Consider the following 57,671-nt stretch of genomic DNA (forward strand, 5'->3'; position numbering starts at 1 on the left):
GCCCCCGCCGCCCCCCCGGCGGGACCCCGCGGGGGGGAGCCCCCCCCCCCCCCCCGCGCCCCCCCCCCCCCCCCCCCCCCGAGGACAGCACCGGCCTTCGACGGCACCCCCGCTCAGGCGAGACGGCGCAGGGCCATCACGGTCGTGTCGTCCTCGGCCGCCGAGGAGTCGGCGTAGTCGCTGCACAGCACCACGAGCTCCTCGGCCGTCGTGGCCAGGGTGTTCAGCGCCGCGGCGGTGGAGATCGCCTCGTCGAGATCGGCGAAGAAGTCCAGGAACCCGTCGGAGACCACCAGCAGCGTCTCCCCCGGCTGCAGGGTGTCCGTGTGGAGGTCCCAGGTCCAGTCCGGCATCACGCCCAGCGGGGGCCCGGAGGAGGCCAGCCGGCGCCAGGTCCCATCGGGGCGCAGGAGCAGGGCCAGGCCGTGGCCGGCGTCGATGTACTCGATGTCACCGCTGCGAGTGTCCAGCCGGGCGATGAACGTGGTGATGAACGCCCCGGCGTTCTCCAGCAGCGGGGTCAACGCCCCGGCCGCGCGGGTCATCGCCTCGGGCGCGGCGTTGTACTGGAAGGTGCCGCGCAGCACGGCTCGGGCCGAGGCGGCCAGCAGGGCGGCCGGGATCCCCTTGCCCATCACATCGGCCACCATGACCTGCACCTGCTCGCCCTGGACCATCCAGTCGTAGAAGTCCCCGCCCAGCGATCTCGCCGGCAGGCACCGCCCGGCGGCTTCGATCGTGGGGGTGGTGAGCCCGGTGCGGGGCATCAGCATCCGCTGCACCTGCTCGGCCCGCTCCATCTCCTGGGCTGCGGCCAACTCGCGTTCGACCCACCCGGCCATCTCGCCCAGCAGTCGCCGCTCCCGCTCGTCCAGTTCCCTCGGGTGGTCGTCGACCAGACACAGCGACCCCACGGTCTCCCCGCCGGGGGCGTGCAACGGATGCCCTGCGTAGAACCGCACCGGGTCCGGTGCGGTGATGAAGGAGCTGCCGGTGAACCGCTCGTCGGTCACCGCGTCCGGCACGACCAGCATCTCGTCGGCCTCCACGGTGCGGGCGCACAACGAGTCGGTGCGCGTGGCGTGGATCAGCCCGTCCAGACCGGCCTCGGCCTTCGTGAACTGCCGATCGGTGTCGATGAGGTTCACCGCGGCGGCCTTCACCCCGAACACCTCGCGGGCGATGCGCACCACTCGGTCGTAGCGCTCCTCCCGCGGCGTGTCGAGGATGTGCAGCGCGTGCAGGGCTCGGACCCGGGCTTCCTCCTCCGGCCTCTCAGTTTCCACTGTCATGGCCCCTACGCTACCGACCCGTTCCACCCGACGACCGTCCGGTGCACCCCGGGGGCTGGGCCCGAGTCGCGAGACGGGTGGCGTCCCGGTTCGGGGCCGTGCGCCTCCCCTCGGGAAGCACACCGGTGGTGGGAGTCAGGCAGGGGTGCGGCGCCGGGCCTGGTTCACACCTGGCCGAGGGCCTGAACGAGGTAGGCGACGTTCATCCGCAGGATCTCGAGGGCGAGGTCGTGGTCGAGGTGCTCCAGGGTGTCGCCGGCGGTGTGGATGCGGTCGTTGGCGCCGTCGGCTCCCTCGATCGTGAGCACGGCGGGAATGCCGCTGTCGAGAAAGGGCACGTGGTCGCTGTTGAAGGGCATCAGACTGGTCTGCACGGTCAGGCCCGTGTAGGCCTGCGCCGCGGCGGCCAGCTCCGCCAGCACGGCCTGGGACACGGCGGCCCCTTCGAGCAGCACCGTGGGCGAGGGCGTGTTCCGGCCGGCGATCATGTCCATGTTGACGACCGCACGGATGCGGTCTCGTTCCGCCTGGTCCAGCTCCGCGACGTAGTGGCGGCTGCCGAACAGCCCCTGCTCCTCGCCCCCGAACAGGATCAGACGCAGGTCGCGAGCGCCCGGGTGGCCCTGCAGGGCCCGGGCGACGGCGAGCACGCCGGCGGCACCGGACCCGTTGTCGTCCGCACCCGGTGCGGGGGCATCGGCGCCGTCCCGGACGTTGATGGAGTCGAGGTGCGCCGTGACGAGCACCGCGCGCCCGTCCCCGCCGCTGCCCGGCCGCTCGGCGATGAGGTTCTGCGTGCTCCCCCCGGGAAGGGCGACCGTCTGGACCCGCGTTTCGAAGCCCAGGGCGCTCAGCACACCGTCGGCCCAGTCGAGGGCGGTGCGGAAGTCCGTGCTCGTCGAGTGCCGTGTCCGGAACCCGGCGAGCGTGCGCAGGTCCGCCGCGAACGCGTCACGGGACACGGCGGCCACAAGCGGCTCGGCCACGGCCCGTGCCCCTTCCGGTGCCGGTGGCCGCTGCGCGAACACGACGGTGTTCGCCGGCAGAGGGCGGACGCCGAAGCACGGCACGTGCCGCTCGGACGGCTCGACGATCCTCCCCGCCTCGGCGGGGTCGAGGTCGACGACGAGGTAGCGGCCCTGGTCGACCAGGACCGGGACCTCGGGGTGCTCCTGCTGGAACTGCCGGCCGTTCTGGATCACCAGGTGCAGGCGGGCGGCGGGGACCTCGATCCGGTCCGCAGGAGTGCGGCCGGCGGCCGTCCGCTCCAGCTGGGCCGGGTGTCCGGCCACCAGGAGCGTGCCGCCGAGCTGCGTCCAGCTCGCGCCGGCGTCCGTGGCCGCCGCGGTCAGTGTCCGCAGTGCGTCCGGCGTCGCGGAGCGGAGCACGTCGTCGTTCCGCGGGGTGGTCCCCAGGTCGAAGCGGACGACCGTCATGGTGCGCCTCCTACGGCGTGGTGAAGCTCTCGACCACGCCCGCGAGCGAGGTGGAGGTGCTGGGCGGGGAGACGGCGCCGGCGCCCAGGCCGCGCTTGGCGAAACCGCGCCACACCGCGTCGAGGTCCCCGGGGTTCAGGACGGAGACGGCGGTGATGATGCCGTCGCGGGCCAGCGTGAAGGTCGGCATGCTGGGCGTGAGCTTGAGCCCGCCCACCACGTACTCGAGCACGCGGCGCTCGGCCTCGACGTGGCCGTGCGCGGCGACGAGGTTGACGAACACCTCCCACAGGGCGGCGCACCATACCTCGCCGGCGTTGTGCACCTCGCTGTTCGGCCCGCCCCCGTGCGGATGGCGCGGCGGCCCGGCCGGCAGCACCACCCCGTTGCTGATGTGCTGGAACGTCAGCGGGTTCTTGGCCGGGTCCGCGGAGTAGGGGAAGCGGCGGATGGAGAAGTAGTAGTTGTCCGTGAAGCGGGGGGTGAGGTCGGTCCATCCCCCGGCGGGGAAGGCTCCGGTGCCGAAGTCGTCGGAGGCCTGGGAGGTCATGGTGATGGCGAAGAAGTCCCCCCAGCCCTCGCCCATCGCCCTGCCCTGCTGGTTGGCCAGCCCGGCGGCGTTCCCGACGAGACGGTTGGTGATGTAGTGCCCCAGCTCGTGGTACGTGATCAGCGCGTCGAAGTTGCTGGTGCGCGACGGGAGCGGGGTGACGCCGCGGAACTCGTACATCTGCATCCGCGGGCTGGCGCCGTCGGCCGGGGTCTGCATGTTGGCGTTGTCGGTGCCGCTGAAGTCGTTGCCCTCCGCCAGGATCGGGTCCCCGCCGAGGCCGGACCCCGTGAGGTTGACCTGCTGGGCGTTGCCGGCCGCCTCGTCGAAGCCGGCCTCGTACCAGCGGTCGTGCAGCCAGTTCACGTGGAAGAACATCCCGACGAGACTGGCCTGCAGATTGGTGGGGTCGCCGGCGGGCCGGGTGGAGTCGTAGGCGTGGTCGAAGGTGTGCGGCCCGGTGGTCCGGCCCTCCACGTCGCCGGAGCTGTTCCCGTCGGGTGCCCGGAGGTCGGCGTAGGCGATGCAGTTGTTGCCCCGGGTGGTCGTGGCGTCCTCGGGCAGCCACGGGGCGCCCGGGAGCAGGCTCTCGAGCGTGACCAGCCGGTCGGGGATGGTCGCGGCCTGGAAGCCGTCCGGGCGCCCGGTCGGGTGCGGCGACCCGGGCGCCGGCCCGTCCTCGGGGCGGAACAGGGCGTCGCCGGTGTTGAACACCCGGTAGGTGAAGGCGGCGTCGGCCCGGAGGTTCTTCCGGAACAGCACCTCCGGCTCCCCGAGCGCGTCGATCACGTAGCTGAACGCGGGAAAGCCCTCGATCCAGAGCTCGAGGTAGTAGCCGGGGGTGAACTGCTGCTCCCCCAGGGGGAACAGCACGTCCTTCACGCGCACCGCCCGCTCGAACGCAGGCCGCCCCGCACCGGCCGGCGCGGTGGAGCGGTAGGACCGGTAGGTCCCGCCGGCGGCGTCGCCGGCCTCGGCGCTCGTCTCGGAGAAGGACGTGGAGGCGTGCTCGACACCGGTCAGGTCGAGCGCCGCCACGGCGATCGCCTCCTCCGCAGTGGTGCTGGTGGCGGCGGCCGAGCGGGCGCTGCCGGCTTCCGCGGCGCCGGGGAAGAACTGGCCGGCCACGGAAATCATGCGACCGTCCGGGCCGATCGCCGCGGTCGCCTCAGAGCTGAAGACCTCCGTGCCATCGGCCCGCTGCACGAGCTGCACCGTGCGCAGCCCCTGTCCGCTCACCGACACGACCTCGACGCCCTGCGCGTCCGCCTCGGACAACCGCCACAGATCGCCGTGCTCGGTGAGGAACCGCTGGACGGTCTCCTCCGGCGACGCGCCCGCCTCCCCCGACAGCCCGGCCGCCGGGGCCCGCCGCGTGATGCGGTTCGGCAGTGCCGTCGCCTGGTCGTAGTCCACCTCCAGGTCGCCGAGCTGGGCGTCCAGTCGGCGCAGGCCGGGCGACGCGAGCGGCGGGGCGGCGGACGGCGCGGTGCCGCGGGCGGTCCGGGCGCCCGTGTCGTACAGGGCGTGGAAGTCCTCCGGCAGGGCTCGGTCAGCAGGCATCAGGAACTCCTCGCGAACGATCGGTGCACCGCCTGATCATCGCCCACGGGCCCGGGAATGGTTTCTCCTCGACGGCGTGGCCGACCTGGGCTCCATTAAGGGACTGGCCCGGTTCGCCGGTCAAGCCGCGAACAGGCGTGTGACGTGCTCGTTCGCTGCCCTCGCACGTCCCGCACCGGCCACGCCCCCCGTGTTGCACGCCCTGCCGGTGCGAACGGTGCCGGACGTTCCCGTGCCGGACAGCCGGGTGCGGGCGGGCGCCGGACACAGAACGGGGAATCCAGCAACACCCTTGACGCACCTTTGCTCTTGCGGTCTACTAGTGAAGTAACTAACCAGATAACTCGGAGGCCGCATTGATGGAGGAAGGCAAGCCCCTGTTCGTGCAGATCGCCGAACAGGTCGAGGACTCGGTCGTGGACGGAAGCCTCGCCGAGGAGGCGCAAGCTCCGTCCACGACCGAGCTCGCCACCTTCTACCGCATCAATCCGGCCACCGCCGCGAAGGGCGTGAACATGCTGGTCGACAAGAAGGTGCTCTACAAGCGCCGGGGAATCGGGATCTTCGTCGCCCCCGGAGCTCGGGACCTCCTGCTCGAGGAACGCCGCAGCGCCTTCGCCCGCCGCTACGTGCAGCCGCTGCTGGCGGAGGCGCGCAAGATCGGACTCGGACCCGACGACGTCGCCGACCTCGTCCGGGCCGGTGCCGAACGGACGACCTCACCAGCCACGCCAGATCGAAGGACACCATGAATCCCGTGATCGAGGTCCGGAACCTCACGAAACGCTACAAGGACAAGGTGGCTCTCGACGACGTGAGCTTCGACGTCCAGAAGGACACCATCTACGGCCTGCTGGGCCGCAACGGCGCCGGCAAGACGACCGCGATGTCAATCCTCACGGCCCAGAACCTCCCCACGAGTGGTGAGGTGCGTGTGTTCGGCGAGAACCCCTACGAGAACGCGCGGGTCCTCAGTCGCATGTGCTTCGTGCGCGAGAGCCAGAAGTACCCGGACGACGCCACGCCGCGTCACGCCTTCGCCTCCGCGCGGCTGTTCTTCCCGCGGTGGGACCAGGAGCTCGCCGACGAGCTCGTCGACGAGTTCCAGCTGCCGCTGAAGCGTACGATCAAGAAGCTCTCCCGCGGGCAGCTCTCGGCCGTCGGCGTCATCCTCGGCCTCGCCTCCCGCGCGGAGATCACCTTCTTCGACGAGCCGTACCTCGGCCTCGACGCCGTCGCGCGGCAGATCTTCTACGACCGCCTGCTGGCGGACTACGCGGAGCACCCGCGCACGGTCCTCCTCTCGAGCCACCTCATCGACGAGGTCGCGAACCTCCTCGAGCGGGTGCTCGTGATCGACGAGGGCCGCATCATCATGGACGAGTCCACCGACGACGCCCGGGCACAGGCCACGAACGTCGTCGGCGACGCCGCCGCGGTCGAGGAGGCGGTGCGCGGCCGCGAGGTCATTCACCGCGAGAGCCTCGGCCGCGTCTCGTCCGTCACATTCCTCGGCTGCCTCGACGGCGCCGAGCGCGCCGCACTCGCCGCGGCAGGACTCGAGCTCGCGCCCGTCTCGCTGCAGCAGCTCATCGTGCGCCGCACGCAGCGGCGCACATCCGGCCGCGACGCGTTCGCCGCGGCCACCCAGGAAGGAGCCCTCCGATGACCACCCTCGATGCCGGCAGCGTCACGCGCCCCGCCGCGGTGCGCCATCGCACGCTCAACGTGGTGCGCCTGCAGTTCGTGAACACGCAGACGTTCGTCTGGGTGCCGGCGCTCGTGCTCGGGGGCGCCTGGGTGCTGACTCTGCTCATCTACTGGATCATCCAGAGCGCGGGCGGTGTCGACGTCAAGATCGGCGGGGGCTCGCAGGCACCGCTGTGGTACTTCCTCGTCGTCGGCGTCCAGGCCATGACGCTGACGTTCCCGTTCTCGCAGGCGATGAGCCTGACGCGCCGGGAGTTCTACGTCGGCTCGCTGGCGGCCGCGGCAGTGAGCGGCCTCGGGATGTCGCTGATCTTCGTGCTGCTCGGACTGATCGAGCAGGCGACCGACGGGTACGGCATGAACGGGTACTTCGCCTACCTCGAATGGGTGTGGGCGGCGGGGCCGCTCGCGGCGGGTCTGACGTACTTCGTGTCGACGATGCTGTTCTTCATCATCGGCTTCTGGTTCGCGACGGTCTTCAAGCGGTTCGGCACGACCAGGCTCGTGATCGTCATGCTCGCGATGGGCCTCGTGGTCGTCGGGCTCATCGCCCTGGTGAGCCTGCGCCAGGCCTGGCCGGAGGTGGGGACGTGGATCCTCGAGACCGGCTCCCTGGGCCTGACGATGTGGGCCGTCCTGGTGAGCACGCTGCTCGCGATCGGCTCCTATCTCACGCTGCGCAGGATGCCCGCCTGACGAGCGGATGACCGCGGACCACGAAAGGCAGGTCCACCGGGCCGGAATCCACCTCCCCCGAGGTTGTCGTGGCGGACCTGCCGGCGGCCCGGCGTCCTACGAAGCCGTGGGCACGCGCTCCGCGTATCGGCGCTCGAAGGAGAGAATCGCGTCCGTGGCCTCGAACAGCTCGTCCGCCATCTGCTGGAGCACCGCGTCCTCCTGGCGGTAGGGGTCGATCACGTCGTTGCGCTCGGGGTGGCGCACCGGCACCCGCTGCCGCAGCCGCGGCGCCTGCTGCACCAGCCAGGCCCAGCGCTCGGCGCGGTCCGCCGGCACCGCACGGTCGAGCTCCGGGTCGGTGGAGAGGTACAGCAGGATCCGGGCGAACTCCCGCAGGGTGAACACCTTCTTCAGCAGCCGCGGCGACTGCTGGAGCACCGGCTGGGTGTGCTCCCGGGCCATCACGAGCACCAGGTCGACGTCCCGCAGCACGTCCGGGGTGACCTGCCGGGCCCGGTGTGCCGCGGCGGCCTCCAGGCCACGGTCCTGGGCCAGCCTGCCGACCCGCTGCTCGAAGCCCTCGTCCACCAGCGCGTGCATCCCGGCGCTCGTCACCTCGAAGCCGCCGGGCGAGATCTCGTTGAGGCCGTGGTCGAGCTCGACCGCCGCCATGGGTGAGCGGCACACGTTGCCCGTGCAGACCGTCAGGATGCGCGTGGGGGCCATGGTTCTCCTCTGGGGGTCGAGTCCGGTTCATCGTATCCGGCACCGGGTCCGGGGCTGGGCCTTTCCCCGCCCACCGGGATCGCGCCGTCGACGGGAGTCGGGGGGCCCCGGGTCCGTCGTCGTCGTCCCTCGGAGCGAAACACTCGGACCCAATCACTACGCACAGAGAGGTACGGGTGCGTAACACGGCCCGTCGTTATTGATTATTTATGCAAACGCGCCTTTATACTCGACGTGGCTCCGAGGATCTTCCCCCCATCCCGATGGCCTTGCACGAGTCGTTCCCCCCAACGATCCATGCGAGATAGGCGTTCCAGCGTGAAAGCATCCCCCCGACTGACGCTGCCCGCCGCCATCACGGCGGCGGTGCTGGCCATCACCACACTGACTCCGGTCGCGGCCCTGGACGAGGCCGCCGCCCCCCGAACCACCACTCTCTCCGAGGAGCGCCAGGGCAGCCTGGTCTCCAAGGTCGTGGAGTCCGACGGCGAGATCGTCTCCACCCTGGTGGACGCGGCCACCGGCGAGGCCGTCCTCCCCGACCCGGCGCGCGCCGGCACGCAGCCGACCGCCGGCGACCCCCACGGCGGCGCCGTGATGGGCCAGTGGGCGAAGTCCGAGAACCACTTCGAGCAGCTGGCCGCGACCTCCGCCCGCACGGCGGAGGAGCTCTCCGGGGACACCGACGACGACGCGGGGACCGGCGCTGCTCCCGGCGCCACGGACGCCGACACCGCGGAGGAGGCCGTCGCGGGGGTCGCGTCGGCCGACCCCCTCGGTGCCGCCGCCTCCTGGGCCCCCAGCGGCATCAAGGGCACGGACGTCTCCAACTGGCAGCCGTCCCTGAACTGGTCGAGCCTGTACAAGCAGGGCTCCCGCTTCGCCTACGTGAAGACCTCCGAGGGCGACAGCATCCGCAACAACCTCTTCCAGCAGCAGTACGCCGGCGCCGGCGCTGTGGGCATGTACCGCGGCGGCTACCACTTCGCGATCCCCACCCGTGACTCCTCCGGCGCGAAGCAGGCGGACTACTTCGTCAACAACGGCGGCGGCTGGTCCGCGGACGGCAAGACCCTGCCCGGTCTGCTGGACGTCGAGAACAACCCGTACCCCTCCCTGTACGGCAACCAGTGCTACGGCTTCAGCCAGGCCGAGATGGTCGGCTGGATCCGCGACTTCTCCAACCGGTACAAGGCCCGCACCGGGCGCCTGCCGGCCATCTACACGAACTACTACTGGTGGCAGGACTGCACCGGCAACTCCGCCGCGTTCAACGACCACCCCATGCACATCGCCTCCTACGGCACCACGGCCCCCCGGGTGCCCAGCGCCTGGAGCACCTACGACTTCTGGCAGTACACCGACGCCGGCTTCAACGAGCAGATCGACGCCAACGTCTACCGCGGCAGCGCGGCGCAGCTCCAGGACCTGGTGCGCAACCGCTACCACAAGCCGATCGGCGGCCGGGCACCGGCCGGCACCCCGGCCGGCACGCCCACCCAGGTGGCCCCCGCCGGATACGTGGTCAAGGGCGGCATCGGCAACCAGTACCGGGCCCTCGGCGGGTCCTCGGTCTTCGGCACCCCGACCATGAACGAGCGCGGCGGACTGGTCAACGGCGGCGTCTACCAGCGGTTCTCCAAGAACCACACCTTCTACTGGAGCTCCCCCACCGGAGCCTGGCCCGTGAACTTCAACGGCGCCATCGGCCGGAAGTTCGCGGCGAACCGCTACGAGAACGGCTTCGGCTACCCCACCGGCCGCGAGGTCTCCGGGCTCGCCGGCGGCGGCGCGTACCAGGTCTTCCGCAGCGGCGGCACCGTGAACAAGGTGCTGTGGAGCTCGGCCACCGGCGCCCAGCCGGTCCGGGAGACCAGCGGGATCGGCGGGGCGTGGAAGCGCGCCGGCTACGAGCGCGGCTACGGCTACCCCTCCACCCCCGAGGTCGGCGGCCTGGTCAACGGCGGCTCCTACCAGCTGTTCCGCAAGGGCAACGACGTCCACAAGATCCTCTGGAGCTCCGCCTCCGGCGCCCACGCCGTGAAGGAGAACAGCGCGATCGGCCGGGAGTGGAAGGCCGCCGGCTCCGAGCGCGGCTACGGCTACCCGACCACCGGCGAGTACCGCTACGGCACCGAGGTCCGCCAGAAGTTCTCCAAGAACTTCACCGTGCACTACTCGACCACCACGAAGAGGACCTGGGCCACCCGATGAGCAACGCCAAGCACCGCGCCACCGCGCGCACCCGCACCCCCGGCCGCCTGGCGCTGACCGCGGCGGCCCTCGCCCTGGCGGTCCCCGCCACCGGGATCCTCGTGGCGGCCCCCGCCACCGCGGCGAGCTCGGACATCGTGAGCGTCTCCTCGGGCACCCGCTCGGCCGACACCCAGCGGCTGCTGGACCTGATCAACGCCCACCGCAAGGCCAAGGGCCTCGCCCCGGTGAAGTACTCGGCCACGCTCTCCCAGATCAGCCAGGAACAGTCCAGCCGGCTGGTCCGCGAGGAGGTCATCGACCACACGGACGACTTCTGGAAGGACAAGCGCGCCGGGAACTGGGACGCCGTCGGCGAGATCCACTCCGTGTCCTGGCAGGGCACCGTCACCGAGCTCATGACCTGGTGGAAGGGCTCCAAGGCGCACAACAAGGTGCTCACCGACCCGGACATGGACGTCGTCGGCATCGGCCTGACCTACGTGGACGGGCAGCTGACCGGGAACAAGCAGGGCTGGAAGCTCGTGGGCACCGTGGGCTCCTACGGCTACCCCGCCGGCCAGGCCCCCGCGGACGCCCGCACCACGGTGGGCACGGTCCCGGCGCCCAAGCCCCCCACCGCCCCGATCACCTCCGCCGGGTACCAGGTGCGCGGCGGGATCGGCAACCAGTACCGCGCCCTGGGCGGAGCCGCCGTGTTCGGCGCCCCCACCATGAACGAGCGCGGCGGCCTGGTGGGCGGCGGCGCCCTGCAGAGCTTTGCCAAGAGCACCACCTTCTACTGGAGCGCCCCCACCGGCGCCTGGCCCGTGCGCTTCAACAGCGCCATCGGCCAGAAGTACGCCGCCGCCGGGTACGAGCGCGGCTACGGCTACCCCAGCGGTCAGGAGCGCGGCGGACTTCCCGGCGGCGGCGCCTACCAGGTGTTCCGCAGCGGCGCCGACGTGCACAAGGTGCTCTGGAGCCCCCGGACCGGGGCGAAGACCGTGAAGGAGAACAGCGCGGTCGGCCAGCGGTGGAAGTCCGCCGGCTACGAGCGCGGCTACGGCTACCCGAGCACCGACGAGTACCGGTACGGCTCCGAGGTGCGCCAGCGGTTCTCGAACGGCTACACCGTGCACTGGTCCTCGATCACGAAGCGGATCTGGGTCACCCGCTGACCTTCTCGCCACCTCCAGAACGCCCGGCCGGACGTCCCTGCCGGGCGTTCTGCTGTCCACAGCCCTGTCCCCTGTCCCCCGACCGGCGGCCGCGGGGGGCGCACTCCCGAGTGTCCCCCGCACGAGGGTCGCGGGGACGAAACAACAGGTCAGAACGTGGTCTGCCTCACATCGAGGGCCGTTCAGGGCAGGCTTTCCGGGCCCCGAATCCGCGCTCGGCATCCTTCTGCGTCCGCACATGGGGGGACAGATCCGTCCGCGGATGTCCCCCTCTTCGAGGCCATTCCCGAACATTAAGTACCAGACGGTACTGGCGTACTCCGTGCTGTCTGAGGTTTGCTTTCCCACATGCATGTTGTTCGATGCAAGTGGTGTGCATCCGCACATGTTTGCGCTTGTGACACGGCGGTTCCGGCCTGGCACGCTGACCACGTCGGTCCGTCCGGGGGGACGAGCCGGCCGATCCGTCGAGGTGACGGATCGCCGTCCGGGGGAACGAGCATGCTGTGCGCCACAGGCAGGACCATCACGACTTTCCGCGCCGTCGACGAGCCGATCGCTCCGGCAGCACGGTGGCGCCGCCGGTGTTCTACGACCCCAGCGGCAGGCGCTGGTACCGCCTCCTGGCCACGCTGATGGTGCTGCTCGCGCTCCTCGCCGGCCTGCTGTCCTGGATCCTGCCCCAGGCGCTGGCTCAGCCCTGGGACCGGCCGCTGAACCAGGACACCGGCTATCCGCGCGAGCTGATCGCCACCGGCGACACCGAGAACATCCCGCTGCTCGGGAACGCGTCCAACCCCTTCTCGCGGATCGGCCTGGTCCAGGAGAGCGGGGGCGAGACCGTGCTGGCCGACCCGTTCAGCGACGAGATCCTCCGCACGCTCAGCGAGGAGGAGGCCGAGCTCGTCGGGGACCACCCCTACGCCATGGAACGCTTCGGCGAGATCCCGGACCGCCGGCTCGTCATCACCTTCGACGACGGACCCGACGCCGCGTTCACCCCCGAGATCCTCGACGTGCTCTCGGCCGAGGGAGTGCCCGCCACGTTCTTCGGCATCGGGACCAACGTGGTCAAGCATCCCGAGCTCTTCGAGCGCGTGATCCGGGAGGGGCACATGGTGGGCAACCACACCATGACCCACTTCACCTCGTGGGAGGACGACTTCCGCAACCGCGAGGAGCTCATCGGCACCGACCGCGCCATGCGCTCCGTCGGTGACTACGCGACTCCGCTGTTCCGCCTCCCCACCGGGGACCCCGACAACAAGCCCCTGCCCGTGCTGGAGGCCCAGCAGATGGGCTACCTGCACGTGGACTTCAATCTCGACACCGAGGACTGGCAGTACGGCCCCGGCGAGAAGATCGAGCTGCCGGCCCTCGACGGCGAGGGCCGCGTGGTGCTCATGCACGACGGCGGCGGGGACCGCACCGCCACCGTGGCCGCGCTGAGGGAGCTGATCACCGAGGCCAAGGCCGCCGGCTACACCTTCAGCACGCTCGCCCCGATCGTCCCGGAGACCCACCTCCCGGTGGCGGACACCCAGCCCGTGCTGGCCGACGACGCCACCGCCCTCGCCCTGACCACCCTCACGGTCACCCCGGACGTGGTGATGACCTGGCTGTTCTGGTTCGGCATCGGCTCCCTGACCGTCATGTCCGCCCTCTACGTGGTGCTGGCCCTGATCGGCCACCGCCGCCAGAACCGCCGGATCTGGCCGCAGATCCCTGAGGAGGACCTGCCCCTGGTCTCGGTGATCCTGCCCGTCTTCAACGAGGAACCCGTGGTGGAGCGCACCCTGGCCGCCCTGCGCGCGAGCGACTACCCGAACCTGGAGGTCATCGCCGTCGACGACGGCTCCACCGACGACACCCTGACCATCATGCGCCGGTTCGCCGAGTCCTGGCCGGCCCTGCGGGTGCTCGCCCAGCCCAACGGCGGCAAGTCCATCGCCTCCAACCACGGGATCATGGCCGCCCGCGGGCAGATCATCGTCACCCTCGACGGCGACACCCTCTTCGAACCCCAGACCATCCGCATGTTCGCCCGCCACTTCACCGACCCCACCGGCAAGCGCCCGGTGGGGGCCGTGGCCGGGCACGTGAAGGTCGGCAACCGCACCGGGATCCTCACCATGTGGCAGTCCCTGGAGTACATCTCCGGGATCTGCGTCACCCGCATGGGCGAGTCCGTGGCAGGGGCGATCTCCATCGTCCCCGGAGCGTGCGCCGCCTGGCGCAAGGACGCCCTGCAGGCCGCCGGGGGCTACTCCCACGACACCCTCGCCGAGGACGCCGACCTCACCATGACCCTGCAGAAGCTGGGCTGGGCCGTGGTCCAGGAGAACCGGGCCGTGGCCTGGACCGAGGCCCCCATGACCGTGCGCGGTCTGGCCAAGCAGCGGCTGCGCTGGACCTACGGCAACCTCCAGGCCCTGTGGAAGCACGCCGGGATGCTCTTCCGTCCCCGCCACGGCTTCCTCGGCATGGTCGCCCTGCCCTACACCCTGCTCGCCACCGTCGTCCCGCTGGTCTTCCTGCCCCTGACCGTGCTCATGGCCGGGATCAACATCGCCGCCGGCAACTGGCAGCCCATCGCCGCCTTCGCCGCCTTCGTGCTGACCATCCACGCCGTCATCTGCATCATCGCCATCCGGATGGTCGGCGAGTCCTGGACCCACCTGCTGATCGTGCCCGTCTACCGGCTCATCTACGAACCCCTGCGCGCCTGGCTCCTCTACGCCTCCGTCCTCCAGGCGCTCAAGGGCAGGATGATCGGCTGGTACAAGCCCGAGCGCACCAACAGCGTGCTGGACATCGAGGCGGCGGCGAACCGCGGCGCGGACGCGCAGCGGGTCTGAGCCCGCGCCCTCCTCCGCGCCCGACCCGCTGAGCGGCGGCCCGCCCCGTGCGGGCCGCCGCTGCCCGCTGTCCGGCTGACCGGTTATCCGTCGAAGCCCTCGCCGAGGACCCCGGTGAACTCCCCGGCGTCCTGGTCGAGCCCGCTGCAGAAGTCGTTGGCCTCGGCGGGGTCGCCGTCGTCGGGGCCGCAGGACCGGTCCCGGTTCAGGGACCAGTAGGAGAGCCGTCCCACGCCCTGCTCCCGGGCGAAGCGGTTGAGCTCGGCCGCCGCCTCCTGGTCGACGACCTCCCCGGGGACGTCGTTCACCCCGATCATCGGGGTCAGGCCGATGCGGTGCCACACCTCCTCCGCGGAGAGGTCCTGGCCCGCCGCGCCCCACAGCGCCGTGAGCTGGCCGTGGGCGGACCGGACCGCCTCCTCCGAGGCCGCCGCCATGGACTGCCCCGCGGGCTTGCTCTCGCTGTAGTTCATGGTCATGAGGTTGACCCCGGCGAGGTCCACCTCGGCCGCGAGCAGCTGGGCCACGACCTCCACCGGGTCCTGGTCCAGTCCGTGGGGGGCCACCGGCAGCGTCGCCCACACCTCCAGGGGCTCGTCGCGCTCCTCCTGCAGCCGCACCAGCACCTCGGCCCGCCGCTGGTTGGCCTCCTGGTCCTCGAGGTCGTCCAGCTCGATGTCGAAGTCCACGGTGCGCAGGTCGTAGCGGTCGAGCACCGTCCGGTACGCCGCGAGCAGCCGGTCCGGGTCGGTGCAGGCGGTGGCCAGCTCGTCGCCGGCCGCACCGCCGAAGGAGACCACCACGTCACCGCCGGCCTCCCGCAGCCCGGCGATCTGCTGCTCCATCCGCAGGGTCTCCCGGGCCTCGTCGAGCCCGTAGTAGCCGCCCCACGAGGGCGCGCAGGGGTCCTCGGGATCGGCCACCACGAAGCCCAGCACCGTGCGGGACTGCCCCGCGGCCTCCGTCCCGAACTCGAAGTACGGGTAGGACGTGGCGTTGACGTAGCCGCCGAACCACGGCTCGGGCTGGGCCCCGCACCCGGTGAGGGCGAGTCCTGCGGCGCCGATCAGCACCAGGGACCGCAGGCGCCGGGAGCTCCGCGCCGAGCAGCCCCCCACCGCGCGGTGAGGGGCTGCGTCGTCGTCGGCCGTTTCCGGGGCCAGGTCAGGACCTGCCGTCGAACAGGCTGGTCACGGAGCCGTCCTCGAAGACCTCCTGGATGGCGCGGGCGATGAGCGGCGCGATCGAGAGGACCGTGAGGTTCTCGAACTGGTGCTCCGCCGGCACCGGGAGGGTGTCCGTGACGACCACTTCGATGGCGCCGCAGGAGGACAGCCGCTCCACGGCGGGGTCGGAGAACACGGCGTGGGTCGCGGCGATGATGACGTCCTTGGCGCCCTTCTCGCGCAGCACCTGCACGGCGCCGGAGATCGTCCCGCCCGTGTCGATCATGTCGTCGATCAGCACGCAGGTGCGGCCCTCGATCTGTCCCACGACCTCCTTCGAGGTGGCCTGGTTCGGCCGGGTGATGTCGCGGGTCTTGTGCACGAAGGCGAGCGGGCAGCCGCCCAGCAGCTCGGTCCACTGCTCCGCCACGCGCACGCGCCCGGTGTCCGGGGACACCACCGTGACGTTCTCGACGTCGACGACGGAGCGCACGTGCTCCGCCAGCAGCGGGATGGCCATCAGGTGGTCCACCGGGCCGTCGAAGAAGCCCTGGATCTGCGCGGTGTGCAGGTCCACGGACATCAGCCGGTCCGCGCCGGCGGTCTTGTAGAGGTCCGCGATGAGGCGGGCCGAGATGGGCTCGCGGCCGCGGTGCTTCTTGTCCTGCCGGGCGTAGGGGTAGAACGGGGACACCACGGTGATCGACTTCGCGGACGCCCGCTTGAGGGAGTCGATCATGAGCAGCTGCTCCATGATCCACTGGTTGATCGGCGCCGGGTGGGACTGGATGAGGAAGGCGTCCGTGCCGCGCACCGACTCCCCGAACCGCACGTAGGTCTCGCCGTTGGCGAAGTCGTAGGCGTCGGTCGGGATCAGCTCCGTGCCCAGCTCCGAGGCGATGCGCTCGGCGAGCTCCGGATGGGCCCGTCCCGAGACCAGGACCAGCTGTTTGGCACCTGCGTTGGTGATTGCGGTCATTGTTACTCGCTTTCCTCAGTGGTGTCCCCGGCCGTGCCGTGCGCCGTGGTGTCGGCGCCGGTTCCTGCGCTGGAGTGCTCGGTGGTCCCGGACGCGCCGGTCCTGGACGCGGTCGCGGCGCCGTTGCCCAGGGCGCGCGCCGCGGCCTCGGCCGCGGCGGTGCCGGGACGGTGCTCCACGACCCAGTTCTCGACGACCCGCTGCGCCCCCTCCGTCAGGGCCAGGGCCCCGGGCGGCACGTCCTTGCGGATCGTGGTGCCCGCGCCGGAGTAGGCGCCGTCGCCGACCTGCACGGGCGCCACGTACATGTTGTCGGAGCCCATCCGGACGTGGTCGCCGATCACGGTGCGGTGCTTGCGCACGCCGTCGTAGTTGACGAAGACGGAGGCCGCCCCGATGTTGGAGTGCTCACCGATCGTGGCGTCCCCCACGTAGGACAGGTGCGGGACCTTCGAGCCGGTGCCGATCCGGGAGTTCTTCGTCTCCACGAAGGTCCCGATCTTGCCCTGGTCCCCGAGCACCGTGCCGGGGCGCAGGTAGGCGAACGGGCCCACGCTCGCGCGGGGCCCGATCACGGAGCCGGAGCCGTGCGTGCGCACCACGTGCGCGCCCGGGCCGACCTCCACGTCCGTGAGGGTGGTGTCCGGGCCGACGACGGCGTCCTCGCCCACCCGGGTGCCCCCGTGCAGCTGGGTCCCCGGCAGGATCGTGGCGTCCGCGGCGATCCGCACCTGCACGTCGATCCAGGTGCTGGCCGGGTCCACGATCGTCACGCCGTTGCGCATGTGCGCCTCGAGGGTCCGGCGGTTGAGGTGGGCGCCGAGCTGGGCGAGCTGCACGCGGTCGTTGGCGCCCTCGACCTCCCAGCGGTCCTCGATCTTCAGCGCGTCCACCGCGTGGCCGGCCTCGCGGGCCAGCAGCGGGACGTCGGTCAGGTACATCTCGCCCTGCGCGTTGTCCGAGGTGACCTTCGCGAGGCTGGCGCGCAGGACGTCGGCGTCGAAGGCGAAGATCCCGGAGTTGATCTCGGCGACCGCGAGCTCGGCATCGGTGGCGTCCTTGGCCTCCTTGATCTCGCGGAACGAGCCGTCGGCGTCCCGCAGGATCCGGCCGTAGCCGCCGGGCTGCTCGTGGTCCGCGGTCAGCACGGTCACCGCGTTGCCGCGCTCCTCGTGGTGGGCGACCAGCTTCTGGAGGACCTCCGGGGTCAGCAGGGGGACGTCGCCGTAGGTGACCACCACGGTGCCGGCCAGCCGCTCCTGGGCGTCGAGCGCCTCCACGGCCGACTGGACCGCGCGGCCCGTGCCGGGGACCTCGTCCTGGTCGACGATCAGCGCCTCGGGGTCCTGCTCGAGGACGTGCGGGGCCACCAGGTCCCGCTCGAAGCGCACCACGGCCGCCATCCGCCGCGGGTGCAGACTCCTGGCGGCCACCAGGCAGTGCCCGACCATGGAACGACCCCCGATCCGGTGCAGGATCTTGGGGGTCTTGGACTTCATGCGCGTGCCCTTGCCGGCGGCCAGGACGATGACGGCGGCGGGCCCGGCGGTCGCCCCCGGACGGTTCGCAGGGGTCTGGGGGGTGCTCACGGCGGGATGCAGCTCCTCGGTCGTCGATCTGAGAGAGGAGCCGGTGGGCTCACCGGCTCCGGCCCTGTTCCGTCTCACTAGCTTGTGCGCTCGTCGGCTCTGGGACACTCGAGCTTCCGGGCTTTCTGGCGGGATGCGGACGTTCCGCCTCTAGGACTCGAACCTAGACTCCACGGCTCCAAAGGCCGGGGTGCTGCCGATTACACCAAGGCGGAGCACCGCCGTGGAACGGCAGTGGTGCACGCTGTGCACAGGCAGTCACCCTACCACTCGGGCGTCAGGCCCCGGCCGCTCCCGGGCGCCCCAGGATCACGATGATCCGGGCCGTGGCGGCGGCCTCCCGGAGCTCCGGGACGGCGGCGAACAGGTCCTCGACCGCGTCCTCGTCCACCCCGGAGATGATCAGCGGCGCGCGGTCCAGCAGGGGCCGCATCCGCTCGAACGCGGCGGCCGGCCCCTCCCCCGCCTCGGAGGACGCGGCCACGTTCCAGGCCACGGACGCCACGAACTGCGGCTCCACGTCCAGGGTCCCCGCCTCCCGGGCGCGCTCCAGGTACTGGACCAGCTCCACCTCGTCCGCGGTGGCGCCCTCCGTCTCCAGCAGCAGGTGCACCCGGTGGGCCGAGGCGGCCTCGTCGAGCGCGGCGAGCATCGAGAAGATCCGGTCCTCGCTGCGGCCCCGTCCGCCCACGCCGGCCCGGGGCACCACGAGGTACTCCGCGCCCACGCCCGCGGCCAGGGAGAGGTGGTCGTCGAGGACCGCGATGACGCCCTCGTCCGGGATGTCCTCGTCGATCGAGATGTCCGCCCGGAGCATCAGGGGGTCGGCGCCCGCTCCGCGCAGCGCCTCCCCCACCTGCCGCTGCGGCACCGAGCCGAGGTGGCGCCCGATCAGCTGGCCGGGTCCCGCCGGGATCTCCACGGGTCCGGGGTGCCCCGTCACGGCACGGACGGCGGTCTCCAGATCCGTGATCCCGTCCAGCCTGGTGCCCAGGGGGCGCGTGCTCGGGGTCGAGGAGGATCGCTCCGTCGGGTTCTGCTCCATGGCCCCTATGCTCTCACCCGCCCTTGAGCCGCCGCTGAGAATTCCTGTCCGCACATCTGCGCTCCCCCTGCCCATCCCTACCCTTCGGCCCTGCCCGGCGCACCGAGTCCCCAGAGTCCTGCCCCCTCATTCCGTCGAGTCCCCAACGTGGTCGCAATTCCCCACGATTCGGCTTGGGGAATTGCGACCACGTTGGGGACTCGGCGCGCCAAGGCGAGGGAGGTTGGGGATTCGGAGCGTTCGGGGCCCAAGTACTTGGGGACTCGGCGCGCCAGGGCACGGGAGGCTGGGGACTCTGTGCTTCGAGTCCCCAGTGTCTGCACCCCCATTCCGCCGAGTCCCCCATCCCGTCGCAAATCCCCACGATTCGTCCTGGGGAATTGCGACTAGGGTGGGGACTCGGCGGATCAGGACGCCGGAGGGTGGGGACTCGGCGTTCCTGGGGCGCGAGTACCCTTGACGGGTGGCACATCTACTCGGCGGCGAGAACCTGCACCTGGAATTCCCCACCAAGACGGTCTTCGACTCCGTCAGTCTCGGCATCGACGAGGGCGACCGGATCGGCATCGTGGGCCGCAACGGCGACGGCAAGTCCACGCTCATGAAGCTGCTCGCCGGACGGCTGAAGCCGGACGGGGGCCGCGTGACCGTGCGCTCGGGCGTGCGCGTCGGCATGCTCGACCAGGCGGACGTGATGGACCCGGAGCTGACCGTGGGGCACGCCGTCGTCGGCGACCGCGAGGAGCACGAGTGGGCCGGCGACGCCAAGGTGCGGGACGTTCTCGGGGGGCTGGTCAAGGACCTCGACTGGGACGCCAAGCTCGGGGAGCTCTCCGGCGGCCAGAAGCGCCGCGTGGCGCTCGCCGCCCTGCTGGCCGGGGACTGGGACGTCATCTTTCTCGACGAGCCCACCAACCACCTGGACGTGGACGGCATCACCTGGCTGGCCCGCCACCTCAACAACCGCTGGCCCAGGAACCAGGGCGGACTCGCCGTGGTCACCCACGACCGGTGGTTCCTGGACGCCGTGTGCACCGACACGTGGGAGGTGCACGACCGGATGGTGGAGCCCTTCGAGGGCGGCTACGCGGCCTACGTCCTGCAGCGCGTGGAGCGGGACCGGCAGGCCTCCACCATCGAGTCGAAGCGGCAGAACCTCATGAAGAAGGAGCTGGCGTGGCTGCGCCGCGGCGCGCCCGCCCGCACGGCCAAGCCGAAGTTCCGCATCGAGGCCGCCAACCAGCTGATCAACGACGTCCCGCCGCCGCGCGACACCGTGGCCCTGTCCCAGCTGGCGGTTTCCCGGCTGGGCAAGGACGTGGTGGACCTCGAGAGGGTCTCCGTCTCCTACCCCACCGAGGACGACGGTCCGCGGGAGGTGCTCCGCGATGTCACCTGGCTGATCGCCCCCGGCGAGCGCACCGGAATCCTGGGCGTCAACGGCGCGGGCAAGTCCACGCTGCTGGGCCTGGTCACCGGCGAGGTCCAGCCCACGAGCGGGCGGGTCAAGCGCGGGAAGACCGTGAAGATCGCGACCCTGACCCAGCAGCTGTCCGAGCTGGAGGACGTCGCCGAGGACCGGGTCTCGGACGTGGTCGCCTCGAAGCGCACCACCTACCTGGCCGACGGCAAGGAGATGACGCCGGGCCAGCTGCTGGAGCGGCTCGGCTTCACCAACGAGCAGCTCGCCACCCCGGTCAAGGACCTCTCGGGCGGGCAGAAGCGGCGGCTGCAGCTGCTGATGATCTTGCTCGACGAGCCGAACGTGCTGATCCTCGACGAGCCGTCCAACGACCTGGACACCGACATGCTCACCGCCATGGAGGACCTGCTCGACACCTGGCCGGGCACCCTCCTGGTGGTCTCGCACGACCGCTACCTCCTGGAGCGGGTCACCGACCAGCAGTACGCCGTGATCGACGGCCGCTTCCGGCACCTGCCCCGGGGCGTGGAGCAGTACCTGGAGCTCGCCTCCCAGTCCCGCACCGGCACGGCCGCCGGCTCCGCCAACGCCTCGAACCCGCTGGCGGCGACGGGGACGTCGTCGTCGAGCGGGACGACGACGGCGGACGGCGGGCCGAAGCTCTCGGGCGCACAGGCCCGTGCGGCGCAGAAGGAGGTGGGCGCGATCGAGCGGAAGCTGGAGAAGCTGTCCACCAAGGTCGACACCCTCCACGCGGAGATGGCGGCGCACGACCAGTCCGACTACACCGGGCTGGGCCGGATCACGGCCCGGCTGACCGCGGTCCAGGACGAGATCGAGGAGCTCGAGCTGCGCTGGCTCGAGCTGTCCGAGGACCTCGTGTAACTTGCGTTCGACCCGGACATGACCGACCCCTGGCACCGGTGGCGCCAGGGGTCGGTTCCTTCCGTTCCAGTGGGCCTAGCAGGCGTTGGCCCGGTTGCCGCCTTGGCCGGGATTCTTGACGCAGGTACCGGTGGTGCGCGTCTCGGTCTCGACGATCGGCGCCCCGGGAGCCTCAGTCACCACGACCTCGTCCTCTGCGGGTGTCCGTTCCACAGTGACCTCCGGCTCATCCGGAAGCATCTCCTCGGTCACGACTGGCGCGCCCTCATCAGAAGTCACCGTGACGTCCGGCTCAGCCGACAAGACCTCTTCCGTGACCTCCGGCTCCCCGTTGTCGGTGGTCACCGTGACGTCCGGCTCAGCCGGCAAGATCTCTTCCGTGACCTCCGGCTCCCCGGGGCGGGTCGAAACTGTCACTTCTGTCACGCGTTCCGGATCCGGCACGAGGACACCGCTCCCGGGGACGTACTGATAAACAGTAGTTGTCCTAACAGTGGCGGCTTCGGTCGGTTGGGTAGTCGTCACCACGCGTTCCCGCTGCTGCGTCGTCGTGGTCACCACCTCGGTCGGTTGGGTGGTCGTCACCACGCGTTCCCGCTGCTGCGTCGTCGTGGTCACCACCTCGGTCGGTTGGGTGGTCGTCACCACGCGTTCCCGCTGCTGCGTCGTCGTGGTCACCACCTCGGTCGGTTGGGTGGTCGTCACCACGCGTTCCCGCTGCTGCGTCGTCGTGGTGACCGTCTCCATGGGCGTCGTCGTCGTAAGGACGACGGTCGTCTCGGTGGTAGTCGTGTCCACCTCCGTCCGGTCGCACTGCTCGACCTGCTGCTTGGCCTTGTCATTGTTCACACGGCGGCAGTTAGTGGGCGCACCTGGGGCGGTACTCGTGGTGGAGGCGCCACGGACTATCTCTTCCTCGACGACCGGCGGACCGGTCGGCAGCGTCTCCGACACCACGACCGGATCCCCGACGGAGCGCACTTCCTCCTCGACGACCGGCGGACCGTCCGGCAGCGTCTCCGACACCACGACCGGATCCCCGACGGAGCGCACCTCCTCCGTGATCGTCGGGGCCCCGCTGGGCAGTTCCGGGCCCTCCACGGTGGTGACAACCGTGCACCGGGCACCCTGGTTCATACCGGAGAACGTTCCCCCGATTGCGGCACAGGCCATTTGTCGCTGATGGAGCACGCTGTGGGTGGCCAATGCCGCGCCGGACGGGACGAATACCAGCGCGGCGGACGTGATGGCCATGGCGGCGAGCGCCCTGGTTCGCCGGAGACCGGAAGACTTGCGTCCTTCCGCGGAACTCCGGACAGATGGTTCGACAGACATGCTTGTGTACCCCCGGTTGATTCATCGTGCGGTCCGCTCCCCGACCCCCTAGTCGACAAGCCGCACGCTCCGCCCTCATGGACGGCCTCGCCAGTTTGCCCTCGGAGCGATATCGGTCACAACCGGAATCCCATTGTGAAGCAGCGGAACTTAACGCGAGGTCAGCCCTATTCTGGCGGGGACGGAGCACGATGCGGATGAGTCGGACGTCCTCCGCCAGTAGACCATCTGTTCCGCAACAATGCCCCGAAACGCCCGTCCGACTTTTCCACGACTCCGGTCAGGAGCCACCACTTCGCCATGGAAACCCCGCTCCATCGAGCCCACGCACCCGTCGGAGCACAGGAGGCCGTGGCCCTGCTGTCGGGCACCGGGACGGGCCCGGTCCTGGAGGCCGCGCTGGCCCCGGCCGGTCTGTGCCTGCAGCGCTGGACCCGGCGGCGCGTGCACCACCGCCCGGGCGCCGGGGTCACCGCGGTCTTCGACGTCGTGGCCCTGGCCGGCGAGCACCGGGCCGCCGAGGTCGTGTGCGTGAGCACCGCCCCCCCCGGCGGCACGTCCCCGGGAGCGGTGCGGACCCGGCACGAGGGCGTGGACCTCGTGGCGTGGCGGCACCCGCACGACCCCTGGCTGCCCGGGCTGGCCTGGGCGTCCTCGCCCGAGGTCGTCGGCCGGGAGGTCTTCTCCTCCGCCGTGCCCGCGGAACTCACCGAGGTCTCCTACTGGCCCACCCGGCGGGCGGTGCTGCGGGCGGCCCACGGGTCGCAGGTGCGCTACCTCAAGGTGCTGCGGCAGGACCGGGCCGCGGCCCTGCACGCCCGGCACCGGATCCTGCTCGGGGCCGGGCTGCCCGTGCCGGCGCCCTGCGGGGACCCGGTGCGGGACGTGGTGGTGCTCCGGCAACTGCCCGGCACCCCCCTGGCCGTGTCCGTGCGGGACGACGGCGCCGCCGCGCTGCATCCCGAGCACGTGCTCGCACTGCTCGACGCTTTGCCCGCCGCCGCGCTCGAGCTCCCCGCCCGCGCTTCCTGGACGGACCGGGTCCTGGCCTACGGCCACGCGGCCGCGGTGGCCCTGCCGGAGGAGCGCGCACCGATCGAGCGGCTGGCCGCCGCGATCGACGAGGCCCGCCGGGGCACGGATCCCGGCCCGGTGGTGCCCGTGCACGGGGACCTCTACGAGGCCAACCTGCTCGTGGGCCCGGACGTCCGCGGCCCGTTCGGCCCGGTCACCGGTCTGCTCGACGTCGACGCCGTGGGCCCCGGCCACCGCGTGGACGACCTCGCCTGCCTCGTGGCCCACCTGGCGGTCCTGCCCACGGTCCACGACCGCTACGGGCACGCGCCGGCCGCCGCGCAGCGCATGCTCGCCGGCTTCGACGAGGTCGTGGACCCCGCCGCGCTGCGGGTGCGCTGCGCCGGTGTGGCCCTGTCCCTCGTGGCGGGCGCCCGCCGCTCGGGCGGCCCGCCGGACCGGGCCCGACGGCGGCTGGAGATCGCGCAGCGGTTCCTCGGCGAGCAGCGGTTCCCCGGCGCGCGGCGGTTCCCCGGCGCGAACGGCTGACACAGGGCGAGGAGGCAGCAGCAGGCGACTGCTACGGGCCCCGCGGACGGAGCTCGCGGCGGGCGCCGGTCCCGCTCAGTACCGGGGGGAGCGGGCCTCCGTCCGGGCCGTGACCGGCAGCGCCCCGGTGGTCTCTGCGACCGGTGACCCGGAGGCGCTGTAGGGCCGCACGAACCGGACCGGAGTGCCGTTGATGTCGATGAGGTGACCGGCCCAGGCCAGCCGGTAGAGCTCCCTCAGGTCGCCGAGGTCCTCGTCCGTGAGCTTGCTCATCGGCCCGTAGTTCATGATCGAGAACGGGCTGTGCGTCCCGAAGACCTCCGAGGGCCAGGGCTTCTCGAGGTTCGCCGCGAAGAAGTGCCGCAGCCCGAAGACGTGACCGAACTCGTGGATCATCGTCTCGATCTGCTCCTCGTGGGTCTGCTCGAACATCGTGGGATAGACCGTCAGCTCGTGCCGCCCCCCGTCCGGGAAGAACGCGCTGGCCAGGACGCAGCCCTCCGGAGTGCAGTCCGCGGCGTTGCGCAGCACGACCTCGAAGTCCCACAGGTCGGGGTCGTGGGTGAACCGGACCGGTGCGGCCGAGCTCCACCGCACCAGGGCCTCGCTCATGAGCCCGCCGACGATCGACCGGCTCTCCTGCGGGTCGGGAGCGAGCGCGAAGCTGCGCTCCTGGAAGCGCCACTTCAGCATCGACCTCGGTTGCCACAGGGGGATGAACCCTTCGGTGGCGTCGACCACGATCCTGCTCGGGGGCCGGCCTCCCGGCGTGGCGTGGCCCCTGCCCTCGGTGGCGCAGACGAAGCCCTCCGCGATGAGGTGGACCAGATCTTCGGTCATCGGTGCCATGGCTCTTCCTCGCTTCGAAAGTCATTAGCGGGTGGTCCTGCGGGCCTCCGAAGGCCCGTCGGTGCGGTCCGGCGGCGGTGGCGGGCCGGTGCCGCGCCACCGCCGCCGTCGTTCCTCCGGCGCCTGGTCCTGCTACCCGGCGTCCTCCAGGCGGTAGGCGTCGGAGAAGTCCAGCTCCCAGACCGCTCCGCCGCCGACGGCGCCGAACGGGTTCATCGGTCCCTCCGCGATGCCTTCGGCCGGAGCCACGCTGTTGACCGCGGCGTAGACCTCGCCGTGCCGGCCGGTCGCCAGACCGGCCGGCAGCGGGACGTCGACCGCGTACCGGGCGGCGTCCTCCTGGTGCCGGTGCAGCACCACCACCTGACCGGGCACCTGCCCCGGGGTCGGCGGCGCCTCCTCCGCCGGGGTCTCCCCCGGAGGCATCGGCGGCGTGGGCCCGAACAGCTGCGAGACGTACAGGTGCCCGTGGTCCACCGCCACCCCGGTGATCGCGGTGAAGCCGTCCCAGCGGTCCAGCTCGGTGCCGTCCGCGGAGAACTGCACGACCGAGGCCTCCCCCGGACGGATCGACCCCAGCCCACCCACGTAGACGTTGCCGTCCTGGTCAGCGGTCAGAGACGTCGGCACGAACTCGGCCGGGCCGGCCGGATCGTCCGTGCCGTCCGGCAGCACGGTGGTCGGCCACGTGGCCCACGCGGTGACCTCGTACTCCGGCGGGGACTCCTCCGTGGCGGTGGAGAAGTCCGGCTCCACCTTCCACACGGTGTTCGCACCGGCGTCGGCCACGAGCGCGTAGCCGTCCGGCGAGACCTCGTCGTCCTCGTCCACGTACAGGACCGCGTAGGGGTTGGAGTCGATCTGCGCGCCGTCGGGGTTGAGCTCCTCCTCGGCCGCCTGCAGGTCGGCGTACGCGAGCAGGTACTCCTCCCCGCTCTCCTCGGTGCCCGCAACGAGCATCGACCCGCCGCGCGCCTCGAACACCGACAGGTCGAGCCGCTCCGGGTCGTAGCCCGCGACGATGTACTGACCGTCCACGTCCGTGGCGTCCGCGCCGCCGGGTCCCTCCGCGAAGGTCGCGTCCGGTGCCGCGACGGACAGCAGTCCCTCGACCACTGTCGACACCGCGGGCTCGTCCCGGTGGGGGTCCTCGATCAGGGTGACGGCGCCGGTCGGCCCAGCGCACCGCTCGCCGACGCAGTCCGGACCGCCGCGGCCGGCCTCGACCACCACCAGGTTCCCGTCCTGGTCCCGGTTCAGCTGCCGCGGGTTGTCGAGGCCCTCCGCGACCACGCGCGGCCCGGACGGCCTGTCGTCCCCGTGCGCGAGCGCCGCCGGCAGCGGCCCCGCCAGCACCACCACGGCCGTGCACACGCCTGCTCCGAGTCTCTGTCCTGTCATGACCCACCCCCGGTCGGATCCACCCGCGCGCCAGCCGCGCGACAGCCTCAGGCTAGGACCGTGATCCGACCCCCACCAGGAACGATCGTCAACCGTGACCGCCTCTTGACCTACGCGCGGGTAGGTGGCGGAGCGCCGTCACACTGGCCCGTTCCTTGACACCCCCGGCGCCCCGGCGTGCACTCGGGGGCATGGAGTCCCTGCCGGTGCCCCGCACCTCGCCCGTCCCGTTCCTGCTCCGACCGCTGACCCTGCTGGCTCTGCTGACCCTGCTGGTCCTCGCGCTCGCGGGCGCCCTGGTCACCGCCCCCGCCGCCGGGGCCGTGGAGGTGCGCGACGGAGAGAACGTGGTGGTGGCGGCGGACGAGGTCGTGGACGACGACCTGTACGTGACCGGCGCGACCGTGGTGGTCGACGGCACCGTGCGCGGCGACCTCCTGGTGGCCGGCGGGACGGTGACGATCAACGGCACGGTCGAGGGGGACCTGATGGCCGCGGCCCAGACCGTGGTGATCGAGGGCACCGTCGGCGACGACGCCCGTGTGGCCGGCCAGGCGCTCCTCCTCGGCGAGCAGGCGCGGGTGGCCGACGACCTCGTCGCGGCCGGCTACAGCCTGGAGACGCGCCCCGGCACCGAGATCGGCGGGGACGTCCTCCTCGGCGCCTACCAGGCCCTGCTGGCCGGCACGATCGACGGCGACGTGACCGCCGGGGCCGCCGCCCTCGCCCTGGCCGGCGCGATCGGCGGGGACGTGCAGGCGGACGTGGGCTCCGCCGACGACGTCGGGGCCGCGTGGGCACCCACGACCGGCGTCGCCGTGCCCCGGGTGGACCCCGGGCTCACGCTGACCGACGCGGCCCGTCTCGACGGGAACCTGTCCTACCGGTCCGGGACAGAGGCCGCGATCGCCCCGGGCGCCGACATCACCGGGGAGGTCATCTACGAGCAGGTGGTGGTCGAGGAGGAACCGGCCGGTCCCGCCGGCCCGCTCGCGCTGCTGATCGCCGGACTGCGCCTGTTCGTGACGCTGCTCCTGGTCGGGCTGCTCGCGCTGTGGCTGCTGCCCCGGGCCATGACCGGCGCGGCGAGCACGCTCCGGGCCCGGCCCTGGCTCAGTCTCGGCTGGGGCGCGCTGACCATCGCGGGAACGGCCGTTGCCGTGCTGGCTGTGCTCCTCGTGTCGATCCTGCTGGCCATCGCCCTGGGCTGGCTGACCCTCGCCGGCCTGGCCGCCGCGGTCGTGACGACGGCCGTGGTCCTCGACCTCGTGCTGATCCTGGGGCTGGTGCTCGCCGTGGCCCTGCTGGCTCCGGTCGTGGTGGCGTACACGGCGGGCGGGCTCCTGCTCCGGGACGGCGCACCGGCCGGCTTCGGCAAGCGTCTGCTCGCCCTGGTCCTCGGCCTGCTGATCTACGTGCTGCTGCGGGCCGTGCCCTTCCTGGGTCCCATCGTCGGCCTGCTCGTGGCACTGTTCGGTGTCGGCGCCCTCGTGGTGTGGGCCTGGGACGAGGCGCGCCGCTCCCGGGCGCGCCGGCGCGCGGACCGGGGCCGGGACCACGGCCGGGACCGGGGCGGCGACGCCGGATCGTGGCCTGCAGGCTCCCAGCAGACCGGTTCCCGGCAGGACGGCTCCCCGCGCACCGATCCGTGGCAGGACGGCCGCGGGCAGACCGGTTCCCGGCCGGCCGACCCCCAGAAGCCCAGCTCATGGCAGGCCGATCCAGGAGCGGCCGGTTCCCGGCCGGCCGGTCCGGGGCCGACCGGCCCCGGGCACGGCCCGCAGGGAACACCGCAGCCCCGGCCGCCGTGGTCGGGCGACGGCTCCGCGCGGCAGCTCCCCCCGGAGCCGCCGCGCTGAGCCTCAGCCCACCGGGAGCGAGAGCACCTCGAGGGCCGCCCGCAGCTTCGTGGAGGACGTGTGGACCGTGTACGGGAAGTACACGACCTCCACGCCCACCGCCGCGAACTCCCGCTCGAGCCGCTCCCCCTTCGGGGTGCCGCGCCAGTCGTCGCCCTTGAAGAACACGTCGAAGCGCAGCACCTGCCACGTGTCCAGCTTGTCCAGCAGCACCTCGGCGTGGACCTGGTCCACGTAGCGGATGTGCTCGACGATCTCCATCCGCTCGCGCAGGGAGACCACCGGCCGGTGGCCCTTGGTGATCTCGATCAGGTCGTCCGAGACGACCCCGGCGATCAGGTGGTCGCAGTGCATCTTCGCCTGGCGCAGGATGTTCAGGTGCCCCACGTGGAACAGGTCGAACGCCCCGGCCGCGTACCCCACGCGCGGCGTGTGCTTGTCGGTGCTCATGTCAGTCATTCCCCCCTCGGGATCCTGCCGGGGCCTCCTGTGCCCCGGCCCGGTGGACCGCCCGGACGACGCCGGGAGTCCCTCTCGGTCTGCTCGCCGCGGGCACCGTGGGTGCGCGGCGGAAATCTGTGGGCCCGGCCGCCCGGAGCGGACGGACCGGTGCGGACTCAGCCGGACGCCTGCCCGGCGGGCACTGGGGCAGCCGCCGCCGCGGGGCGCCGGCCGGCCCGCCGGCGGCGGTGGTGCCAGCGGGCCACGGGCTCCTCGACGAGCCACCAGCAGGCGATGCCGGCCACGGTGCCGACCACCACGCGCAGGACCACCCCCGCCGGCCCGGGCAGCTCCCCGAACAGCGCGCTCAGCGCGTACCCGGCGCCCAGGTGGAGCAGGTAGATGCTGTAGCTGGCGAGTCCCAGCAGCTGGACCGGCTTCCACCGCATCCCCGCCAGGACCCGCGACCCGATCCGGCCGGTGGGCCCGTGCAGGCCCCAGAGCACCACCAGGCAGGCCGCCACCGCCTGCGCCGTGTAGCGCACGGTCTCGCGGAAGAACTCCTCCCGGACCAGCAGCGACCCCAGGTAGAGCAGCACCGCCAGCACCAGGACCCGGTCCCGGCCCCACCACGCCGGGGCGCCCGCGGCACCCTCACCGCCGGCACCCCCTCCGCCGGCACGCTCCGCGGCACCACGCTGCTCGGTGGTGCGGGCGTACCAGACGGCGGCGAGCACCCCGATCGCGATGGCCTCGAGCCGGGTGTCCGTGCCGAAGTAGATCCGGTCCGCGCTCGCCCCGCCCAGGTGCAGGGCCACCCGCGCGCCCGCCGAGGCGACCGCGGCGATCCCCGCCAGCACCGCCAGCGCGGTGGCCGGCCGGCGCCGGCCCACGAGCAGCAGCCAGATCAGCGCGAACGCCACGTAGAACTGCTCCTCGATCGACAGGCTCCACACCACGATCGAGCCGGGCAGGACGTCCACCTGGGAGTCCGTGTAGCGCCAGTTGAAGAAGAAGAAGACCTGCCCCAGGAAGTCCCCGAGGCTCACCGGCCGCACCAGCCACGCGTACAGGGCGGTGGGCAGCACCAGGGCCACCAGCAGCGGCGGGGCCAGCTTCAGGGCCCGCCGGCGGTAGAACCCCGCGATGTCGAAGCCCCCGGTGCGCCGGTGCTCCTTGAGCACCAGGTGCGTGATGATGAACCCGGAGATGACGAAGAAGATCGTCACCCCGCTGCCGCCCGGCACCAGCTCCAGCCCGGCGTGCGCGAGCACCACGAGCATCACCGCGGCGGCCCGCATCGCATCGAGGTGCGCGAACTGCCGCACGGGCAGCTGCGCCCTCGGGCGCCGGCGCGCCCCTGCCGGAACCGCTCCTGCTGTCTCCCCCACCACAACGTCCCCCTGCGTTCGCCGGACCCCGCGCTCCCCCCGAGCCGCGGCCGTCCCGTGCTGCGTCCGGACCCCTGTTTGCTACAGGGAACTCCGGTGATCGCCTTACCCTACTGCGGAGAAACGCGCGTTTGCATCTGAAAACGGGGGTCACAAAAGGGGACACCGGATTCCGTTCCCGATCGTTAACGCCGGGGTTAGACTCCATGCGATCCAATGAATTCGGACGGGGGGTCGTCCGGAACGCCGCGGGGGTCCCTCGACCCACGACCCGCGGCGGATCACCGCGGCGCCGGCCATCGGCGCCGGAAGTTCAGATCTGGGGGGAGCTGACATGATCCTTGACCTGTCGTGCACATCGAGCACTCGAGGTCCCACTGCCCGAACAGCCCGCACGGTGCTGGGCGGGCTCCTGCTCGCCGGCATCCTGACCGGCTGCGGCGCCGCCGGCGCCACCGACGACACGGCGGCCGAGGCCCTCGAGGCCAGCACCGTGGTGGAGCTGGAGACGCCGCAGGAGGTCCGCGCCAAGGACCTGCCCTCGGCCGCACCCGTGGCCGCCGACGCCCCCGAGGTCGAGCCGATCGAGGCCGTCCTCGAGGCCCAGGAGGCCTTCGTCCCGTCGGACCGGCCGGCTCCGGCCGATCCGGCCAACCCGGAGTCCTCCGCCGAGCTCGGCGGCGAGAACGGTCCCGCCGAGCTGGACCCGGCCGTCGTCGCGGCGGCCGAGGAGTCCGCCACCGGCGCCGCGCTCCAGGAGGTCATCGCGTCCCTGGCCGAGTTCGAGCACCAGGGCTGGGAGCAGCGCGGGACGCCCGTCGTCGTCGGCGATCCCGTCTCCGCCCCGCTGCCCACGGACGACGGCGAGGCCGTGCGCGTGACGGTCTGCCTGGACGCCTCCGAGGTCACCGTCGTCGACCGTGAGGGCGTGGTCGTCAGCGGCAAGCAGAAGGACCGCAAGGCCCTGCACAACTACGACCTCTTCCGCCAACCGGGCCAGTCCTGGCAAGTCGTCCAGCACGGCTTCCCCGACGACCCGACCTGCTGATCCGTCCGCACGAACCTGTTGAGGAACCACACCATGGGAAACACGAACACCCCGCCCCGGGCGGATCGCAGCCGGCGCCGGGCGCGCACGGCCCGCACCAAGGCGTCCCTGAGCATCGGCACCGTGATGGCCGTCGCCGCGACGCTGCTGACCTTCGGCCCGGTGGGCGCCGCCGAGGCGCCGCCGGTGGACGGCAAGTCCGCGGCCTCGGCCGCGGCGTCCTGCTGGGAGATCAAGCAGAAGGACCCGAAGTCCGCCTCCGGCGTCTACTGGCTGGTCACCCCGGCCATGACCGCACCCGAGCAGTTCTACTGCGACCAGGTGACCGACGGCGGCGGCTGGGTCCTCGTGGGCCGCGGCCGCAACGACTGGAAGGAGTACTACCAGGGCGTGGGCACGCCCAAGGACGTCTCCTCGACCGTCACCGGCACCGCGGCCTTCGCGCCCAAGCAGCTGTCCTCGAAGACGGTGGACGAGCTCCTGAACGGGCAGCGGCCCGACGCCCTCGACGACGGCATCCGGCTGCGCCGGGCCCGTGACGCCGCGGGCAGCACCTGGCAGGAGGGGCGGATGAAGATCTCCGCCAAGCCGTACTGGAACTGGACGTTCGGCTCCCGCACCCCGGTCACCTCCTTCTCCCTGGCCTACGGCACCGGCGTGGCCTCCGGGACCACCGGCACCACCAACGACTTCGGCACGAACACCGGCACGGCCCGCGTGCGCTTCGCGGACGTCGCCGTGACCAACTGGCAGCGCGGCTTCCGCTACGGCGACGACGTGATCGGCAGCAACACCAGCACCACCTACCTGTGGTCCCCGGCCGCCGGCGGCGCGGGCGCCATGCCGTTCACCCAGATGTACCTGCGGCCCAAGGTCACCCAGCAGGCCTTCAGCGGCAAGGCGGTCCCCGACTCCGGCACCGCCGCGATCGCCCAGCGGGCCCTGCCCAACAGCGGCGCCGAGCCCACCAAGTGGGGGGCCGTGGAGCGCGCCGACGGACAGACCGGAGAGATGAACACCGAGGTGCAGGCCCTCGAGCAGATCGGGAGCACGGTCTTCACCGGCGGCAACTTCAAGGCGATGCAGCGCGACGCCGCGGGCACCGGGCGCGTGGCCCAGTCCTACCTGGCCGCCTTCGACGTCAACACCGGAGAGCTGCGCACCGACTTCCGCCCGGTCTTCAACGGGCAGGTAAAAGCCCTCGCCGAGCTGCCGAACAACCGGCTGGCCGTCGGTGGGCGCTTCAGCACGGTCAACGGCGTGAGCGCCCCCGGCTTCGTGGTGCTCGACGCCACGACCGGCAAGGTGGACACCGCCTGGAACCTCAAGATCGAGAACCTGCTGACCGGCGGCGTCCTGCAGGTCCGGGCGCTCGACGTGCAGGGCGACCACCTGTACCTGGGCGGGGCCTTCACCCACCTCAGCGGCGGACAGGCCACCGGCAAGGTCTACGCCCGCGCCGGCGCCCGCGTGAAGATCTCCACCCGCACCCCGGACGCGAACTGGAACCCCGAGTTCAACGGCACCGTGGCCAGCATCGACGCCTCCGCGAAGGGTGACCGGCTCTACGCGGCCGGGTACTTCAACCAGTCCCGCGGCGCCTCCGCCTTCCGCCTCGCCGCCGTGCAGACGGCCGCGGGCGCCGCGCTGGCCACGCCCGCGTGGACCTGGGAGCCGTCCGTGCCCGTGGACTACGCCAACCCGGGCCAGACGGCGTTCCAGCTCGCCGTGCGCGAGCAGGGCAGCACGGTGTGGGCCGGCGGCGCCGAGCACTCGATGTTCGGCTACGACCGCTCCACCTTCAAGCGCACCTCCTGGGGCATCACCTCCCTGGGCGGCGACATGCAGGCGATCACCTCCACCGACGACACCGTCTACGGCGCCTGCCACTGCTTCAACTGGTTCAACGCCGGCGCCACCAAGTGGATCAAGGCCGGGGGCAACACCCGCCCCGTGACCGTCGCCGACCGGATCAACGCGATCGGCGCGTGGGACGCCGCGGCGGGCAAGTACCTGCCCGGCTTCAACCCGGAGATCAAGGGCTTCGGCGGCTGGGGCGTGTGGGCCACCCTCATGGACAGCAACGGGGTGCTGTGGACCGGTGGCGACATCAACCGCAGCGTCGCCCGGTCCGGCTCCGCGCAGTGGTCCGGCGGCTTCCTCCGCTTCGCCCCGCGCGACGCCAAGGCCCCGGCCGCGCCCACGGGTCTGAAGGTCGTCCCGGACGGCACGTCCGACGCCCTCACCTGGACCGCTGCCCCCGAGACCGGTCTGACCTACCAGGTCCTGCGCAACGACCGGCCGATCGGCACGGCCACGGGCACGGGCCTCAAGGTGCCGCACGTGGACGGCGCCCGGTACGCGGTGCGCGCGGCGGACGCCGCGGGCAACGTCTCCGCCTCCACCCCGGTGGTGCTGGCCGGCTCGCAGCCGGCCCCGGCGCCGCAGCCCGAGCCCCAGCCGGAGCCCGAGCCCGAGCCGCAGCCGGCGCCCGGGACGAGCACCCTGATCGCGGACGGCGCCACCTGGAAGTACCACCACCAGGACGTGGCGCCCGGTGCGGACTGGGCCGGGACGGCCTTCGACGACACCGCGTGGAAGCAGGGTTCGGCCGTGCTCGGCTGGGGCGACGCCTCGGTCAGGACCACGCTGGTGGCCGACGGCACCCGGCCGCTGACCACCTACTACCGCCGGACCGTGGACGTGGCCGACGCCTCGAAGGTCGCGAAGCTGACCCTCACCACCCGCGCCGACGACGCCGTGGCGGTCTACGTCAACGGCAAGGAAGTGGTCCGCTCCAACCTCCCCGAGGGCGAGCTGAACGCCGGGACCTACGCCCTGGCACCGCGCCGGACCGCCACCGCCGTGGCCGAGCCGGTCGTCGTCGAGGTGCCCGGATCGGCGCTGAAGACCGGCAAGAACGTGATCTCCGCCGAGGTGCACTCCAACTGGCGCAGCACCACGGACGCCACCTTCGACCTCTCCGCGGTCGTCACCGCCGGCACGCAGCCGGCGCCGCCCGCGGCCGAGGAGCCCCCGGCCGAGGAGCCTGCCGGTCCGGCCGCGCTGGTCGCCGAGGGCGCCACCTGGAGGTACCACCACGACCGCGCCACCCCGCCGGCCGACGACTGGGCCGGCACGGCGTTCGTCGACACCGCGTGGAAGCAGGGCTCGGCCGTGCTCGGCTGGGGCGACGCCTCGGTCAAGACCACCCTGGTGGCCGACGGCACGCGTCCGCTCACCACGTACTACCGCCGGACGGTGGACGTGGCCGACGCCTCCAAGTACGGGAAGCTGACGCTCACCACCCGCGCCGACGACGCCGTCGCGGTCTACGTCAACGGCCAGGAGGTCGTCCGGGACAACCTGCCGGACGGCGACCTGGGACCCGGCACCTACGCGCTGGCGCCGCGCCGGACGGCCACCGCGCTGGCCGCCCCGGTCGTGGTGGAGATCCCCGCGTCGGTGCTGCGCAACGGCAAGAACGTGATCGCCGCCGAGGTGCACTCCAACTGGACGAACACCACCGACACGACGTTCGACCTCGAGCTCGTGCCCAGCACGGAGGCGAAGGCCTGATGAGCGCCTCCACCGACACCGCCGCCCCGCGGCGCCGGCCCACCTTCCCGGAGGCCCTGGCCGGGCTGCGCGCCGCGCAGAAGCCCGGCCAGGGGGTCCCGGCGTACACCCGGTGGGTGAACCGCCCGCTGGCCCGCTACGCCGCGGCCGAGGCCGCCGCGGCGGGGCTGACCCCCAACGGGGTGACCGCCCTCAGCGCGGTCCTCTCCGCGGCGGGGCTGGTCGTGCTCGTGGCGGCCCCGCCGGCCCCGGCCACGGGCGTCGTCGTCGCCGTGCTCCTCGCGGCCGGCTACGTCCTGGACTCCGCCGACGGGCAGGTGGCCCGGCTCACGGGCACCGGCTCGCCGGCCGGGGAGTGGCTCGACCACGTGGTCGACTCGATCCGGACCCCGGCGCTCCACCTGGCCGTGGCGGCCGCCGCCCTGCTGCACCCGCGGCCCGAGGCGTTCCCGGCCGCGGCGCTCGCGGTGCTCGCCGCGCTGTTCGTGCTCGTGGAGGTCGGCCAGTTCATGAGCCAGATCCTCGCCGAGCAGCTGCGGCGCACGGGCGGCCTCGCCGGGCCGCCCGCGGGCGGGACGCTGCGCTCCTTCCTCAACCTGCCCACCGACGCGGGGGTCACCTGCTGGATCTTCCTCCTCTGGGGGATCCCCGCGCTCTTCCTGCCCGCCTACGCGATCCTGCTGGCCGCCCTCGCGGCGATCAGCGCGGTCTCCATGCGGCGCAAGTACCTGGGGCTCACCACACGGCCCGCCGACACCGCCCCGGACGCCGACGCCGTCGGCGCCCTCCCGACCGACAGGAGCACCCGCCATGTCCGCTGACGTCCTCGCCCCGGCCCCGGCAACGACCACCGCCGCAGGTTTCCGCACCGACCACCCGTCCGTGTCCGTCCTGATCGCCACCGCCGGGCGGCCGGAGATGCTCCGCGAGGCGGTCCGCGCGATCGTCGAGCAGGGATACGCCGGCCCGCTGCAGGTCGTCGTCGTCTTCGACCGCGTCGAGGTCGACCCGCTCACGGACGTCGACGTCCCGGCCGGCGTGCAGCTGCTCACCGTGCCCAACACCCGCTCCCCGGGCCTGGTGGGCGCCCGCAACACCGGAATCCACGCGGCCACCGGGGAGATCATCGCCTTCTGCGACGACGACGACGTGTGGGCCCCGCGCAAGCTCACCCGGCAGGTGGCGCACTGGCACCGGCACCCGGAGGCGTCGGCGATCGCCGGGGCGATCAACATCGTCTCCCACGAGCGCACCATCCGGCGGGTCCCGCAGGCCGTGGCCACCTTCCCGGAGCTGCTGGCCGACCGGATGATGGAGATCCACCCCTCCGCGCTGATCTGCCGCCGCGCCGACCTGTACGGGCCCGTGGGCCTCGTCGACGAGGACCTGCCGTCCTCCTACGGCGAGGACTACGACCTGCTGCTGCGCCTGGCCCGGCACGCCCCGGTGCACTCCGTGCCCGAGACCGTGCTGACCGTGCGCTGGGACCGGCCCTCCTTCTTCCGCCAGAAGTGGGGGGACATGGCCGACGCCCTGACCTACATGCTGCGGAAGTTCCCCGAGTTCGAGACCTCCGACCAGGGCACGGCCCTGATGGCGGGACAGGTGGCCTTCGCCCACGCCGCCCGCGGCGACCGCCGGGAGGCGGTGCGGTGGGCGCGGGCCGCGCTGCGCCGGGACCGCGGGCAGCTGCGGGCGTGGGGTGCCCTGGCGGTCGCGACCGGCGCGGTCAGCGCCGAGCGGCTGCAGAACGCCGTGTCCTTCTTCGGCAGAGGGGTGTGAGGCGGCCGTGGCGCTCCTGGCCCCCTCGGTGGTGCGGCCGGCCCCGGTCCGCCGCACCACCGGCGCCCTGCCCGCCTGGCCGCTGCTCGTCCTGTTCTGGGGGCTGCCCCTGATCTGGGCCTCGGGCGCCCTGCAGTTCGCCCCGGCGCTGCTCGCCGTGGTCATGCTCTTCCTGCTCGTGCTCCACCGCTCGGTGACGGTCCCGTGGCCGGCGTGGGTGCTCGTGGTGTTCCTGCTGTGGATGGCGGCGAGCTCGGTGCAGATCGAGGGGTTCGGCTCCTGGATGGGCTTCGCGCTGCGCTGGGTGAACATCCTCGCCGCGCTGGTCTACGTCGTCTACTACTGGAACGCCCGGGAGACCCTGGACCACCGGCGGTTCCTGCGGGCCGCCGTCGTCGCGTGGGCGACGCTCGTGGGCTTCGGCCTGCTGACGTTCGTGATCCCCGAGGCGCGGCTGACCACCCCGATCGGCCTGCTGCTGCCGGAGGGGATCACCTCCAACGCGCTCGTGCAGAACTTCTTCTTCCCGCCCCTGGCGGAGGTCCAGATGCCCTGGGGCGCGCCCGAGCCCTACAACCGGCCGGCGGCCCCGTTCCCGTACACCAACGGGTGGGGCTCCGGGTTCGTGCTCCTCACGCCCCTGGTGCTCGCCTACCTCACCACCGTCCGCTTCCGCGCCCGGCACCTGCTGATCGTGGCCGGGCTGCTGGCCTCGCTCGCCCCGGCCGTGGCCACGACCAACCGGGGCATGTTCCTCGGCATCGCGGTGGCGCTCGGGTACGTGATGGTCCGGATGGTCCTGCGGGGCCGGATCGGGGTGGCCCTGGCCGGGGTCGCGGGCGTGGCCGCCGTCGGCGGGTGGCTCGTGGCCAGCGGCGCCGTCGAGCGGATCCTGGGCCGGCAGGAGTACAGCGACAGCACGGGCACGCGCTCCGACCTGTACCGGGACACCTTCCTGGCCACCCTGGACTCCCCGCTGCTGGGCTACGGGGCGCCCCTGTACGACGAGACCGTCGGCATCGAGATGGGCACCCAGGGCTACGTCTGGACCCTCATGTTCTGCTACGGGCTCGTGGGCCTGGGCCTGTTCGTGGCCTACCTGCACGGGACCACGCTGGTGACCCTGAAGGTCCGCACCACCACCGGGCTGCTCGTGCACTCCGCGCCCGTGGCGGCGTGCGTGTTCTTCACCTACTACGGCCTCGACGCGGTGCAGTTCATCCTGATCAGCCTGAGCCTGGCCGTGCTGCTGCGCTCCCGGCGCTACGGGGAGGGGTTGTGAGCCCGCAGCCGCTGGCACGCTCGGGCTCGCTCACCTTCGCCTTCGTGGTCACCGGCGCGGGTCTCGCCTTCGCCGCCACGCTGGTGGTCTCCAACGCCTCGGGCGCGGCGGCGGCCGGTCAGTTCTTCCAGGTGGTGGCCGTGCTGGCGATCGCCACGACCCTGTCCACCTTCGGCGCCGACACCGGGCTGGTGCGGGCGCTCCCCGCCCTCACCGCCCGGGGCCAGGGCTCCGCGGTGCCCGCGGTGCTGCGGATCGCGGGCCGGCCGGTGCTCGTGCTCGCCGCGGGCGTCGCCGCCACCGCGGCCGTGCTCACGGTCCTCCCCGGGGTCCTGCCCGACGGCGTGGGCCCCGCCGTGCTGCTGGCGGCGCCCTTCCTCGTGCTGGGCGCCGTGCTCAACCTCGCCTTCGGCGCCCTGCGCGGGCTGCACCGGGTGCCGACCTTCTCCTTCCTGCAGAACGTCGTGCTGCCCTCGCTGCGGGTGCTCGGCGTCCTCGGCGTCGTCGTCGCCGGCGGCGGGCTGCTCGCCCTCACGGCGGCGTGGACGGCGCCGGTCGCCGTGGTCGCCGTGCTCGCCCTCGTGCTGCTGCGCCGGTGCCTGCGCGAGCTGCGCGACCGGCCCGGGGCCGCTCCCCCGCCGGAGGCAGGCGCGCAGCGGCGGGCGTTCTGGTCCTTCTCCTCGGCCCGCGGGGTGACCGCGGTGGTCGAGGCGCTGCTCGAGTGGCTCGACGTGCTGCTCGTGGCCGCGTTCCTGGGCCCCGCCGCGGCCGGCGTCTACGGCGTGGTCAACCGGTGCATCCGGGTGGGCGCCATGCTCGACCACACCGCGCGCATGGTCACCGGCCCGTCCATCAGCGCAGCGCTGGCGGTCGACGACCTCGCCACCGCCCGCTCCGTGTTCACCCGCACCACCGCCGTGCTCGTGGCCGGCGCCTGGCCCTTCTACCTCACCCTGCTGCTGTTCGGGCCGGTGGTCCTGTCCTTCTTCGGCGAGGGCTTCGAGTCCGGCTACCCCGCGATGCTCGTCATCGCCTCCGCCATGCTCCTGGCCGTCTCGGCCGGCGGCGTGCAGTCGCTGCTGCTGATGGCCGGGCGCAGCCGCTGGCAGCTGATGAACAAGTCCGCCGCCCTGGCCGTGGCCGTGGCCCTGAACCTGTGGCTGATCCCGCAGTGGGGCCTGGTCGGAGCGGCCACGGCGTGGGCGGCGTCGGTGCTCACCGACACGGGACTGGCCCTGTTCCAGTCCGTGCGGCTGCTCGGCATCGCCCCGCGGTGGTCCGTGGTGGGCGCCATCGCCGCGGCCGCGGCGGTGCTCACGGGCGGAGGCGGGCTGCTGGTCCGCGCCCTGCTCGGCACCACCACCACCGGCCTGCTCGTCCACCTCGCGCTGACCGGTCTGCTCGTGGCCGGCGCCGCGGCGGTGCTCCTGCTCCGGCGCCGCACCGCCGTCCGGGGGACGCACGCCGAGGCGTGTGGCCCGAAGAGGCCACGGGATCACAAGGTCCTGCTGTGGTCCCGTTGAGTTTGCATCTGTAACATTCAAATCGATCGACATCGGATCAGGACGCCGCCGGCCGGGCTGGACTCGGCAGCGCTTCCCGAGGCCGGGGTCGGTGCTCCGCCGGGGGGTGGACCACCGAGCACGGCCGCTCCATCCGAGACGACCCGCGATCCACCAGGGGGGAAATCCACATGAGTGAGACTCTGAACACCATCGGCTCCGAACGGCGCCGAACCCGGGACGACACCGCCCGGACCCGGCCGCACCGCCCGGAGCCGGCGGACCCGACGCCGGTGTGGCGCCGTGTCCTGCGCCGGTGGCCCACGATCGTCAGCACCTGGCTCGTCGTGCTGGCCGCGGCCCTCGTGGCGGGTCTGCTGTGGCCGCCGTCCTACCAGGCGACCGCCTCGATGACCGTCACGCCGAGCGCGGTGAACCCGCTCACGGGCGACGCCGGCTTCGAGGAGGTCGAGATGCAGACGGAGATGGCCACGATGGCCTCCCAGCGCATCACCCTGCGGGCCGCCGCCCTGCTGCAGGACGTCCCCGTCGAGGAGGCCGACCCCGTGCTGGCCGAGGACCTGCTCGAGCGGCTCTCGACCACCGCCCCGGACGACACCCAGGTGCTCCGGGTGACGGTGACCGCCGACGACCCCAACCAGGCCGCCGAGCAGGCCAACGCCCTGGCCACCGCCTACCTCGCCGACCGCGGCGAGGACGTGCAGACCACCGCCGACGACACCCTGAAGCGCATCGACGAGTCCATCGCCGGCCTCGAGCGCAGCGACGACGGCTCCTCCAGCCTGCGGCAGCTGCGCGAGCAGCGCACCGCCCTCGCCCTCATCGCCCCGACGCCGGGCCGCGTGATCAGCGAGGCCACGCCGCCGCAGGAGCCCTCCTCCGCCGGCATCCCGCTCTTCCTCGCCGGCGGCGTGGTCGGCGGACTGGTCCTCGGCGCCCTCGCCGGTGCGTTCCGGGAGCGGGCCGACCGCAGCGTGCGCCGGCCCGACCGGCTCGCCGACGCCACCGGCTCGCCCGTCGTGGTGCTGAGCTCCGTGGACGACGAGGACGGCGCGCTCGAGCTGCTGCGCCGGCTCTCCCAGGACGAGGACCGCGCGGTGCCGCGGCCGGGCTCCCGGATCGCCGTGCACTCGTCCCTGCCCGGACAGGCCACGGTCGTCGTCCAGGCCCTGGACGCCGTGGTCTCCTCGTGGGGCGGCACCGTGGAGGTCGTGGACGCCCGCACGCTCACGGACGCCGTGGGCCCGCTGGGCGACACGAACTGGCTGGGCATGGACGACACCACGCCCTCGCTGCTCGTGGCCACCGTCCCGCCCCGGGCCGGGGCGGCCGAGCTGGCCGCCCTGACCGACCGGGTGGACGGCGTGGTCCTGGCCGTGGAGCCCCGGGGCCGGCTGCGCCGGTTCCGGGAGCGGTTCGAGCGGCTCAGCGGCCGCGGCGCCGCGGTGGTCCCCGCGTTCGTCGTGCAGCGCCAGGCGCGCCCGGGCACGGATGCTGTGCCCGCCCAGGACGCCCGGCCGCAGCACCACTGATCGTCCACCGGCGCCGCCTGAACCCGGGAGGTCAGGTCAGATCCAGGCGCCGGCGGCCGGACGCCAGGGGTCAGGGAGCACGCACCGCGAGAGCGGGCGCTCCCTGGCCCCTGAGCACGTCCGCGAGGTCCTCGGCCGCGGCGGCGTCCGCCACCAGGTGCGCCACCGTGGGCCCGGACCCGGACACGAAGCTCGCCAGGGCGCCGGCGGCCGCGCCCGCGGCCAGCACCGGCTCCAGCTGCGGTGCGAGGGACAGCGCGGCGGCCTGCAGGTCGTTGGCCAGCAGCGGCGCCAGCTCTCCGGCCGCGCCGGAGCCCAGGCGCTCCTCGAGGCCCCCCGGCAGCCGCGGCGGCGGGACGTCCTCGTCCGCGCGCAGCCGGTCCAGCTCGGCGTAGACGGCGGGCGTCGACAGACCCGCCTCCGCCGCCACGAGGACCAGGTGCAGCGGCGTCCCGACCGCCACCGGGCGCAGCCGGGCTCCCGTCCCGGTGCCGACCGCCGCCCCGCCCGTCAGCGCGAACGGCACGTCGGCGCCGAGACCGGCCGCGAGCCCCAGCAGCGCGTCGTCGTCGAGCGCCGGGCACCCGAGGACGCGGGCGGCGAGCCGGTTCACGGCGACCAGTGCCGCCGCGGCGTCCGCGGAGCCCCCGCCCATGCCGCCGGCCACAGGCACGGCCTTGTCGATCTGCAGGTGCACTCCGCCCACCAGCGGCGGGAAGCGCGCGAGCACCGCCTCGGCGGCCCGGACCGCCAGGTTGGACCCGTCGGTGGGCACCGTGTCCAGGGAGAAGGTCCCGCGGTCGAGCTGCTGGGCCACGAGCGAGCCCGGGACCGCCGCCACGCCCACGGAGGTGCCGGTGCCGCCGGTCAGCGCGGCCGTCACGGTCTCCCCCGTGCTGACCGCGCAGTACAGGCTCGCGACGTCGTGGTAGCCGTCCGGACGCGGCGGGCCAGCGGCGAAGAACAGATTGACCTTGCCCGGCGCCTCGGCGCACTCGGTGAGCTGTGCCGTGGTCATGCGCCGCGCACCCCCGCCCTCGGGCCCGCGGGACAGAACAGGTCGACCTCGCCGGGCGCACCGGCGTGCTCCGCGAGCTGTGCCGTGGTCATGCGCCGCGCACCCCGGCGGTCAGACCCGCGGCGGCGCCGGACTGCGCGATCCGGGCGAACTCGTGGACGTCCAGCTTCTCGCCGCGCTCCCCCGGGTCGATCCCGGCTGCCTCGAGGATCTCTCCCGCCGCCGCGGCGGAGCCCGCCCACCCGGCGAGGGCGGCCCGCAGGGTCTTGCGCCGCTGGGCGAAGGCGGCGTCCACCGCCGCGAAGACCAGCTCCCGGTCCACGTCCGCCACCGGCTGATCGCGGCGCACGAAGCGCACCAGCCCCGAGGCGATCTTCGGGGCCGGCCAGAAGACGTTCTTCCCGATGGTCCCGGCCTTCGTGACCTCGGCGTACCAGGAGGCCTTGACCGACGGCACTCCGTAGACCTTGGAGCCCGGCGCCGCGGCCAGCCGGTCCGCGACCTCCTCCTGGACCATGACCAGCCCGCGGCGGATCGAGGGGAAGCGGGCCAGCAGGTGCAGCAGCACCGGGACGGCCACGTTGTAGGGCAGGTTCGCCACCAGGGCGGTCGGCGCGGCGGGCAGCTCCTCGACGCGCATGGCGTCCTGCTCGAGCACGGTCAGCCGTCCCGCCAGCTCGGGGCGCAGCCGCTCCACCGTGTGCGGCAGCTGCGCCGCCAGCGGGGGGTCGATCTCCACGGCCACGACCTGCTCGGCGGCGTCCAGCAGCCCGAGGGTCAGCGAGCCCAGGCCCGGTCCCACCTCGAGCACCGTCTCGTGCTCCCCCAGCCGCGCAGCGGCGATGATCCGCCGGATCGTGTTGGGGTCGATCACGAAGTTCTGCCCGAGTGTCTTGGTCGGGCGGATCCCGAGCTGCTCGGCGAGCGCCCGGATCTCCGCGGGCCCCAGCAGGGGGCGGGCGGCGGGCTCTGGCGCGGTGGATTCTGTCACCGGGACATCGTATCGGCCGCCCGCCCCGCCGCCCTCTCCCCCAGCCACCCATGCCGCCGCCGAACCCCCACACCCCTGCACCGTCATCTCGCCGAGCCCCCCGTATCCCGCAACGTCATCTCGCCAAGCCCCCATACCCAAGCGCCCCAATGCCGCCGAGCCCCCAGACTCCTGTCGCTTCCGCGCTCGTTCCGCCGCTGAGTCCCCATGTTCCGGCTCCTGCCGTCGCCGAGTCCCCATACCCAGGCACCCCTCGACCACCGAGACCCCATGTTCCAGCTCCTCTCGGCGCCGAGTCCCCAGTGATGCTCCACGTCCCCACGGATCTGCATGGGGAAATGCCACCGCAGTGGGGACTCGGCGGGGCCGTCATCCCCACTCCCCATGGCCGTGCTGCGTGTCCGCTCCGCGGTCTTTTCCCCCGGGCACGGCGGCGTCCACCCACCAGGACTCCGTCGGATCTATCAACGGGTCATGACCGACATCATGAGCCTCGCCCAGCTCCACGACACCGGCCTCAGCAGCCACGAGATCCGGCGCCGTCTCCGCGACGGAGAACTCCACCGGGTACACCCGGGATACTTCACGGCGTCGGAGACCTATTGGCGGCTCAGACCCGAGGAACAGTCGCTGCTCAGTCACCGGGCGCTCAGCCGGGCGGCCTCCGTGCCGCCGGTCTTCTGTCTCGCCTCGGCCGCCGTGGTGCACGGCCTGGACATTCGGCGCGTCCCGGCCCGCCTGCACACGCTCACCCGGCCGGGACAGGGAACCCACAACGGGTATGCCGGCGTCGTCAGGCACCAGGAACCGCTGCCGGAGACGGACATCGTCACGGTCGACGGGCTGCGCGCCACCACGGGCGAACGAACACTGCTGGACTGCGCCCGTCGGCTGCCCTTCACCGACGCCGTGGTCCTGGCGGACCAGGCGCACCGTTTCGGCCTCACACGAACGCGTCTGGAGGAGCGCCTGCCGGAGTGGACAGGACGGCGGGGCGTGCGGAGGGCTCAGCGCGTGCTGGACGCCATGGACGCGCGCTCCGAGTCCGTGGGCGAGACACTCACCCGGCTCATGCTGGCGGAGTCCGTCCTGCCGGTGCCGGAGCTGCAGTGGGTGATCGTGGGCCGGACGGGGACCTACCGGGCCGACTTCGCGTGGCCCGAGCAATGGCTGGTGCTCGAGTTCGACGGCGAGGTGAAGTACGGCGACGCCCCCGCCACCGTGATCCGCAACGAGCGGAGACGGGAGATCGAGATCCAGGAACTGGGGTGGACCGTCATCCGAGTGGGGTGGCACGACGTCGTGCGCACCCCTGCCGCGACCGTCGACCGCATCGCGGCCGCGTTGCGCCGCTCGGCAGCCACCCGCTGACCCACGCCGCACTGCCGCTGGCCGACCGCTGGCCGACCGCTGACCCACCGCTGACCCACCGCTGACCCACCGCTGACCCGCCGAGTCCCCAAGGTGCTTCTGTTTCCCCAGAAATATCCTGGGAAACTGCGACCACTTTGGGGACTCGGCGTGTGGAGGCACCGGGTTGTGGGGACTCGGCGTCACAGAGGGGCGAGGCCTTGGGGACTCGGCGTGTGGAGGCACCAAAGTCTGGGGACTCGGCGGGTGGAGGCAGCACCACATGGGGGACTCCGCAGGGAGGGGTAGTCGAAGCGGGGGACTCGGCGAGGAAAGAGGCTGTGGTCGCTCAGAAGGGGCCGTACACCTCGACCGTGTTCGCCCAGAGGCGCTCGCACAGCGGCTCCAGCTCCTGCTCCAGGATCCCCGCCATGCCGCGCACCGTGTAGTTGACCACATAGCTCGCGTTGGGCCGGCCCCGGTACGGGTGCGGGGTGAGGAACGGCGCGTCGGTCTCGGTGAGCACCAGCTCGGGGCGGGCGGTGCGCAACGCGGCCTTGAGATCGTGACTGTTCTTGAAGGTGACGGTCCCGGAGAAGGACATGTACCAACCGTGCTCGTTGCAGGTGCGCGCGAGCTCCGCGTCCCCGGAGAAGCAGTGGAACACGGTGCGCTCGGGGGCGCCCTCCTCCAGCAGGACGGCGACGACGTCGGCGTGGGCGTCCCGGTCGTGGATCTGCAGCGCCTTGCCGGTCTCCTTGGCGAAGCGGATGTGCTCCCGGAAGGACCGCTTCTGGTGCTCCCGCCCCTCCCCCTCGGTGCGGTAGTAGTCGAGTCCGGTCTCGCCGAAGGCCCGGACCCGTTCGTGCTCCCCCAGGGAACGGATCGCGGCGAGCGCCTCGTCGAGGGTCCCGGCGGCCGCGAGCTTCGGCGCCTCGTTGGGGTGCAGCGCCACGGCGGCGAGGACTCGGGGGTCGGCCTGGGCGGCGGCCACGGCGAAGCCGGAGGACGGGACGTCGCAGCCGACCTGCACGAGCCCGCCCACCCCGGCCAGGGCTGCGGCGTCCGCGGCGTCCCGCACCGAGACCTGCACCCGGCCGTCCTGCAGGTCCAGGTGGGTGTGGTTGTCGGCCACCGGGTGCGGCAGCGGCTCCGGCGCGGGCGGATAGGCGAGGTTGCGGCGGCGCCCGTCGTCGGCCTGGGCCGAACGGCGGCGGGTGCCCTCCCCGGCGGGGACGTCCTCGGGCACGGCGTAGTGCTCCGGCTCGTAGGCGGCGGGGGCCGCACCCGGGGCGGGAGCGGGCCGGGCGGCGGGGTCCGGCCACAGGGAGGCGGCGAGGAGGGTGGCGTTGGGGTCGGTCACGGGCGGCACCTCAGGAGGTTTCGGGGAGCGGATCGGGCAGGAGATCGGGCAGGAGAAGGGCAGGACATCGGGGAGCGGATCGGACAGCAGATCGGGGACGGCACGGGACACGGTCGGACGAGGGATGCACGAGGGACGGGAAACACGCGGGCACCGACCAATCTACGAGCTGGGACCGGGCAGACATACTGGGAGCAGCAGACGCGAGCAGGAAGCCGAGGAGCCCATGGAGTCCTTCCCCCAGTACACGCAGGCGATCCTGGACCGGATCAACACGGTGATCGACGGCAAGCCGGAGGCGGCGCGCACGGCCTTGAGCGTGCTGCTGGCCGGCGGGCACCTGCTGGTCGAGGACGTGCCGGGCGTGGGCAAGACCATGCTGGCGCGCACGCTGGCCACCGCGATCGGCGGGACGGTCTCGCGCGTGCAGTTCACCCCGGACCTGCTGCCCACGGACATCACGGGCGTCTCGGTCTACGACCAGGCCCGGCGCGAGTTCGAGTTCAAGCCCGGGCCGGTGTTCGCCAACGTGGTGATCGGGGACGAGATCAACCGGGCGTCGGCCAAGACCCAGTCCGCGCTGCTCGAGTGCATGGCGGAGGGACAGGTCACCGCGGACGGCACGACCTACCGGCTGTCCACCCCGTTCATGGTGGTGGCCACGCAGAACCCCGTGGAGATGGACGGCACGTTCCCGCTGCCGGAGGCGCAGCGGGACCGGTTCACGGCCCGGATCTCGATGGGCTACCCGGACACCGAGGCGGAGATGACGATGCTCACCGACCACGGCGGCGGCTCCCCGCTGGAGGGCCTGCAGCCGGTGGTCTCCCTGGAGGACGCGGCCCGCCTGGTGGCGCACGTGCGCGGCATCCACGTCTCGGACGCGGTGCGCGCCTACATCGTGGCCCTGGGCCAGGCCACGCGCTCGCACCCGCAGATCCGGCTGGGCGCCAGCCCCCGGGCGCTGCTCCAGCTGCAGGCCGCGGCCCGCGCGGAGGCCGCCCTGAGCGGGCGCGAGTACGTCCTGCCCGACGACGTGCGGGCGGTCGCGGTGCCGGTGCTCGCCCACCGCCTGATCCTGGACCGCCGCGCCGGCACCGACTCCGCGGAGGAGCTGGTGCGGGCGGTGCTGGACGAGGTGCGGGTCCCGGCCGAGCACACTCCCCGGACCCGATGAGGCGCCGGCCGGAGCCGGGGCGCACGGCGGAGGGCGAGCGGGCGGAGCTGCCCGTGGACTCCCGCGCCCGGTTCACGGGGCGCGGCTGGGCCTTCCTGGGGGCGGGCGCCCTGTGCCTGCTGCTGGCCACCTGGCTGGGGCGCAAGGACGTGCTGGCGCTGGCGCTGTTCCTCGGCGGGGCACCCCTGTTCGCGGCCCTGTCCCTGTACGTGGTGAAACCGAGGGTGCTGCTCAAGCGCGGCGTGGACCCGGCGCTCGTGACGGCCGGGGACTCCGCCGTGGTGCGGCTGCGCGTGCGGCACCGGACCCGGCGCGGCGGGACGGTCACCGGGGCGGTCGCCGTGCACGAGACGGTGCCCGAGCCGCTGGGCGGAGACCGCGAGCTGAGCGTGGAGGCCGGCGGGCAGCCCGCCGCCTACACCGTGCGCCCGCGCCGCCGCGGCGTGTACGCTCTGGGGCCGGCCACCGTGCGGGTCGCCGACCCGTTCGGGCTCGCCGCCGAGCTGCTCGACGCCTCCGAGCGCACGTCCCTGCACGTGGCGCCGGACCCCGTGGAGCTGCCGGAGATCAGCGCCGACCGGCTGCGGGAGTCCGGCACCGACCCGTCCCGGACGGCGCTGCCGCAGCCGGGCCCGGACAACGTCACCACCCGCGAGTACCGACACGGCGACCCCATGCGGCGGGTCCACTGGGCCGCCTCCGCCAAGCACGGCCAGCTGATGGTCCGCCAGGAGGACCCCCGCAGCACCCGCCGCCTCACCCTGGTCCTCGACCGCGACGAGACCTCCTGGCCCGGGGAGCGGCTGTGGGCCGGCGTGCTCCCCAGCACCGCCGAGTTCGAGTGGGCCGTGTCCTTCACCGCCGCCGTGCTCGAGCACCTCACCCAGCGCGAGACCGCCCTGCACGCCCTCGACACCTTCGGGCGCCCTCTGCCCCGCGGCGGGGAGGACGACGACGACGCTCCCGCCCGCACCCGCGCCACCGCCGTCACCGACGACGGCGCCGAGGACGCCCGGCACGGGCTGGCGCGGGTCCGTCCCGAGCCCGCACCGCAGGAGACGGCGACCGGCGGACCGGCGACCCAGACGTCAGCGCCCCGGGGGCCGGCCACCCGCGGGACAGCCACCGGCGGGACAGTGGCGGACGCGCTGGCCGACCGGTTCGACCGCGACGGCCTGGTCCACCCCGTGCTGCTGGTCTCGGGGGACCTCTCCGCGGCGGCCGCCGAGCGGGTCCTGCGCGGCACGCAGCGGGCGGCCGCGGGCAGCGCGGTGCTGGTGACCTCCTCCCCCGGAACGGTCCCGGACGGGGCGGGAGTGCTCGAGGCGGCGGGCTGGTCCGTCGTCGTCGTGCCCGCCTCCGCCGCGCCCGAGGACGCGTGGGCGCAGCTGGGCACCGGGGCCCGCGCGGCCGGGGCCGTCCGGTGAGCGCCGCCGTCCGCGCTCCCTCGGCCCCCCGCCCGCCGGAGACTCCTGCACCCCCGGAGGCTCCGGGAGCGGGCCGGCGCCCGGTGCGCGCCGTCCCGGGCCTGGCCGGCACGGTCCTGGTGGCGGTCGGGCTGTCCCTCGTGGCGCTGACCGGCGTCCTCGACGGCGCCGGCTGGGTCCCCGGTGCCCTGCTCGCCGCCCTCGCCGTGGTCGCCGCGACCACGACGTCCCGGGTGCTGCGGCTGCCGGGCCCGCTGGCGCCCCTGTTCGGCGCCGGCGCCCTGGTGCTCGCGCTCACGGTGCTGCACCTACGCGAGCCCGCGCTGCTCGGCCTCGTCCCCACCCCGGGGAGCCTGGCCCTCGGCGCGGAGCTGTGGCGGGAGGCCGCAGGGATCGTCGCGGAGCGTCCCGCCCCGTACCCGGAGGCCGCGGCGCTCGCGTTCGTCGCCGCCGTCGCGACGGGCGCCGTGACCTTGTTCGTGGACACCGTGCTCGTGGCGCTGCGGCTGCCGGGGGTCAGCGCGCTCGGCGTGCTGGCGCTGCTGGTGGTGCCCGCCCTGGTGCTGCCGGAGAGCGTGGGACCGGCCGGGACGGCGGCCGCCGTGCTCGCGGCCCTGGTCCTGCTCGGCGGCGGGCGGCGCTTCGGCGCGGTGCGGGAGCCCCGCACCGCCGCGGCGCCCGGCAGCTGGCCGCGGGCCCTCGTGGTGGGCGCCGGCGTGCTCACGGTGACCCTCCTGGTCCCGGGCCTGGTGCCCGGCTTCATCAACGGCGCGTTCCCCCAGGGCAGCGGCCCGGCCGGTGACCGTGCCTCCGGTGTGGGTCCGCTGCGGGCCCTGGGGCAGGACCTGCGCTCCGCGGAGCAGCTGCCGCGCCTGGAGTACACGACGAGCACGGACGAGCCCGAGCTGCTGCGGGTGCTCACCCTCGCCGACTTCTCCGGGGCGGAGTGGTTCCCGGACGCCACCGGGCTGGACCCCCGGCTCGACGAGCTCGGGCCCACCCCGCTGCACCCGGTGGGAGACGGCCCCGAGCGCAGCACCGCCGTAGAGCTGCGGGACTGGTCCGAGCGCTGGCTGCCGCTGCCGTGGGCGCCCGTGGACGTGGCGGGGCTCGACGACGACGGCTGGTCCTGGAGCCCCCGCGACCTCACCGTGCACGGGGAGCAGGTCCCACCGGAGGGCACGGCCTACGAGGTCCGCTCGATCGTGCCCGAGCCCACGTCCGCCCAGCTGCGCGAGGCCCCCGCCGCGCCGGACTCCCCGGAGCTCGCCCCGTTCCGCGAGCTGCCCGGCGACACCCCGGCCGCGCTCCGGGACGCCGCCCGGGAGCGGGCCGGGGACGCCCCCACCGCGTTCGACCAGGCTCTGGCCCTGCAGGAGTGGCTGCGCTCGGACGAGTTCCGCTACGACGTGGACGCCCCGCTCGAGCAGGGCTACGACGCCGGCGGCATGGCCTCCCTCGAGGAGTTCCTGGCCGTGCGCACGGGCTACGCCGGGCACTTCGCCCCGGCGATGGCCGTCATGGCCCGGGAGCTCGGCATCCCGGCCCGCGTGGCGGTCGGCTACCTGCCGGCCACCGGCTCCGGCGCCGGACCGGGCAGCGCGCCGGAGGCCGACGAGCCGTTCGGGGACCCGGCGGACCCGGGCGCCTTCACGGTCCTGCCCCGTGACGCGCACGCGTGGCCGGAGCTGTGGTTCGAGGGCTCCGGGTGGGTGCGCTTCGAGCCGACCCCCGGCACCGGTGACCTCCCCGGCTACGCCGCCGAAGGGCCTCAGGACGGGGACGGGCAGTCCCAGGAGGGCGAGGGCACCGCGGAGCCGACCGGCGAGCCGACCGACGCCCCCACCCCGGCGAGCACGGCGGACAGCCCCGACGAGAACGCGCCCTCCGCCGAGCCGACCGCAGTGCCGACCCCGGAGGCCCCCGCCGCACCGCAGCCCGAGGAGGACACAGGCCCAGCCGCGTGGCTGCCCTGGCCGGCCGGGTTCCTGGCCGCCGCGCTGCTGGCCCTGCTGGCCGCCCTCCCCCGTCTCCTCCGGTCCCGGCGGCGCCGGCGCCGGATGCGGGTGCTGGGCGACGAGCAGGCCCCGGCGGCGCAACGGGCCCTGGCGGGGTGGGCGGAGGTCGAGGACCTCGGCGTCGACCACGGGCTGGGCCGCGCCGCCGCGGAGACGCCCCGGGCCTACCTCGACCGGCTCGGCGCCGTGGTGCCGGCCACCGCGGCGCCGCTCGGGCGGCTCGGCCGGGACGTCGAGCGGGCCCTCTACGCGCCGGGCACCACGGCGTGGTCGCCCGAGGCGGGCCCGGAGGACGTCGCGGCGCTGCAGACGGGCCTCGCCGGGCGCGGCGGGCCCGGAGCACGGCGCGCACGGTGGCTCCCCCGCTCGATGACGACCCGACGCTGAGCATCGGCCGCCGACCGGAGCCGAAGGCCGAGTCCCCCGAGTCCTCGCATCTCCCCCGATCGATCCGGGGGAATCACGAGCACTCGGGGGACCCGGCGCAGGAAGATCGCTGGAATGCCGCGCTCACGCGACCGGGACGCGCTCCTCCTGCAGGGCCGGCCCGGTGCGGGGAGCCCCGGTGCGGGCGTGGGTGGCGTACAGGGTGAGCCCCACGAAGGTGAGCCCGCCCACCAGGTTGCCGAGCACGGTGGGGATCTCGTTCCACACGAGGTAGTCCATCACCGAGAACCCGCCGCCGAGCAGCAGGCCGGAGGGGAACAGGAACATGTTGACGATCGAGTGCTCGAAGCCCATGTAGAAGAACAGCATGATGGGCATCCACATCGCGATGACCTTCCCGGAAACACTGGTGGACATCATCGCGGCGACCACCCCGGTGGAGACCATCCAGTTGCACAGGACGGCGCGGACGAACAGCGTCAGCATCCCGGCGGCGCCGAACTCCGCGTAGCCGACGGTCCGGCCCTCGCCGATCTCGCCGATCCGGCTGCCGACCTCGTCCGGGGGCAGGGAGAAGCCGTAGGTGAAGATGACCGCCATCAGGACGGCCACGACGAACGCGCCGGCGAAGTTGCCGGTGAACACCAGGCCCCAGTTGCGCAGCATCGAGCGGACGGTGACGCCCGGGCGCCTGTCGATGAGCGCCAGGGGCACGAGGGTGAACACGCCGGTCAGGAGGTCGAAGCCCAGCAGGTACAGCAGGCAGAACCCGACCGGGAAGAGCACGGCCCCGAGCAGCGGCTGGCCCGTCTGCACGGTGACGGTGACCGCGAACGCCGCGGCGAGCGCGAGGATGGCACCGGCCATGAAAGCACGGATCAAGGTGTCGCGGGTGGACATGGCGACCTTCGCCTCTCCGGCGTCGATCATCTTCGTGACGAAGTCGGCGGGCATCACATAGGACATGGCGTGGCTCCGGTGCTGGACGGTCAGGAGGACGCCGGGGCCCGCGCGGCACGTGCCCGGATCCCGGCACGCCCGAGTCTGGCCGGGCGATGTTTCGGCACCGTGTCCCCGCCCGCTCCCGGGGGTCAACTCGGCCTCACCGGGTCGCGGCCCGCCCGTGAGGTGGTGTCCGGACCGGCCCGCCGTCAGCCCTTGCGGGCGGCCAGCACCGTCTCGTAGAGCTCCCGCTTGCCCACGCCCGTGCGCTCGGCGACGCTGCCGGCCGCGTCCTTGAGCCGGGTCCCGTCGGCCACGAGCGCCTCGACCTCGGCCACGAGGTCCTCGGGGCGAGCGGCCTCGGGGGCGGGGGCACCGGCGACGACGACGGCGATCTCCCCGCGCACCTGCCCCTGCCCGCACCAGTCGACGAGCTCGGCCAGCGAGCCCCGCACGACCTCCTCGTGCAGCTTGGTGAGCTCCCGGGCGACCACCGCCCGGCGGCCGGGTCCGAACGCGTCCCGCAGCGCGGTGAGCATGACCTCGAGCCGGTGCGGGGCCTCGTAGAAGACCATGGTGCGCCGCTCGCCGTCGAGCTCGGCGAGCCGGGTAGTACGCTCCGAGGACTTCCGCGGCAGGAAGCCCTCGAACGTGAACCGGTCCGTGGGCAGACCGGACACGGCCAGCGCCATGAGCACCGCCGAGGGACCGGGGATCGCGGTGACGGTCAGGCCCTCGGCGGCCGCGGCCTCCGAGAGCCGGTAGCCGGGGTCGGAGACGGTGGGCATCCCGGCGTCGGAGAGGACCAGCACGGTACCGCCGGCGCGGACGGCGTCGAGCAGCTCGGCGACCCGTCCGGCCTCGTTGTGCTCGTGGTGGGTGAGCACCCGCCCGCGCGTGGTGACGCCGAGCCCGGCGGTGAGCCGGCGCAGCCGCCGGGTGTCCTCCACGGCGAGCACGTCCGCGGTCTCCAGTGCCGCCCGCAGCCGGGGCGGCGCGTCGCCGAGGTTGCCGATCGGGGTGCCCGCCAGGACCACCTGCCCGGGGCCCGCGGCGCCACTCGCGGAGTCGGCGGGAGCGTCGTCGGGGGCGTCGTCGTGGGGTTCCGTGTGCACGGGTCCACTCTACGGCGCGCTCCGCCGGGCTCGCCCGAGGCCGCGGGCGCCGGGAGGCGTCCCCTACGATGACACCGTGAGTTCCTCGGTGCGTGCCCCAGTCCTGGCCCCGGGGCCTCGGCCGGCCGCACCGGTGAGCACCCTGCACCGGTCCCTGGCCCCGGCCGCCCTGCGGGAGCGGCTGCTGCCGGCCCCCGCGGCGGTGGCCCGGCTCGCGTGGCTGGCGCCGCTGCTGGTGGTCCTGCTCGGGGGACTGCTGCGCTTCCACCGGCTCTCCCACCCGGACGCGATCGTCTTCGACGAGACCTACTACGTGAAGGACTCCTACTCGTTGCTGCTGCACGGCTACGAGCGCCAGTGGCCGGAGGGCGCGGACGAGCTGTTCGTGGCGGGCACCCCGCCCGAGGCCCTGGGCACCCCCTCCTACGTGGTGCACCCGCCGGCCGGGAAGTGGCTCATCGCGTTCGGCATGTGGCTGTTCGGCGCCGAGGACCCCCTGGGGTGGCGCTTCTCCGCGGCCCTGGTCGGGACGCTCTCCATCGCGCTCGTGTGCGCCGCCGGGTGGCTGCTCTTCCGCTCGGTCACGGTGGCCACGCTGGCGGGGCTGTTCACCGCCGTGGACGGCCTGCACCTGGTGCAGTCCCGGCTCGCGATGCTGGACGTGTTCCTCATGTTCTTCGTCCTGCTCGCGTTCGTCCTGCTCCTGCTGGACCGGGAGCACGGGCGCCGCCGCCTGGTCGCCCGGCTGGGCGTGGCCCCGGGGCACGGCGTCCCCGACGCGGAGCTGCTGCGCCGCCTGGAGTGGGGTCCGTGGCTGGGCGTGCGCTGGTGGCGGATCGCGGCGGGCGCGGCCTGCGGGCTCGCGGTCGGTGTGAAGTGGAGCGCCCTGTTCCTGGTGGCCGGGCTGGGCGTGCTCACGGTGCTGTGGGACCTCAACGCCCGCCGGGTGGCCGGGGTGCGGCGCTGGCTGCTCGCGGGGGTGCTCAAGGACGGCGTGCCCGCGTTCCTCGCGGTCGTCGGGACGGGCCTGGTGGTCTACGTGTCCGCCTGGGCGGGCTGGTTCGCCTCGGAGGACGCCTACGACCGCACCTGGGCGCAGCAGCACCCGGGCGAGGGCCCCCAGTGGCTGCCCACGCCCCTGCGCTCGCTGTGGGCCTACCACTCCTCCGCCTACGGCTTCCACAGCGGCCTGGGCACCGACCACTCATACGAGGCGCTGCCGTGGCTGTGGCTGACCCTGGGCCGGCCCACCTCCTACTTCTACGAGGACCCGGAGCAGGGCACGGCCGGGTGCGCGGTGGAGCACTGCTCGCAGGCGATCCTCAACATCGGCAATCCGCTGCTGTGGTGGACCGGGATCGCCGCCGTGCTCGTGGCCGCGTGGCTGTGGGCCGTGCGGCGGGACTGGCGCTCCGGGGCGCTGACCGGCGTGTTCGCGGCCGGGTACCTGCCCTGGTTCCTGTACCCGGAGCGCACCATGTACTACTTCTACGCGCTGCCCGTGCAGCCGGTCCTGATGCTCATGCTCGCCGGCATGCTCGGTCTGGTCCTGGGCCGGCGCGGGGACACCGTGCGGCGCCGGCAAACAGGTCTCGTGGTGGTGGGGGTGTTCACGGCCGCGGTGCTCCTGCTGAGCGCGCACTTCGCGCCCGTCTGGTACGCGGAGACCGTCGAGTACGCCCAGTGGCGGGAGCGGATGTGGTTCGCCGCCTGGATCTGAACCGCGGCGATCTGGTCGGTGATCGGCTCAGCGACCGGCTCGGCGGCCGGCTCAGCGACCGGCCAGCCGCCGCTTGAGCTCCTGCCGCCGGCGCACCCGGTCGAGGGCCCGGTGCCGGCGGAACGCGGTGGGCCAGGTGGCGGCCATGACCGCGAGCGCCCCCAGGAGGGCGAGCCCGGCCACCGCGATCGCGGCGTCCATCCAGAACTGGGTGGGGTACAGCCGGATGAGGGTGTCCGAGGCCCGGAAGGTCCAGGTCCCGTCCGAGAAGAAGAGGGAGTGGAACAGCGCGAAGAACTGCTGCCAGCCGAGCACCGCGGCGACCGCCAGCGCGACCAGCAGCGCGACGGTCAGCCACGAGCCGAAGAACAGGGCGCCCGAGGCGGCGCCCGGGGCCTTCGCCCGCAGGTACAGGCTCGAGACGATGCCGAGCAGCGCCAGGACCGCGACCACGGCGAGCGCGCTCTGCAGCACGATCTTCACGTCGGTCATGTGCGCGACCTCGGAGCTCAGGAACAGCTGCGCGCCGTCCGTGTCCTGCAGCCCGCCGAGGAACCCGGACGGGGCCCAGTTCATGACGTAGTCCAGTCCGTAGGAGCCGAAGACCATCCGCTCCTCGGTGGAGAAGCCGTACGCGTCCGCGGGGAAGCCCGGGCGGTGGTACTCCGCCCACAGGAACAGGGGCGTGGCCACCACGCGCACGGCCGCGGCCAGCAGCGCGAGCGGGAGCACGAGCACCAGGAAGACCTGCTGCAGTCGCGGCAGCCGCGGCTCGTCCGCCACCGCGTCCCGGCGCAGCGCGGCCCGGCGGCGGGCCTCCGCGTCCGGGTCGTCGTCCCCCGCGGCCTCGTCGGCCCCGACGGCGCGGGAGCCCCCGCCCGCGCGGCCCGTCGCGCGGCGCGGCCCGGCGCCGCCGTGCTCGCCGGGGCGTCCGTCGTCGTGCTCGTCGTCGTGCTCGGCCTCGGCGGGGACCACGGCGGGGAGCAGGCCCGTCCACACGGGCTCCTCGCGCTGCTGCTCGTCGGTGGGCGGGTCGGCCTGCTGCCAGGGGGCCTTGTCGTTGCTGGGGGTGGCCACGGGCGGGTCCTTCGGTCGGAGGGGGTCAGGGGTCCGGGGCGGGCGGGTCCGCTCCGGCCGGTCCCGATCCTACCCACCGCGGGCCCGCTCCCTCCCCACCGGCAGCGCCCGCAGGCCTCCCCCACCGGCGTCCCGCACCGGTCTCCTGCACCCGCTTCCCACCAGGGGCTCTGCGCCGGAGACTCCATGAGCAGGAGCTCGACGGCGGAGACCGAGCAGCAAGAGCTCAGCGCCGGGCGCTCACCAGTCGCCCTTCCACTCCTCGTCCGCGTAGTGCTCGAGCGGGATGTTCCAGTCGCCGTACCCGTCGTCGGGATCGGCCTGCGGGTAGCCGGTGCCCACGACCTCCACGACGTCCCCCGGGCGGAACACGTCGTGGATGAACTTCGCCCCCTCGGGCGGCATGCCCACGCACCCGTGGGAGACGTTGGCGATCCCCAGGACGGGCAGCGCGGAGGGCAGCGCCTGGTGGACGAACTCCCCGCTCGCGGTCAGCCGGGACACGTTGGAGGCCCAGAACGTGTCGTACCAGTGCGGGTCCCCCGGCTGCAGGTCGAGGGAGGAGGCCTTGAACAGGTACTCCGGGGCCTGCTCCATGATGACCTTCTGCCCGGTGGTCGAGGGCCAGTCCGGGTTGCCCAGGGTCACGGGGAACGTCCCCGCGACCTCGCCGTCCACCCAGGCGGTCAGCGTCTTGGTCTCGTTGTCCACCCGGGCGTAATGCTCGGCGCCCGTCGAGAAGCTCCGGCGCAGGTCGTGGTTGCCCACCATGCCGTGGCCCACGTCGAGACCGAGCAGGTCGAGGGAGACCGTGATCTCCGAGCGCGGCGCCCACTTCTCGGCCGGGCGGTAGCGGAGCACCGTGTCCGAGTACCAGCGGAAGGCGCCCGTCCGGTCCCCGCCGCCGTCCACGGTGACGGCCTCCTCGACCTGCGCCTTGTTCGCGACGGGCTCCGAGAAGGTGAACTCCAGGACCTGCCCGGTGCCGTACAGCCCGCCCTCGACGACGTTGAGGCGCGCGTCGACCTCGTGGGCCGCCAGGACGGTCGTGAACGTGCTCGTGCCCGTCGTCGTGGATCCGGTCCCGGACGCGGCGCTCCAGTGCAGCACGTACGGGGTGTCGAAGGCCAGGTCCGCGGTGCTGGTCCACGTGCGCCCGTCGGCGGAGAGCTCCCCGGGCACCGGTTCCCCGCCGGGGGCGGGGACCAGCACGACGTCGGTCAGCGCGCCGCCGTCGGCGCGCACCACGACCGGTTCCACGGGGTTGTGCTCGACGGCCGCGTCCGCGGGGGCGACCGTGACCTCCGCCGGCGCCGCCGTGGCCGGCCGGCTCGAGGACGGCGTGGTCGGGGCGATGGCGGTGGCCGTGGGCTCTTCCGCAGGGGCTCCGGAGGCCTGCGCGCAACCGGTGGCGAGCAGGACCGTCAGGGCCCCCAGCGCGACCAGGCGCCGGGGGGCGAGCAGGACCCGCAGGGCAGGGGGCACAGGATCCGGGCAGGAGGACAGGGGCATGGGGAACGGCACCTCGAGCGTCAGGGGGTGGGGGGAGCGCGGGGGGAACGCTGGCGAACTGCTTTCACGATAGGTCCACCGGTCGCGCACGACCTCACCCGCCACCCATCGGTCACGAATGTTAACTCCTTCGTGACCCCCGGCGTCGGGGCCGGAGCCTCAGCGCCCGGGGGTGAGGCAGGGGATGCCGCGGGTGATCGGGTAGACCGGGTGCACGCCGTCGCGGAACGGGCGGTCGCTCATCAGCCGGTCGGCGTCCACGGGGATGAGCGTCCCGCCCGTCAGGGGGCACCGCAGGATCTCGGCGAGGTCGGGCGCGAGGGCGGCCGCCACCGGGGGCGCCGGTTCCGGCTCGGGCGCCGGCAGCGCCCAGGGAGCCGGGCGACGGTCGGCGGGCGCCTCGGGGCGCCGGGCGGGTCTGCTCCCGTGGCGGGCGTCGGTGAGGTGCTCGTGCGTCGGCTGCGTCGTTGCAGGGACAGTCATGGGGGGGACTCCTGGTGCTCCGGGGGGAAGAGCCACCCGCACCGGGCAGGTGCGGTCTGCGGCTCATCCTAGGGGCGGAGCACCGGCGTGGTCCGGAACCGGCCGGGGACGCGCGGTTCACGCCTCGGACCGAGCCGTTCAGGCCTGGGGACGGGCGGTTCACGTCTCGGGTCGGGCGGTTCAGGCCTCGGGCCGGGCGGAGCCCCCGCGCGCGGCGGGCCGGCGCAGGTGC

43 protein-coding genes and 1 tRNA gene (1 of these 44 running past the window's edge) are annotated in these 57,671 nt (G+C 73.3%); 21 read left to right on the forward strand and 23 right to left on the reverse strand.

Annotated elements, in window-relative coordinates; translation table 11 throughout:
- Positions 1–113 precede the first annotated feature (113 nt).
- The 3 genes from ACFYE3_RS08350 to ACFYE3_RS08360 all read right to left on the reverse strand — a co-directional run bounded on the left by ACFYE3_RS08350 (position 114) and on the right by ACFYE3_RS08360 (position 4,841).
- On the reverse strand, positions 114–1,292 hold the full coding sequence (locus ACFYE3_RS08350; protein ID WP_387607946.1) for a PP2C family protein-serine/threonine phosphatase: 1,179 nt from the start codon (positions 1,290–1,292) through the stop codon (positions 114–116).
- A gap of 164 nt (positions 1,293–1,456) precedes the next feature.
- Positions 1,457–2,728, reverse strand: coding sequence for a M28 family metallopeptidase (locus ACFYE3_RS08355; RefSeq protein WP_387607949.1), 1,272 nt, complete (start codon positions 2,726–2,728; stop codon positions 1,457–1,459).
- A 10-nt stretch (positions 2,729–2,738) separates the two neighbouring features.
- Positions 2,739–4,841, reverse strand: coding sequence for a M36 family metallopeptidase (locus ACFYE3_RS08360; RefSeq protein ID WP_387607952.1), 2,103 nt, complete (start codon positions 4,839–4,841; stop codon positions 2,739–2,741).
- A gap of 356 nt (positions 4,842–5,197) precedes the next feature.
- Here ACFYE3_RS08360 and ACFYE3_RS08365 point away from each other — a divergent pair, with 356 nt between their 5' ends.
- The 3 genes from ACFYE3_RS08365 to ACFYE3_RS08375 are packed head-to-tail and all read left to right on the forward strand — an operon-like array spanning position 5,198 to position 7,247.
- Complete coding sequence (locus ACFYE3_RS08365; protein ID WP_387607955.1) at positions 5,198–5,593, forward strand: GntR family transcriptional regulator; 396 nt, start codon at positions 5,198–5,200, stop codon at positions 5,591–5,593.
- Positions 5,590–6,510, forward strand: a complete 921-nt coding sequence (locus ACFYE3_RS08370; protein WP_387607958.1) for an ABC transporter ATP-binding protein — start codon at positions 5,590–5,592, stop codon at positions 6,508–6,510. The genes ACFYE3_RS08365 and ACFYE3_RS08370 overlap by 4 nt, the downstream gene beginning before the upstream one ends.
- Positions 6,507–7,247, forward strand: a complete 741-nt coding sequence (locus ACFYE3_RS08375; protein ID WP_387607961.1) for a hypothetical protein — start codon at positions 6,507–6,509, stop codon at positions 7,245–7,247. The genes ACFYE3_RS08370 and ACFYE3_RS08375 overlap by 4 nt, the downstream gene beginning before the upstream one ends.
- 96 nt (positions 7,248–7,343) lie before the next feature.
- On the opposite strand, the gene ACFYE3_RS08380 is transcribed toward ACFYE3_RS08375, so the two are convergent.
- The gene (locus tag ACFYE3_RS08380; RefSeq protein WP_387607964.1) at positions 7,344–7,955 is read right to left on the reverse strand and encodes an arsenate reductase/protein-tyrosine-phosphatase family protein; all 612 of its coding nucleotides are present in this window, start codon (positions 7,953–7,955) and stop codon (positions 7,344–7,346) included.
- 318 nt (positions 7,956–8,273) lie between these two features.
- Here ACFYE3_RS08380 and ACFYE3_RS08385 point away from each other — a divergent pair, with 318 nt between their 5' ends.
- The 3 genes from ACFYE3_RS08385 (at position 8,274) to ACFYE3_RS08395 (ending at position 14,187) form a co-directional block, all read left to right on the forward strand.
- On the forward strand, positions 8,274–10,169 hold the full coding sequence (locus tag ACFYE3_RS08385; protein ID WP_387607966.1) for a GH25 family lysozyme: 1,896 nt from the start codon (positions 8,274–8,276) through the stop codon (positions 10,167–10,169).
- Positions 10,166–11,329 carry a CAP domain-containing protein gene (locus ACFYE3_RS08390; RefSeq protein ID WP_387607968.1) on the forward strand — a complete coding sequence of 388 codons (1,164 nt, stop codon included), beginning with the start codon at positions 10,166–10,168 and terminating at the stop codon, positions 11,327–11,329. The genes ACFYE3_RS08385 and ACFYE3_RS08390 overlap by 4 nt, the downstream gene beginning before the upstream one ends.
- 584 nt (positions 11,330–11,913) lie before the next feature.
- Positions 11,914–14,187 carry a bifunctional polysaccharide deacetylase/glycosyltransferase family 2 protein gene (locus ACFYE3_RS08395; protein WP_387607969.1) on the forward strand — a complete coding sequence of 758 codons (2,274 nt, stop codon included), beginning with the start codon at positions 11,914–11,916 and terminating at the stop codon, positions 14,185–14,187.
- 83 nt (positions 14,188–14,270) lie between these two features.
- Here ACFYE3_RS08395 and ACFYE3_RS08400 read toward each other — a convergent pair whose 3' ends face one another.
- The 5 genes from ACFYE3_RS08400 to ACFYE3_RS08420 form a co-directional block, all read right to left on the reverse strand.
- The gene (locus ACFYE3_RS08400) at positions 14,271–15,260 is read right to left on the reverse strand and encodes a chitinase (protein ID WP_387607971.1); all 990 of its coding nucleotides are present in this window, start codon (positions 15,258–15,260) and stop codon (positions 14,271–14,273) included.
- A 91-nt stretch (positions 15,261–15,351) separates the two neighbouring features.
- Positions 15,352–16,332, reverse strand: coding sequence for a ribose-phosphate diphosphokinase (locus ACFYE3_RS08405; RefSeq protein WP_368832864.1), 981 nt, complete (start codon positions 16,330–16,332; stop codon positions 15,352–15,354).
- A 2-nt stretch (positions 16,333–16,334) separates the two neighbouring features.
- Entirely contained in the window at positions 16,335–17,921 is a 1,587-nt protein-coding gene (gene glmU / locus ACFYE3_RS08410; protein WP_387607975.1) for a bifunctional UDP-N-acetylglucosamine diphosphorylase/glucosamine-1-phosphate N-acetyltransferase GlmU, read from the reverse strand.
- Between the two features lie 142 nt (positions 17,922–18,063).
- Positions 18,064–18,136: transfer RNA gene (locus tag ACFYE3_RS08415), tRNA-Gln, on the reverse strand.
- 62 nt (positions 18,137–18,198) lie between these two features.
- A complete protein-coding gene (locus ACFYE3_RS08420; protein WP_387607978.1) occupies positions 18,199–18,966 on the reverse strand; it encodes a hypothetical protein in 768 nt (255 codons plus the stop codon).
- 463 nt (positions 18,967–19,429) lie between these two features.
- On the opposite strand from ACFYE3_RS08420, the gene ACFYE3_RS08425 reads away from it, so the two are divergent.
- On the forward strand, positions 19,430–21,274 hold the full coding sequence (locus ACFYE3_RS08425) for an ABC-F family ATP-binding cassette domain-containing protein (protein WP_387607980.1): 1,845 nt from the start codon (positions 19,430–19,432) through the stop codon (positions 21,272–21,274).
- 75 nt (positions 21,275–21,349) lie between these two features.
- Here ACFYE3_RS08425 and ACFYE3_RS08430 read toward each other — a convergent pair whose 3' ends face one another.
- Positions 21,350–22,528 carry a hypothetical protein gene (locus ACFYE3_RS08430; RefSeq protein ID WP_387607982.1) on the reverse strand — a complete coding sequence of 393 codons (1,179 nt, stop codon included), beginning with the start codon at positions 22,526–22,528 and terminating at the stop codon, positions 21,350–21,352.
- Positions 22,529–22,960: 432 nt separating this feature from the next.
- Here ACFYE3_RS08430 and ACFYE3_RS08435 point away from each other — a divergent pair, with 432 nt between their 5' ends.
- Positions 22,961–24,172: a phosphotransferase gene (locus ACFYE3_RS08435; RefSeq protein WP_387607983.1), complete on the forward strand. Its 1,212-nt coding sequence runs from the start codon at positions 22,961–22,963 to the stop codon at positions 24,170–24,172.
- Positions 24,173–24,247: 75 nt separating this feature from the next.
- On the opposite strand, the gene ACFYE3_RS08440 is transcribed toward ACFYE3_RS08435, so the two are convergent.
- Together ACFYE3_RS08440 and ACFYE3_RS08445 are read right to left on the reverse strand one after the other, a co-directional pair.
- Complete coding sequence (locus ACFYE3_RS08440; RefSeq protein WP_387607986.1) at positions 24,248–25,021, reverse strand: matrixin family metalloprotease; 774 nt, start codon at positions 25,019–25,021, stop codon at positions 24,248–24,250.
- 132 nt (positions 25,022–25,153) lie between these two features.
- The gene (locus ACFYE3_RS08445) at positions 25,154–26,422 is read right to left on the reverse strand and encodes a ScyD/ScyE family protein (RefSeq protein WP_387607989.1); all 1,269 of its coding nucleotides are present in this window, start codon (positions 26,420–26,422) and stop codon (positions 25,154–25,156) included.
- Between the two features lie 191 nt (positions 26,423–26,613).
- Here ACFYE3_RS08445 and ACFYE3_RS08450 point away from each other — a divergent pair, with 191 nt between their 5' ends.
- Positions 26,614–28,281, forward strand: coding sequence for a polymer-forming cytoskeletal protein (locus ACFYE3_RS08450; RefSeq protein WP_387607991.1), 1,668 nt, complete (start codon positions 26,614–26,616; stop codon positions 28,279–28,281).
- A gap of 3 nt (positions 28,282–28,284) precedes the next feature.
- Here ACFYE3_RS08450 and ACFYE3_RS08455 read toward each other — a convergent pair whose 3' ends face one another.
- Positions 28,285–28,731: an adenylyltransferase/cytidyltransferase family protein gene (locus tag ACFYE3_RS08455; RefSeq protein ID WP_387607993.1), complete on the reverse strand. Its 447-nt coding sequence runs from the start codon at positions 28,729–28,731 to the stop codon at positions 28,285–28,287.
- Between the two features lie 167 nt (positions 28,732–28,898).
- Positions 28,899–30,050, reverse strand: a complete 1,152-nt coding sequence (locus tag ACFYE3_RS08460) for an acyltransferase family protein (protein WP_387607995.1) — start codon at positions 30,048–30,050, stop codon at positions 28,899–28,901.
- A 397-nt stretch (positions 30,051–30,447) separates the two neighbouring features.
- Here ACFYE3_RS08460 and ACFYE3_RS08465 point away from each other — a divergent pair, with 397 nt between their 5' ends.
- The 7 genes from ACFYE3_RS08465 (at position 30,448) to ACFYE3_RS08495 (ending at position 40,859) form a co-directional block, all read left to right on the forward strand.
- The gene (locus ACFYE3_RS08465) at positions 30,448–31,161 is read left to right on the forward strand and encodes a hypothetical protein (protein WP_387607997.1); all 714 of its coding nucleotides are present in this window, start codon (positions 30,448–30,450) and stop codon (positions 31,159–31,161) included.
- A 33-nt stretch (positions 31,162–31,194) separates the two neighbouring features.
- Positions 31,195–34,740 (forward strand): fibrinogen-like YCDxxxxGGGW domain-containing protein, encoded by a 3,546-nt coding sequence (locus ACFYE3_RS08470; RefSeq protein WP_387607999.1) that lies wholly within the window; start codon positions 31,195–31,197, stop codon positions 34,738–34,740.
- Positions 34,740–35,561, forward strand: a complete 822-nt coding sequence (locus ACFYE3_RS08475; protein ID WP_387608002.1) for a CDP-alcohol phosphatidyltransferase family protein — start codon at positions 34,740–34,742, stop codon at positions 35,559–35,561. The genes ACFYE3_RS08470 and ACFYE3_RS08475 overlap by 1 nt, the downstream gene beginning before the upstream one ends.
- The gene (locus ACFYE3_RS08480) at positions 35,551–36,522 is read left to right on the forward strand and encodes a glycosyltransferase (RefSeq protein ID WP_387608005.1); all 972 of its coding nucleotides are present in this window, start codon (positions 35,551–35,553) and stop codon (positions 36,520–36,522) included. Before ACFYE3_RS08475 ends, ACFYE3_RS08480 begins: the two co-directional genes overlap by 11 nt.
- 7 nt (positions 36,523–36,529) lie before the next feature.
- Positions 36,530–37,804 carry an O-antigen ligase family protein gene (locus ACFYE3_RS08485; RefSeq protein ID WP_387608007.1) on the forward strand — a complete coding sequence of 425 codons (1,275 nt, stop codon included), beginning with the start codon at positions 36,530–36,532 and terminating at the stop codon, positions 37,802–37,804.
- Positions 37,801–39,327, forward strand: a complete 1,527-nt coding sequence (locus tag ACFYE3_RS08490; RefSeq protein ID WP_387608010.1) for a lipopolysaccharide biosynthesis protein — start codon at positions 37,801–37,803, stop codon at positions 39,325–39,327. Before ACFYE3_RS08485 ends, ACFYE3_RS08490 begins: the two co-directional genes overlap by 4 nt.
- 170 nt (positions 39,328–39,497) lie before the next feature.
- Positions 39,498–40,859, forward strand: a complete 1,362-nt coding sequence (locus ACFYE3_RS08495) for a hypothetical protein (RefSeq protein WP_387608013.1) — start codon at positions 39,498–39,500, stop codon at positions 40,857–40,859.
- 70 nt (positions 40,860–40,929) lie between these two features.
- On the opposite strand, the gene ACFYE3_RS08500 is transcribed toward ACFYE3_RS08495, so the two are convergent.
- Together ACFYE3_RS08500 and rsmA are read right to left on the reverse strand one after the other, a co-directional pair.
- Complete coding sequence (locus ACFYE3_RS08500; protein ID WP_387608016.1) at positions 40,930–41,877, reverse strand: 4-(cytidine 5'-diphospho)-2-C-methyl-D-erythritol kinase; 948 nt, start codon at positions 41,875–41,877, stop codon at positions 40,930–40,932.
- A gap of 88 nt (positions 41,878–41,965) precedes the next feature.
- A complete protein-coding gene (gene rsmA / locus ACFYE3_RS08505) occupies positions 41,966–42,868 on the reverse strand; it encodes a 16S rRNA (adenine(1518)-N(6)/adenine(1519)-N(6))-dimethyltransferase RsmA (protein ID WP_387608019.1) in 903 nt (300 codons plus the stop codon).
- Positions 42,869–43,342: 474 nt separating this feature from the next.
- Here rsmA and ACFYE3_RS08510 point away from each other — a divergent pair, with 474 nt between their 5' ends.
- Entirely contained in the window at positions 43,343–44,239 is an 897-nt protein-coding gene (locus tag ACFYE3_RS08510; RefSeq protein WP_387608021.1) for a DUF559 domain-containing protein, read from the forward strand.
- Between the two features lie 328 nt (positions 44,240–44,567).
- Here ACFYE3_RS08510 and ACFYE3_RS08515 read toward each other — a convergent pair whose 3' ends face one another.
- Positions 44,568–45,581: a TatD family hydrolase gene (locus tag ACFYE3_RS08515; protein WP_387608022.1), complete on the reverse strand. Its 1,014-nt coding sequence runs from the start codon at positions 45,579–45,581 to the stop codon at positions 44,568–44,570.
- A 226-nt stretch (positions 45,582–45,807) separates the two neighbouring features.
- Here ACFYE3_RS08515 and ACFYE3_RS08520 point away from each other — a divergent pair, with 226 nt between their 5' ends.
- The 3 genes from ACFYE3_RS08520 to ACFYE3_RS08530 all read left to right on the forward strand — a co-directional run bounded on the left by ACFYE3_RS08520 (position 45,808) and on the right by ACFYE3_RS08530 (position 50,590).
- On the forward strand, positions 45,808–46,758 hold the full coding sequence (locus tag ACFYE3_RS08520; RefSeq protein WP_387608025.1) for an AAA family ATPase: 951 nt from the start codon (positions 45,808–45,810) through the stop codon (positions 46,756–46,758).
- Positions 46,755–48,185 (forward strand): DUF58 domain-containing protein, encoded by a 1,431-nt coding sequence (locus ACFYE3_RS08525; RefSeq protein WP_387608028.1) that lies wholly within the window; start codon positions 46,755–46,757, stop codon positions 48,183–48,185. Before ACFYE3_RS08520 ends, ACFYE3_RS08525 begins: the two co-directional genes overlap by 4 nt.
- Positions 48,186–48,268: 83 nt before the next feature.
- Positions 48,269–50,590 carry a transglutaminaseTgpA domain-containing protein gene (locus tag ACFYE3_RS08530; RefSeq protein WP_387608031.1) on the forward strand — a complete coding sequence of 774 codons (2,322 nt, stop codon included), beginning with the start codon at positions 48,269–48,271 and terminating at the stop codon, positions 50,588–50,590.
- 123 nt (positions 50,591–50,713) lie between these two features.
- Here ACFYE3_RS08530 and ACFYE3_RS08535 read toward each other — a convergent pair whose 3' ends face one another.
- Both ACFYE3_RS08535 and rsmI read right to left on the reverse strand, forming a co-directional pair.
- Positions 50,714–51,556 carry a formate/nitrite transporter family protein gene (locus tag ACFYE3_RS08535; RefSeq protein ID WP_387608034.1) on the reverse strand — a complete coding sequence of 281 codons (843 nt, stop codon included), beginning with the start codon at positions 51,554–51,556 and terminating at the stop codon, positions 50,714–50,716.
- 185 nt (positions 51,557–51,741) lie between these two features.
- Positions 51,742–52,647 (reverse strand): 16S rRNA (cytidine(1402)-2'-O)-methyltransferase, encoded by a 906-nt coding sequence (gene rsmI, locus ACFYE3_RS08540; protein WP_387608035.1) that lies wholly within the window; start codon positions 52,645–52,647, stop codon positions 51,742–51,744.
- Between the two features lie 133 nt (positions 52,648–52,780).
- Between rsmI and ACFYE3_RS08545 the strand changes: the two genes are divergently transcribed.
- Positions 52,781–54,367 carry a dolichyl-phosphate-mannose--protein mannosyltransferase gene (locus ACFYE3_RS08545; protein ID WP_387608038.1) on the forward strand — a complete coding sequence of 529 codons (1,587 nt, stop codon included), beginning with the start codon at positions 52,781–52,783 and terminating at the stop codon, positions 54,365–54,367.
- Between the two features lie 51 nt (positions 54,368–54,418).
- Here the strand turns inward: ACFYE3_RS08545 and ACFYE3_RS08550 are convergent, their stop codons facing one another.
- The 4 genes from ACFYE3_RS08550 to ACFYE3_RS08565 all read right to left on the reverse strand — a co-directional run.
- Complete coding sequence (locus ACFYE3_RS08550) at positions 54,419–55,444, reverse strand: TIGR01906 family membrane protein (RefSeq protein ID WP_387608041.1); 1,026 nt, start codon at positions 55,442–55,444, stop codon at positions 54,419–54,421.
- Positions 55,445–55,684: 240 nt separating this feature from the next.
- Positions 55,685–56,956 (reverse strand): L,D-transpeptidase, encoded by a 1,272-nt coding sequence (locus ACFYE3_RS08555; RefSeq protein ID WP_387608044.1) that lies wholly within the window; start codon positions 56,954–56,956, stop codon positions 55,685–55,687.
- Between the two features lie 159 nt (positions 56,957–57,115).
- The gene (locus ACFYE3_RS08560; RefSeq protein ID WP_387608046.1) at positions 57,116–57,439 is read right to left on the reverse strand and encodes a hypothetical protein; all 324 of its coding nucleotides are present in this window, start codon (positions 57,437–57,439) and stop codon (positions 57,116–57,118) included.
- A 180-nt stretch (positions 57,440–57,619) separates the two neighbouring features.
- Positions 57,620–57,671: the 3' end of a DUF3499 family protein gene (locus ACFYE3_RS08565; protein WP_387608049.1), read on the reverse strand. The gene runs 584 nt beyond the window's last position; the window shows 52 of its 636 coding nt (coding positions 585–636); its start codon lies off the right edge, out of view; it ends in the stop codon at positions 57,620–57,622.

This window comes from Kocuria arenosa, from assembly GCF_042879215.1.
GTDB classification, from domain to species: domain Bacteria; phylum Actinomycetota; class Actinomycetes; order Actinomycetales; family Micrococcaceae; genus Kocuria; species Kocuria arenosa.

Coding starts and splice junctions, on each gene's coding strand:
- ACFYE3_RS08350 (WP_387607946.1), bottom strand. CDS start 1,292: ATGACAGTGGAAACTGAGAGGCCGGAGGAGGAAGCCCGGGTCCGAGCC.
- ACFYE3_RS08355 (WP_387607949.1), bottom strand. CDS start 2,728: ATGACGGTCGTCCGCTTCGACCTGGGGACCACCCCGCGGAACGACGAC.
- ACFYE3_RS08360 (WP_387607952.1), bottom strand. CDS start 4,841: ATGCCTGCTGACCGAGCCCTGCCGGAGGACTTCCACGCCCTGTACGAC.
- ACFYE3_RS08370 (WP_387607958.1), top strand. CDS start 5,590: ATGAATCCCGTGATCGAGGTCCGGAACCTCACGAAACGCTACAAGGAC.
- ACFYE3_RS08375 (WP_387607961.1), top strand. CDS start 6,507: ATGACCACCCTCGATGCCGGCAGCGTCACGCGCCCCGCCGCGGTGCGC.
- ACFYE3_RS08380 (WP_387607964.1), bottom strand. CDS start 7,955: ATGGCCCCCACGCGCATCCTGACGGTCTGCACGGGCAACGTGTGCCGC.
- ACFYE3_RS08390 (WP_387607968.1), top strand. CDS start 10,166: ATGAGCAACGCCAAGCACCGCGCCACCGCGCGCACCCGCACCCCCGGC.
- ACFYE3_RS08405 (WP_368832864.1), bottom strand. CDS start 16,332: ATGACCGCAATCACCAACGCAGGTGCCAAACAGCTGGTCCTGGTCTCG.
- ACFYE3_RS08420 (WP_387607978.1), bottom strand. CDS start 18,966: ATGGAGCAGAACCCGACGGAGCGATCCTCCTCGACCCCGAGCACGCGC.
- ACFYE3_RS08430 (WP_387607982.1), bottom strand. CDS start 22,528: ATGGCCATCACGTCCGCCGCGCTGGTATTCGTCCCGTCCGGCGCGGCA.
- ACFYE3_RS08440 (WP_387607986.1), bottom strand. CDS start 25,021: ATGGCACCGATGACCGAAGATCTGGTCCACCTCATCGCGGAGGGCTTC.
- ACFYE3_RS08445 (WP_387607989.1), bottom strand. CDS start 26,422: ATGACAGGACAGAGACTCGGAGCAGGCGTGTGCACGGCCGTGGTGGTG.
- ACFYE3_RS08450 (WP_387607991.1), top strand. CDS start 26,614: ATGGAGTCCCTGCCGGTGCCCCGCACCTCGCCCGTCCCGTTCCTGCTC.
- ACFYE3_RS08455 (WP_387607993.1), bottom strand. CDS start 28,731: ATGAGCACCGACAAGCACACGCCGCGCGTGGGGTACGCGGCCGGGGCG.
- ACFYE3_RS08465 (WP_387607997.1), top strand. CDS start 30,448: ATGATCCTTGACCTGTCGTGCACATCGAGCACTCGAGGTCCCACTGCC.
- ACFYE3_RS08470 (WP_387607999.1), top strand. CDS start 31,195: ATGGGAAACACGAACACCCCGCCCCGGGCGGATCGCAGCCGGCGCCGG.
- ACFYE3_RS08475 (WP_387608002.1), top strand. CDS start 34,740: ATGAGCGCCTCCACCGACACCGCCGCCCCGCGGCGCCGGCCCACCTTC.
- ACFYE3_RS08480 (WP_387608005.1), top strand. CDS start 35,551: ATGTCCGCTGACGTCCTCGCCCCGGCCCCGGCAACGACCACCGCCGCA.
- ACFYE3_RS08495 (WP_387608013.1), top strand. CDS start 39,498: ATGAGTGAGACTCTGAACACCATCGGCTCCGAACGGCGCCGAACCCGG.
- ACFYE3_RS08500 (WP_387608016.1), bottom strand. CDS start 41,877: ATGACCACGGCACAGCTCACCGAGTGCGCCGAGGCGCCGGGCAAGGTC.
- ACFYE3_RS08510 (WP_387608021.1), top strand. CDS start 43,343: ATGACCGACATCATGAGCCTCGCCCAGCTCCACGACACCGGCCTCAGC.
- ACFYE3_RS08520 (WP_387608025.1), top strand. CDS start 45,808: ATGGAGTCCTTCCCCCAGTACACGCAGGCGATCCTGGACCGGATCAAC.
- ACFYE3_RS08525 (WP_387608028.1), top strand. CDS start 46,755: ATGAGGCGCCGGCCGGAGCCGGGGCGCACGGCGGAGGGCGAGCGGGCG.
- ACFYE3_RS08535 (WP_387608034.1), bottom strand. CDS start 51,556: ATGTCCTATGTGATGCCCGCCGACTTCGTCACGAAGATGATCGACGCC.
- ACFYE3_RS08555 (WP_387608044.1), bottom strand. CDS start 56,956: ATGCCCCTGTCCTCCTGCCCGGATCCTGTGCCCCCTGCCCTGCGGGTC.
- ACFYE3_RS08560 (WP_387608046.1), bottom strand. CDS start 57,439: ATGACTGTCCCTGCAACGACGCAGCCGACGCACGAGCACCTCACCGAC.